The following is a 57671-nucleotide window of genomic DNA, read 5'->3' as shown; positions in this document are numbered from 1 at the left end:
GACTCTGGGCACTGAGAGGCTGAAAAGACAATGCACTAAAAAGCAAAAGACCCAGGATGATCCATGGGTATTTGAATTTTGGTGGTGAAAAAAAAGCAGGTCTTTTCACGGTCAAATTATTTCCAATATTTCCAGAATCCTATTCAGATCGGAAGCAGAGGAAAAAGGAATCTTGATTTCGCCTTTGTTTTTTTCATTGGTTTTGAGATTCACTTTGGTGCCAAAATGGGAGGCCAATCTCTGCTGGATCTTATTGAGCTCGTATTTACGAACTGGATCTAGGTTAGAGCTCTCTTTTTTCTCTGGTTTTCCCTCGTTCAAAGCTTTTACCAGAGCTTCTACTTTTCTTACACTCAACTCCTCTTCAACTGTCTTTTTGAAAATAGCCAATTGCTTGTCCACATCTTCAATATTGATGAGGGCACGGGCATGACCCATGGAGATTTGTTGATCTCTGATGGCAGCCTGAATCGTAGGCGGTAATTTTAGAAGTCGAAGGTAATTATTAACTGTGGTCCGGTTTTTACCTACTCTCTCCCCAAGTTGTTCTTGCTTTAGGTCACATTCAGCTAATAGTCTCTGGTAGGAATGAGCAATTTCAAGAGCATTTAGGTTTTCCCGCTGAATGTTTTCAATCAAAGCCATTTCCAGCATTTGCTGATCATTGGCTGTTCTCACATAGGCTGGTACTCTTTCAAGACCTGCAATTTTGGAAGCCTGAAATCTTCTTTCTCCGGAAATCAACTGGTATTCGTCCTGATCTAGCTTACGAACAGTGATAGGCTGAATGATACCTTGAATTTTAATGGATTCTGCCAACTCCGCCAAAGCCTCCTTATCAAAATAAGTTCTAGGCTGGTATGGGTTGACTTGTATTTGATCCAGTGGGATTTCAAATATCCCCGTTTTGATTACTTCTGGTAAAATTTCCTCGGATTTATTTTTGGCAGGGCTGTCTTCAAGCAAAGCTCCTAAACCCCTTCCGAGGGCAGTTTTTTTTCTATTGGGTTTTTGATCAGCCATGGATTAACTTACTTTTTGAAGGCCGTTTTTCTCTGCGATTTCGCTGGCCAGGTTTAAATATGCAACTGCTCCCTTTCCATCGGCGTCAAATGCAATGGCGGGCATCCCAAAACTTGGAGCTTCGGAAAGTCTTACGTTTCGAGGAATAATTGTTTCAAAAACCATGTTTTTAAAATGCAATCTGACTTCTTCAACCACCTGGTTGGAAAGTCTCAACCTCATGTCATACATGGTAAGCAGTATGCCTTCTATTTCCAAATCCGGATTGAGACGGGTTTGGATGATTTTAATAGTGTTCAATAATTTACCCAATCCTTCTAATGCAAAATATTCACACTGCACAGGAATGATCACGGAATTTGCTGCGGTTAGTGCGTTGATGGTAATCAATCCCAAAGAAGGAGAGCAATCAATGATAATATAATCATAGAGATCTTTCAGCGAAGAAATGACATGCTTCATTTTTTCTTCCCGGTTATCCATATTGATCATTTCTACTTCAGCTCCCACCAGATCGATATGAGAAGGAACCAAGTCCAAGTTTTCGATCTCTGTCTTGATGATGATTTCCTTTACATCAATTCCATCCACCATGCATTCGTAGATACTTGTACTGATGGACTTAGGATCATGCCCCAATCCTGAAGTAGTATTTGCCTGTGGATCTGCGTCGATGACCAGGGTCTTATGCTCCAGCACCGCTAAACTGGCAGCCAAATTCATGGCAGTGGTGGTTTTTCCAACTCCTCCCTTCTGATTGGCAATAGCAATAATTTTTCCCATGGTTTAGTTTAAAATTTAATCTCAATATTAAGCAAATTCCAGTCTTATTTATCCTTGTCTATTGCTTTTTTTAATTAAAGCACCATGACAATTGAAGTCGTTTTTTGTTTTTATTCTTTCGAAAAAGAAGGGGTAATCTTCAGATTTACAAAGGTTTAATAATTGAGGAAAGTCTTGAGTTTTTGCCTGTTAAATTTTCTTTATTGTTGCAATTCTTTTTTCTTGATCAAATTTGATAATTCAAACCTGATTTTTCCAAGTTATAAAAAAAGGGCCCGAAGGCCCAATCTTATTTCTTTCTGTTGCTATCTGCTGCCTTCATAGCTTCTTCCAATTTTTGCTGAAATTTGGATTTTTTCTTATTGGCATTTTTCACCTTGTTTTCCTCTACTTTCTGACGAATTTTCTCATCGTCCACAAATAGTTTGATCAAAGCCTGCTGTCCAAAAGTTACCACGTTTGATACAAAATAGTAGAAACTAAGTCCGGCAGGGTAGGAGTTCAGGATGAACATAAACATCACCGGCATGATATATCCCAGATTTTTCATTGGGCCGGTAGCTGTAGTCAATTGATTGTTAAAGTGAGTATAGACAATTTGAGAAACTGTCATCAATAAGGTGAACAAACTGACATGGGAACCATAAAACGGAATGGTGAACGGCAGCTTGATAAACTCATCATAGGTTGATAAATCTTTAGCCCAAAGGAAAGACTCTTGTCTTAATTCGATTGCATTTGGGAAGAAGAAGAACATCGCAAATAGGAAAGGCATTTGAAGCAAAAGCGGAAGACATCCTGAAATTGGACTGACCCCCAATTTCGAGAAAAGCTTCATTTGCTCTTGTTGCATTTTAGTTGGATCATCTCCGTATTTCTCCTTCAATTCATCAATTTCCGGTTTGATCACCCTCATTTTAGCCATTCCTATATAAGATTTATAGGTAAGTGGCGATAGGGCAAGTTTGATGAGCAATACGATTAGAATGATAATCACACCATAGTTGTCAAAGAACTTCTCCAGAAACTCGAAGAGATTAACGATGATGTATTTATTCACCCAGCTTACGAAAAAGTAGCCCATGTCGACGTTTTTCTCAAAGCCATCGGTTACTCGCTTGAGTGTTTTGTATTGATCCGGTCCGAAATAATAGCTGAAAGAAGTGGCACCATTTTCCAGTGGTAGGCTAAAATTAGCCCCCATATTTCTTACAAAAAGGCTGTCAGAAGGAGTGCTTTGATTTAAGTTGACATTCTGAAATTCCTTGTCTGCAATAATTCCTGCAGTAAAAAATCGTTGGCTAAAACCAATCCATTTTACAGGCTCAGCAACTGCCTCTGCTTCTGCATCATCACTCACTCCTAGATTTTCGTAAGAGCCCGCAGAAGTGAAATAATTGACTTGAGTTTTTCTTCTGGATTCTGCAAGATCTCTTTCATGAGCTCTTACCTGATCTTCCCAGCTGAACTGAACCGCGTTGGAAGTAAATACTCCGGAAAAGCGCTCTATTGCAAAACTCTTTTCAACTACATAACTACCATCAGTAATGCTATATTTTTGAGTGATTTTGCCGTTAGAAGTTTCAGCGCTTAATGTTAGAATGTGAACTGTCTCACCTTCGTCATTCTGCTGAGTAGATACATTTGGGGTAAAATAAAAGTCGCTTAAATAAACTGGACCTCTGGTAGTTTCCAAAGAGAAATCCATTTTGGAGGATTCCTCATCCAGAAGCTTTAGAGGTTCCTGAGTCCAATTTTTATATTCTTTTAATATAACTTCTTTAATCAGGCCACCTTTAGAGGAGATGCTGATGAAAACTTTATCATTTTCGAGAGTGACTAATTCTTCAGATCCCTGAGTCATACCCGCCAATACTCCAAACTTGGCAACTTTCCCAGCTTCAACGATGCTGTCATTCTCTGCCAAAACCGGAGTCTCCTCTGGGCTTGCAACTGAAGCGGTGTCCACCGTTTGAACAGCCACTTCGTTTTCTGTCACGGGCACTTCCGGACCACTTGCGAAGAAAATGGAATAGATCAGGATTACCGCCGCAAATAGGATCAAACCTGTCGCTTGATTTTTATCCATAATTATAATACCTCAAGAGAGGATTTAACTAGTTATTTTACTTTATGATCAATAGCTGCTTGAATAAACCTGACAAAAAGTGGCTGAGGATTCAAAACAGTACTTTTATACTCAGGATGAAATTGAACGCCTACAAACCAAGGATGGTTTTTGATTTCAATTACTTCTACCAATCCGGTTTCAGGATTTTTTCCTGTAGCCTTCATGCCAGCCTCTTCCATTTGCTCCAAATAGCTATTGTTAAACTCGTATCTATGCCTATGTCTTTCCTGGATTTTAACCTTTCCATAGGCTGAATAGGACTTACTTCCTTTTTTCAGTTCGCAAGTATACGCCCCTAATCTCATTGTTCCACCCATTTGGTCTATTCTCTTTTGCTCTTCCATCAGAGCAATGACCGGATTTTTGGTTTGTGGATCCATTTCAGTGCTGTTTGCGTCATCAAGACCTAAGACATTTCTTGCATACTCGATCACTGCAACTTGCATCCCCAGGCAAATGCCAAAAAATGGGATTTGCTTTTCTCTGGCATATCTGACGGTTTCCAATTTTCCTTGAAACCCTCTTTCACCAAATCCGGGAGCAACCAGAATACCATCCAGATTTTTCAGCTTGGACTCAAAATTATCCATGTTGATCTCTTCGGATGAAATCAATTTTAAATTGACATGACATTCTATGGAAGCTCCAGCATGAGTAAATGCTTCTATGATGGATTTGTAGGAATCAGGCAGGGAAACATACTTGCCAATCAAACCGATATTTACTTCTTGAGTGGGGTTTTTAAGTTTTCCCAGGAAGTCTTTCCAGTTTTCAAGGTCTGTATTCTGTTTGCTGGAAAGTTTAAGCTTGGACATGACTCTTTCATCCAGTTTCTCTTTCTTCATCAAAAGAGGAACGTCGTAGATGGTGTCAGCGTCCATTGCTTCGATGACACTATTCAACTGAACGTTGCAGAACAAAGCCAACTTCTTCTTAACATCTGATGGAAGGTGATACTCGGTTCTACAAACCAAAATATCCGGCTGAATACCTGCTTCCAATAATTGCTTGACAGAATGTTGAGTAGGCTTAGTTTTAAGTTCTTTGGCTGCTTTTAGGTATGGGATAAGTGTCAAGTGAATGACCAAAAAGTTGTTCGGGCCCAGATCCCATCTTGCCTGTCTTACTGCTTCAATAAAGGGAAGGGATTCTATATCACCTACACAACCACCAATTTCGGTGATGACCACATCGTACTTTTCATCTTCCCCCAGTTTGTAGAAGTTTGACTTGATTTCGTCTGTGATATGAGGGATTACCTGAACAGTTTTTCCTAAGAATTCACCTTTTCTTTCCTTGGTAATTACATTATTATAGATCCTTCCGGTGGTGATATTGTTGCTTTGGGAAGTAGGAGTGTTTAAGAACCTTTCGTAATGTCCAAGATCCAAATCGGTCTCAGCACCATCATCGGTCACATAACACTCTCCATGCTCATAGGGGTTGAGCGTCCCTGGATCTATATTTAGATAAGGATCGAATTTTTGGATAGTAACCGTGAAACCTCTCGCTTGAAGTAATTTACCTAATGAGGCAGCGATGATTCCTTTTCCTAGGGAAGAAGTTACTCCTCCGGTAATAAATATGTATTTTGTGGGTGAGGCCATAAGAATGGTGAGAGATGATATTTGATTGGATTCTTATGGGGCTCAAAATTAGGAAAATTATCTGATACCTCTCCGAGATTTTTGGAATATCATTCAGGACGGTTTTAAAATATTTCAATTCTTCAGACAAATCCGGGTGAAATAGAGCTAGAAAAAATGAGTTTTTAGAGGTTGGATTCCAAAAGTCATCCACGATTCGCTTAGAGCTGAGAAGGTCTCGGTTTTTCAATCAAATTTTCATTCATAATTTTCAACCTTCAAAGGTTGCTTTTGAGAAGATTGAAATCCGCTCGTTCCCAATTTAACTTTTGGTTGAACTCTAGTGATTAGAGTTTATATTTCAAAAATCAATTTAAAGGCATATATATGTATGGGGAAATTTGAGTTTTATGCTGATGATTTTTTCATAAGTGACTATCGAATATTTTAAAGGAAAAGAAAGGGAGGAACTAAAACCTTTTATAATGAGTTTGAGTATATTATTTTTAAGTTTAGGTTAGTAATTAATAAAAACACATACATAATTTATATATATTGCAAATCATTTAGAAAAAACAACAAATTATCTACTATGAGAGATTTAATAAAAGAAGCTATTGCTGACCTAAAAAAGAATGAAGGTTTTATTTATGTAACCGCAGACGGAAAAAAAATAGATCTTCATGAAGCTGCTGCAAGAGGAATTGCAGTTACTCCAGTTAACCCTAAAGACAATGTGATCAAGAAATTAGAATCCGCTGGTTTATATCTTACTGATGGCAGATTTATGAATGATTTCAATGAATTAGTTTCCTTGATAAACGGAAGTTCTTCTGGAAGATCTGGTAAAAGAAGAACCTTCACCGATGCGGAAAAAAGTAAAATAATAGAAGAATGGAAAAAAGTAGAAGCCGCTGGAAAGAAAACCAAAGCTGCTTTTGCTAGAGAAATTGGTGTGGGTTATCAAACTTTCATCAACTGGTTGAGAGGTTAATCCATCAACTGGGAAAAAAAATAGAAGGGTGGTATTTCCACCCTTTTTTATTTCTTTTCAAAAACACTTATCGAAACAGCTTTTTATTTAATGTAAGTATGTTAATACGAAGGTAACTTTCAGAAAATCCATCCCTATTTTTTACCACGAATCTATTATTAGCTATATACTACGCACAAGCTTTTTGTCTCCTTCAAAAGTTAAGATTTTTTGCTTTTAAATAAGTTTTCTGCCTCTGCTGAAGGTAGAGCTTGAAGTCCTTTGCCTTTTGTTTTCTAAGCACTCTCAATAATCTGATTATTTTTGTAAAAAAAATTAAGCGTTTTGGATCATTCAGTCTTTGTAAAGCAATTTAGAGATCAGGGTTTTTTATCAATTAAAGAGGGGAATGGCAAAGTCATCACTCTTTTGCAGGCTAGTCATTGGAAACCTGAGATGGGCACTGACTGGGTCTACCTATTATTTGATTTGTTTCAAATTAGGTCAGTTTCAGAGCAATTTTCTGAAATTTCGCTGGATATCGTTGAGTTTGCAAGCAAGCCTACTATTTATTCCAGTCCCGCTAATATCTTAATTCCCGAAGGCTTGCCTGTTGAGGAGAAAATCCGTTTTTCATTAATCCGTGAACCCGATTGGAATAAATTACTTTTTCAGATTTCTCAACCTGTTTTGGTTCAACTTGAAAGTGATCGACCTGCAGAAGTGGAGACCAAAAAACTATTTCCATTGTTTAGCCCTTCTTTGAAAGAGCTTTATTTAGGACCTGAAGGAGACGTAAAAATCATCAAGGGATGAATTTTAAAAACCAATTAGATCAAGATCCAATATTTTCAAAAGTCGCCAAAGCCGCTGAAAAGCTGGGCTTAGAGACTTATGTGGTTGGAGGATATGTCAGAGATTTAATTTTAGGTAGACCTTGTAAGGATCTGGACTTTACTTGCGTGGGAAGCGGGATTGCTTTAGCTGAAGAGGTAGTGAAGCAGTTTGATTACCATGTTCCTTTGTCTGTTTTTAAAAACTTTGGAACAGCCATGCTGAAGCTGGAAGATTCAGAGTTGGAATTCGTGGGGGCAAGGAAAGAATCATACAGATCTGAGAGTAGGAAACCAATCGTAGAGGATGGGACTTTGCAGGAAGATCTGGAGCGAAGAGATTTCACTATCAACGCGATGGCGATTTCCCTTAACTCTAAAGATTATGGGGATTTGTTAGATCCATTTGATGGTTTGAATGATCTTAAAAAGAAAAATATTCAAACCCCCTTAGATCCTGATATTACTTTTTCTGATGATCCTTTGAGAATGATGCGTGCAATCCGTTTTGCTGCTCAATTAGAGTTTGACATAGAAGCAGACACCTTTTACGCGATAAGTCAAAATGCCCATAGACTGAAGATAGTATCAGCTGAGCGCATCCTTACAGAACTGAATAAAATTATTCAGACACCCAAGCCTTCTTATGGGTTTAAGTTACTTTTTGCGAGTAAGCTATTACATGAATTTTTCCCTGAGATGGTCGAATTGCAAGGGGTGGATTCTGTAGATGATAAATCCCATAAAGACAATTTTTATCACACCCTTCAGGTGCTAGATAATGTAGCCACGGTCAGTGAAGATCTTTGGTTGAGATGGGCGGCGATTCTGCATGATATAGCGAAGCCGGCCACAAAGAGGTTTAATCCTAAAGTAGGCTGGACATTTCATGGGCATGAAGATAAAGGAGCCAGAATGACACCTGGGATTTTCAAGCGGATGAAGCTTCCCATGGACGAAAGAATGAAATATGTCCAAAAGTTGGTAAGGCTTCATTTACGCCCTATTGCTTTGGTAAAAGATGAGGTAACTGATTCTGCTTTGAGGAGGCTTTTATTTGATGCAGGAGATGCAATAGATGACTTGATGAAACTTTGCAGGGCTGATGTTACTTCCAAGAACAATAAAAAGGTAAAACGATACCTTGAAAATTTCGATAAAGTGGAACGCAAACTCCAGGAGGTGGAGGAGAAAGATCAGGTGAGAAATTTTCAGCCACCTATTAGCGGTGAAGAAATAATGGAAACTTTTGATCTGAAGCCTTCAAAAATCGTTGGAGATATCAAAGAAGAAATTAAAGAAGCTATATTGGAGGGCAAAATTCATAACAAGCCTGAGGAAGCAAGAAAGCTGATGCTTGAAATTGCCATTGCCAAAGGCTTATCACCTAAAAAATAATTCTAATTTAAATACCTAGTAAAACAATGAAGCAAGTATTATTGATGCTGCTTTTGGCTGTTTCAGCTCAAGGCTTATATGCTCAAACTTCCAATGATTCTATTCCCAAGCTGGATCCTAAAACCAAGCGTGTACTCAACATCCAAGATCAGGCAGCTTATCAGTTGGCCATGAGGTACAACGATCCTGAGATGGCTAAAACCATGCTCTACAATTTAATTGTCAGAAACCCTGAAAATCTGAGGTTTCAAGAAGCTTTGGGTTCCCTGTATTTCGAAACAGGCCAATCTACCTCTGCCGCTTTGGTTGCTTTGGATATTCTTCAAATCAATGATAAGAATGTAGGCGCTTTGGAAATAGCCGCTTATTCCTTGGAACAGGTAGGAGCGATTGATCGGGCTTTGCCTCATTTTGAAAGTTTACATCTATTGACAGGTGATAATTTCAGCTTATACAAGTCTGGTTTTCTTCAGTATCAATTGAAGCGCTATGATGAGGCGATGAACTCGGCAAATATGTTGATTAAAAATGCCAAGCCTGATGAAAAAATCGGTTTCCCAAAAAGCCAAACAGAGACCATTGAGGTTGGAATGAAAGCTGCAGCTTTGAATTTGAAGGGTATGATTTATTTAGATAAGGGTTCAAAGACAGAGGCAAAAACAGCTTTTCAGGAAGCGGTACAACTGGAGCCGAATTTCGAATTGGCCAAAGAGAATTTAAAAAAGACACAATAAATTAAAACCAGCGAAAGCTGGTTTTTTTTATAGCAAAAGTTTGTAAGCCAGAGTGCTGGTAATGATAGAAATACCAAAGCTCAAGAAAATGATCTTGGCGTAATTGGTAACGAATGTTTTTACGTTTTTTCCGGGGATTTTCACTGGGATTCTTTTGGGTCTAATTACCTCCTGCACGAGGGATAAGGTACCTAGAAAATAGACCAAAAATAAAAGTACATAACTTGCTACCGCTTGCATATCTGCGAAAGTACATTATTTCCCATTTTTTTAAAAACGCTTTTTAAATGTTAACGATTTGATAATGAACAAAATATCTTTTTGATAAATATTTTGTTAGCATGGTTTGTTTTGTTTCATGATATAAATTCAAAGGATTGATTTCTATCTGCATCTGTATATGCAAGAATCTTTTATCTACAGAAGAGTTTGTTTCAATAAAATTATGATTCTAGAAAAAAGGAGTAAGATATTTTAACCTTATTCATTTCCGGTTTGGCTAAAGCCTCAGAGGTTTTAATTGATACTGCTGACCACCAGTTAAAACTGGTGGAAATTGTTTTTGGAGGATTTTAATAGACTCTGCGTGGAAAAAATTGACCGGTGCTTTAGCCTAATAACAAAAAAAGCGACCCGTAGGCCGCTTTTTAATAAGTTGATTATCTGTATTATTTGATTGCTATAGTGTCTGGATTTCCATCAGGGTCATTAATAGCTGATCCACCATTTCTAGGATTTCCAGTCAATAGAATTCCAGCTACATGAGGGGCTGCCATAGATGTTCCGCTATAGCTTGCATAACCTCCCGGAATAGTAGATAATACCCCAACACCTGGTGCAGCGAAGTCAACCGGAGGGTTTCCGAAATTGGAGAAGGATGCAAATACATCATTGCTATTAATTGCCGAAACGGTGTAAATGTTGGTTCCATTTGCTCTCGCTGGAGAAGAGTTGTTGGCATGTTGAGATTCATTACCTGCTGCAAGAGAGGTTTTAATGCCTTTACTTGCCATATTTATTACCGCAGCATCTAAAGCAGATGAAGGAGGCCCACCCAAGCTCATATTGGCTACATCTCCATTTTTACCATTAGCTGCTACGAAATCTACTCCTGCTATCACTCCAGAATAAGAACCTGAACCTCTGCTGTCCAACACTTTAATAGGGACTACAGTGGCACCAGCCGCTACCCCTATTACACCAATGTTATTATCAATAGCAGCAATGGTTCCTGCAACGTGAGTTCCGTGTCCATTTCCATCTTGAGATAAGTTTCCGTCTTTTCCTTTGCTAAATGCATTAAAGCCTTTAGAAACATCCACATTCAAATCCGGATGACCGGCGTCAATACCAGAGTCAATCACATAAGCCACTCCTGTACCTGTGTAGGTAGCTCCGCCTCCAACTCGCGTAATTCCATATGGGGTCGATTGAGCAGGGTCACTGCCTCCACCATCTCCACCTCCACCAGGTCCTTTACCCGGAGGAGGGGCTAGCATTACCACTCTATCCGGCTCTATAAAGCGTACTGCAGGATCATTAGATAATTCCATGTATTGCGCATCGGTCAAGGCAACAGAGAATCCTTCTATGGCATCTCCGTATACATAGCCCAAATTCGCTTCTGCGATTCTGTATTTAGCCAATAACTCATTTCCAACTTTTCGCATGGCAGCCTGATTTGCTGCGTAGTCTGTACCTTTTCTAAAATTAAGATTGCTTGGGTTTAATCTGACGATGTATTTCCCTGGGATAATATCACCGTTTTGGTACTTGATCACTTCCAACACATCGTTTTGAAGTACTGGACTTTCTTCTTGAGGGGCACAGGCAAATGTCAGAGCTCCAAGTAGGATTCCTGCGCACGCTGCTGGTTTTCTCCAGAGGTTTTTCATTTTGCTTTTGATTGTTTGAATAAAATAATTTAGGGATTAGTGGTGTTTATAACGAATAAACGGTTTTAATATGGGGCTAAAAGCAAAATATTCCTAATGAAAATTTGAAAAATTTGCCCAAAAAAAATAAGCCTCAATTTTTTGAGGCTTAAATACAATTATTTCATTTCAAATTTTTCGATCATGGTCCCTGCCCTGACTTTTCGATCCAGTGTGCTTCCAAGGTCCTGTCGGTCAAGCTTTTGAAATTTTCCGGAAGGTGGATTGCCTGTAATTTGTGCAATAGCTGTTCGAAGAAGAAGCTCATTGATATCGCCGAAAGGTCTGAGTCTTTCGTCTATTTCTTTAGCTGTGATATTGGGAGTGAACCCGTTGGAATAGTCAGATTGATCTTGACTATTGAAACTTTGCGTTACAATAGGAAGAATACCATAAGGGTTTTCCGGATTGTCTTCGTCATCAAATGGAATCGATCCAACATTTTTACCGGTAGTGACATCTCCTATCAGAAAGACATTCATATAAGGTCTTAATCCATTGATGATTAATTCAGATGCAGATGCTGTTCTGGAAGATGTTAGGATGTACACTCTATTTCCTGTAAGAATATTACCAAGATTCTGAGTTTTTGCTCTAAAAGGTGTTCTGACATTTTTAAAATCATCAAATCCGCTTAGAAAACTATTGTATTTGGTCTTGGAGAAAATATCAGTAGAGCCGACCCCCGGAGCAATCAAGCTGGCAAGATTGACAGCAGAGGAAACAAATCCACCTCCATTATACCGAAAGTCTACGATTAAATGATTGATTCCTTCAGCCTTAAATTTGGCAAAGATTGCATCTGTCTCCTGGTCATAGGCTGTACTATTATTTCCCGGTCCCGGGGCAAAGAAGTGATAAACCACATACCCGATTTTTTGATTATTTATAGTATAAATAGTATCAAGAAAATTAGGGTTTTCAGCTAACTGTATGGTGTTGAGTTCTAATTGCCCCTGATTTTCAAAAGCCTGACTGGTTTCGTTAAATCTCAGGTAAGTAATGGTATGTTGGGATGATATCGCCCCAATCACTTCTCTAAAATTATTGACGGTCATTTGTTGACCATTGATGGTTCTAATGATATCACCTCTTTTCAAGCCAGCTGAGGAAGCAGGGCTATTTTTTTTAACGTAAGTGATTTCTGCGATGACATTGTCTGAGTTTTGACTTTCCCGAAAGAGTATAAACTCATATCCCGCTTCTAGGGTGATTCCATTCAATGAATTGATTAATTCTTCGTAATCAGGAAAAATTACTGAAAATCTATCAGTAGGTCTGAATAGCAAGGATTCAAAATAATCTTCCGGGTCAGATGTCTCAGCTATAGGAGTTTTCATGTCTTCCAGCCAGTAATATACTTGGTCCATAACTTCTTTGATCCAGCGATTCACTGCTTCATTGGAATTCGGAGCCACTTCCGGCAAGGTATCTTCATCATCCTTACATGACCAAAAAGAAATGGTCATCAAGCCTAGAAGGAAAAAAGGGAAAATTTTTCGTAGTCTCATAATCATTTGGTTGTGCAAAATTAACGAGGGATTCGTTAAGATGTTTTTCCTTAGCGCTCTAAATCAATACGATGTCCCGAAGGAGACATTATGGGTTTGGCTATCCAGTAACTTTCCTCCCTCGCATTTTAAAACTCTATAAGGATATTTACGAAGCAATTCATGGTTATGGGTTGCCATGAGGATTGCAGTGCCTTTTTTATTGATCTCTTGAAAAAGTTTGAATATCCCATCCGCTACATCCGGATCTAAGTTTCCTGTTGGTTCATCAGCTAGCAGTATCGAAGGCTCATTTAACAAAGCTCTCGCAATCACTACCCTTTGTTGCTCTCCACCCGAAAGTTGGTGGGGCATCTTGGAGGAAGCATTGTTGAGACCTACGAGAATCAGGACTTCGGCCATTCGCTCCTTGATTTTTACTTTGTCTTTCCAGCCAGTTGCTTTCATGACAAAGTCTAGATTTTCTGCTACGCTTCTATCATTGAATAGCTGAAAATCCTGGAAGATAATCCCTAGTTTTCTTCTTAAAAAAGGAATTTCGGATGTTTTAACCTTGGTCAGATCAAAACCGGCTATTTCCACTTTTCCGCTTTTAAGGGCCAAGTCTGCATAGAGGGTTTTTAATAAGGAGCTCTTTCCACTTCCTGTTTGCCCAATCAAAAAAACAAATTCATGTTGCTCCACAGAAAAACTCACATCAGTGAGGACAGGATCAATACCCTGAAAAATAGTAGCTTTCTCTACCTGCAGTACAGGCTGCGTGCTAAAATCCATATTATAATTCCAGTTTTTGCAATTTTCCAAAAGGCAGTTGCTCAATCAGCGCTGCCAACTCTTCTTCTTTCCCCTCCAATCCAAATTTCTCAATGTTTTTCATGGGTCTATCTGCTCTAAAATAAGCTACCAACACGAAATTTTCGTCTCTGATTTGGATGTAGTCAGGAATCTTTGCTTTTCCCTTTACTTTAATGATATACATATTTTGTATAAGTAGGGAAGGAGGAGATTAACCTCCTTCCTTGAATTTGCTTATTTACCTGCTGCTTTGGCATGATCTGCCAAAAACTGTGCTAGTCCTGAATCTGTAAGTGGATGTTTCAACAAGCCGGTAATTACTTTCAATGGGCATGTAACTACGTCTGCTCCTATTTCGGCACATTTGATTAAATGCATGCTATGTCTTACTGAAGCTGCAAGTACTTCTGTTGCAAAGCCATAAGTCTGGAAAATATGTACAATCTGCTCGATCAACTCCAATCCGTCAAAAGAGATGTCATCCAAACGCCCTATAAATGGGGAAACATAGGTAGCTCCGGCTTTTGCCGCCAGCAAAGCTTGGCCTGAAGAGAAAATCAAAGTACAGTTTGTACGGATTCCTTCACTGTGGAAATATTTGATCGCTTTAACGCCCTCCTTGATCATGGGGATTTTCACCACAATCTTATCATCAATTTTGGCCAATTCTTTTCCTTCTTTAATCATGCCATCAAAATCAGTAGCAATGACTTCAGCACTCACTTTATCATCTACAATATCGCAGATGGCCTTATAGTGAGCCTTTACATTGGCGTCTCCGCTTATTCCTTCTTTTGCCATGAGAGAAGGGTTGGTTGTTACTCCATCTAAAACGCCCAAATCATAGGCTTCGCGGATTTCATCCAAATTGGCAGTATCAATAAAGAATTTCATAGGGTTGTAATTTTAAGGGTTTTTGAACTGTTCCAAAGCAAGCTTCATATTTCAAGAAGTCGTTTTGGGACATTTCATGAGTTTAGGTTTGAATTTTAGGTTAATGGGAAAATCGTAGCAAATAGATTTTACCGAAATGGTAAAACCTTTTTCATACTTACTTCCCGAGGAATAGGTTTTCTTGATTATTGAATTTGTGAAATAGATGTGAAGTTATTCTACTTGACAAAGTTAAAAGATTAATCAGCATACGGAACCTTAAAAATGAAAGGTTCGAAAATAAAACAAAAAAAGAAGCGGCATCGCACCGCTACAACCGCCTACCCTTGCTTCCTTCCGGACCTGGGGGATTCAGCAGGAGCTGGTCGTGCCGCTAGGCCACAAAGGTACGGTAAAATTTACTGATTCCAATACCCAGAAGAGTTCTTTGATCACAAAGGAAGTACTCAGTTGATTCTCAGCCCATTCTTTTTAAATGTAGAAAAAAGATTTATTCTTCGTTTTCTTTCAAGTTATAGTTGATCATCCAGCTCACCCCAAATTTGTCTTTAAAACTTGCGAAATAAGCATTCCAAAACATCTTTTGATAGGGGGACTCAATTTCTCCGCCTTCAGAAAGCTTTTCAAAAAATTCTTTACCCTGTTGCTTGCTGTCTACTCCTAAAGAAATATGGTTATTGTTTCCCATATGAATTTGATGACCTGCACTGGGCATACTATCACTGCCCATGATTTGTTGGTCAGGTGAGAAAATCAAATTCACATGCATGATTCTCCTTTTTTCCTCCTCTGGGATTTGGGCTCCGGGTATATCTTCAAAATAATGGAAACCACTTTCAAAGTTTCCTCCGAGTACCGATTGATAAAAGGTAAAAGCCTCTTCAGCCTTGCCATCGAAGCTTAGGTGTGGGTAAATGATCATGATTTTGTTTGTTTGGCATATTTTAAGTTACGGAGATTTATTTTTTTATCCACCAAAAAGCTGAGTATAGAAATGGATAAGCCAGCAAATGAAATCAAGAAAGCAAAGCGAAGTGAATAATAGGAGATGGCGATTGAAAGGAACTGTAGGCTAAGACCGCTCAACCAGACTAAATGACCCAATGAGGATTTTAAGGATGTAGGGTTTGATTTTACGTTTTCCAGGCTCTCATTTAAAAGCGGGGGGAAAAAACTTCTGTAATGCCAAAGAATGATCAAGTTAAAAACCAATAAGACAGCTAAAACGAAGGGAGTACCTCGCCATTGTTGGGAAATAGTGACCATCAAAATATTGAGGATCATGGGCACCATCATGACACTTCCCAAAAGTTTAAATCGAGTTGTGAGGAGTAGATAACCTATCAATACCTGTGATAAGGCTATGAATTTTGCATAAAGCCCCAGAGAATACTCTTCCAGCCTTTCTATCAGCCATACAGGACCTATCCAACCAAAATAGGAGTGCTCATTATAAAGTTTGGCCATTCCCGCACCAAAGAAAGTAAAACCTAGAAATATGGCCAATAGTTGTACAATTGCTTTTTCTGACAATAATTTCATGGTGCTGTTTGGAGTAAGTATTTACTGGATGAATTCAAATAATGAATGTTACACATTTTGTTCCTGAGGCTGAATACAATTTTCTGATTATCCGCAATCATGCCAGTTGCCTTATTTTCCTTGCTTGACAGGTTGGAAGACCGATGACCGAAGCACCGGATTTTGATCCTTTCAGCAGACAATAAGCCATATTTTTGTCAATACTGGTAAGAAAGCGGATATCCATATACAATTTAATTTAGATGTAATACTGCCTATTTTCCAATAAGAATGAATACCCGTGTCTAATCAGTATTTAAGATCGAATCTGCAAGCTTCGATCCACGGTCTTCCATGCACTTACTAATGGGCAAAAGAAATTATGGAAGAAGTCATGATTACGGAAAACCAGATTAATTTTTTCCTATTTTGGTATTACTGAATTTAACTATTTTAAAAATTATGTCAGCAAGTGAACTAGCCCCAGGCAGCAGATTACGTCATCCTAAATTTGGTTCTGGAATGATTGTATCAGCAGATGCAACTTATTACAAAATCTACTTTTATGATACAGAGGAAGTAAAAACCCTAGCGATGGATTACGAGGGCTTTGAAATTGAAGAAGCGAAAAAACCGGATTTCCCCATGTTGACACAAAAGGATGTAGAGAAAGCCATTCGGGAGGCTTTAATCCAAACCTCCGAACGTGCCCCTATTGTCCCTTTGGGAGGGAAATGGATCGGAGGATCGATTACACTAAACCCAGGTGACGCAAGCCTTCAGGAAAAGGAAATTTCTATGGACACATTTTTTCATAAGATTGTGATGGTAAGAGAAAAGCTTAGGGTCCTAGAGCAGAATATCAACAATCACCCCAAGTTGGATGATGAGGATCGGGTTCATTTGCAACAATACATCACTCGTTTTTACGGTTCCTTGACCAGTTTCAATGTCCTTTTTGCTTATAAAGAAGACCAGTTCAAAGGTAGTGGAGGGAAGGATTGAGTTGGGTGTTTGGTAAATGTTGGAGTTGAGGTAGGCTAAATTTTGAGTTACGAAAATTAGAAGTCTGTTTTTTTAAAATTTAAAAAGTGATATCTATAATTAGAATAATTATATAAAACCTCTCAGTGAATAGAAAAATAGAAAATAAAATATTATTTCTTTAATTATAAGTTTTTCCAAATTAAAATTAGTTTTTATAGCAGGCTTGAAATGAATGCGTGGAATTTAATTCTGTAATAAAAGATTTATTTCAAGTAATTCAGAATAAAATACCGCGATTATCCCAAATTCAAAATTTAAAATAAATAGTATTTTTTAAAGAATCAGAAGATCATTCAGTTTTAATCGGGAAATGGAGAATAATAAACTAAATTGAATAGTATACTATTAACTATTATTCTATTAAATTTTAATAGCATGGTTTAAAATATAGGTAATTTGGATTTTTAACATTAAAGCCAAATTTTATTCTTTAAAATGACGCAATTTGGACTTTTTTCAATTTTTATGTCTAGTAAATACTCATCATTTTAGGCTTTTGAATTAACTAAATAATCAACCTATGAGAAGAGTTTTACTGGGTTTTGTCCTGCTGATGATGAATGCATCATTAGTCTGGGCCCAATCAAGGACTGTCACGGGAAAAGTGACAAGTAAAGAGGATCCCGCGGGGATTCCGGGATTAAGCGTAGTAGTAAAAGGTACTACTCAAGGGACGGTTACCGATTTGGATGGTAACTACAGTCTTTCAGTACCAGGTAGCGATGCAGTTTTGGTTTTCAGCTTTGTTGGACTTCGTACCAAGGAAGTTCTTGTTGAAAATAAGACTGTGATTAATGTGGTAATGGAGTCTGATGTGAAAGCATTGGAGGAGATTGTGATCACCGGTCAGGGTGCAGGGGTTGAGAAAAGAAGACTTTCAACTACTGTGGATCAGATGGGTGAAGATAAAATCAGTAAAATGCCTGTCGTGCAGTTGGATCAAATTCTAAGAGCCAATATGCCAAATGCCCAGGTAAGATTGGGTTCTGGCCAGCCGGGAACAGCCTCCTTGATCCGCTCAAGAGGACCTATTTCTGCAGCTGTGGGTACTACTCCTGTTATCTATGTGGACGGTGTCAGAGTGGATAACCTAAACTCAGCTGCACAATTATCATTGGGAACAGGTGGTGCGCAAAGTTCTGCGATCGCAGATATTCCAGTGGAAAATATCGAAAGTATTGAATATGTGAAAGGTGGTGCTGCCACTACTTTATATGGTGCGGATGCTGCGAATGGTGTGATTCAAATCTTTACCAAAAAAGGTACTGCCGGGGCTGCCAGAGTAAATTTTGAAACTCAAATCGGTTCTCAGGTAGGTACAGAGGATTATCTGTTTTTCAAGGAAACTGCTGATATTATTTTCAGACCGGGATTGCAGCAAAGTTATAGATTGGGAGTAGATGGAGGAAATGACAAGTTCACTTACTCTTTCTCCGGAAATCTTTACGATGATGAGGGTTATAGATATGGTTTAAGTCAAACAAGAAGAAATTTCCGTGGAGGTATTTCAGCAAAAGTGAATGACTGGATCACTTATTCATCCACTGCAGGTTTCTCCAGTAATGAGTTTACCAGAGATTACAATGCAAACAGTAGCTTTAGTGAGTTCGGTAACTTGGAAACTGTAGGGCGATGGGGAGACCTGACTACTTTAAACCGTAATGAGTTGGATTCAATCACTCAAAGAATCCGAAGAACAATCGAATTGACCAATATCACTGAGCGTGTGAGAAGATTTACCAACTCTCAGCAATTTGATTTCAAATTCTCTGAAAAAGTATCCGCTAGAGCACTTTTTGGAATTGATGCAAGATCAACCAGGCAGCAGGATATCACCACCAATGCTCAATTGATTCAGCGTGGATTCGTTCCTGAAGGAACTACTGACCGTGGTACAATTGATTTGTTTGAAAGAAACTTCTTCTCCTTAACTGGTCAAATTGATGCAAGCTGGGAAGAAAATGTAGGTAAATTCTCTTTCCTCACCATTGGTGGTGGTCAGTTTTTCAGAAATCAGGATGAGCAAATCCAGATTAACGCCAGCGAAGTGACAGAAGGATCTATTTCCATCAATAATGCGGGTGAGAAAAATGTAACTGACTTCTTGAGTGCAGTGACAAACTATGGTTTCTTCTTAAAAGAGAATATCGGATTTAGAGATAAACTATTTGCTGAAGTAGGTCTTCGTGTAGATGGAAACACTGCATTTGGTAATGAAATTGGACTTCAATTTTTCCCATCTGTAGGTTTGGCATACAATCTTTCTGATGAAGATTTCTTCAGAAAAGCTTTCCCGAACTATTCTGTTTCTACAATCAAGTTCCGAGCTAACTATGGTGTGGCGGGTAATTTCCCTAGACCATTTGCGAATGATAGAATTATCAATTCCAACACCTATTTGAATGCTCCTTCATTCACTTTCGGAAACCCGGGTGACCCTACTTTGAAGCCAGAAAGAACTTCCACTACAGAAGTTGGAGCTGACTTGGGATTATTCTCAGACCGTATCAAATTCCAAGTTACTTACTATCAGGCATTGACTGAAGATGCCTTGTTCTCAGCTCCATTTGCGCCTTCTTTCGGTCAAGGCAACCAGTTGAGAAATATCGGTGAGATCGAAAATAAAGGTTGGGAGATCGGAGCCAATTTCGTAGTTCTGGAAACTAATGACTGGAATGTAAATGTGACTGCTTCTTACAATACAGTACAAAACGAAGTATTGTCCTCAGGTGGAGCTCCTGAATTCAACGTGGGAGGTTTCCAGTTCTTAGGTTCTTTCATCAAAGAAGGTCAGCCTTTAGGATACTTTAGAGGTAACAGACCGATTTTGGATGAGAATAATAACATAACTGAGGTGATCCCTAATGCTGCATTGGGTTCTCCAATTGCTCCAAGATTCGGTTCAATGTCCTTGAATGTGAATTACAAAGGTTTGAGCTTGTTTGCTACCGGTGATTATCAGCATGGTGGACAAACAGTAGCAGTGGATGATGTGCTTCGTTATTTTGCCGGAGCTTCTACTGTCATTCCTGAGAATTTGGTGGGAGGAAACTTCTTCGACCTTGCAGGTCTATGGGTTCAGAGCTCTGATTATCTAAAAATTAGAAACATCTCCCTTTCCTATAAGATCCCAAGTCAATTCTATGGAAAGGCAATCCAGTCCATGTCTATTGGATTCAATGTGTTGAACCCTATCAACTTTTTCAAAGCAGATGTAGATCCTGAAGTCAGTGGTGCCGGATTCGGAACTCAAAATAGCTTTGGTGGTGGTGGTTTCGGCTTTGGTACAGAATCATTGCCAAGAACTTACCTAGGAACTTTGAGAATTTCATTCTAATCAAAGTGAATGATGAAACCTAAAGCAATCAATTATTCGCAGGAAGATATCTCCTCTTTGAATCAGGGTTTCAACTATCCTTTGAGAAAAATTTTAAACACATGAAAAAAACAGCATTAACATATTTATTACTGGGAGGAATATTGATGTCCTCAGGTTGTGATTTGGTAGACCCAACGGAAGTTACCAACCCCAATCTTACAGAAGAGGCCATCTTGAACACCAATAATCCCATGACACCATGGGTGGCTGGGGTAAAAAGACAATTGGCTCTGACGGTAAACGCTCATGTTACCTTTCTGGAAATAGGATCGGATAATTATGAGAACGTTCAAACTTTCTATAACCAAAACCTGGATAACCTAACTATCCGTCCTCAGGACGCAGATATCAATGGGTTCCAGTTTCAGTTGGGTCGTTTGAGAGAAATGGCGGATTACGGTCTGACGGTCGTAAAAAATGCCGACCCTCTGACAACAGTAGAACAGGAAGCTGAATTGAATTTCTACAAAGCTTATTCTTACCTCTTAAGCGGTGAGTACTTCTCTTTCCTTCCGGTGACGGCAGGAGGAGAGGCAGTAGAATGGAGATCCATCCTAGGGATGGCAGTTGAAACATTCCGTTTGGCGGAATCCTCTTCCAATACCCAAATCAGTGCTGCTGCAAGCTTGGGAATAGCAAGAGCTAATTACCGTTTAGGAAACAAAGCTGAAGCAGTTCAGGCTGCCAATTCGGCGATTTCAAAGGCTCCTAATTTGGTTTATTATGCACAGTTTGATCAGGCACAAGGTCCTGTGAACACTATGCAAACAGCCCTTTATGACAGAGGTAATTTTGATGATTTACAGGTATTGCCAAGAATGGACTTTTTGGATCCAAAGTATTTCTTCAGAGGAGCCAGTCAGGCCAGCCCTGTAGCAATATTCAAAATTGAAGAAGCTCATTTGATTCTAGCTGAAGCTGCTATTTCCGATAACAACCTGAATTCAGCTAAATCTGTAATGACTGACATTGTTAATTTGGTAGGCGGCCGTGAGCGGTCAACTTTCAATAACAATCAGCAAGACAGAACCCAATTGAATCCTGGCTCAAGACCTAACAACTCGGATGTTCAGGTGCGTTTCTCTCCAGGTGCTCCTTTGATCGAAGGTTTGGTTTTGGATAGAAAGTCTGGAAATGTAACTGTACCGACTATTTCTGGAACATCAGTTTCTGTTGCAGATATCGATGCTTTAACTGATCTGGATGATGCATTGGAAACTCTTTACTTGATGCGTCAGGAGATCTTTATCGCTGAAGGTAGAAGATTGGCAGACATGGGAATCAAATTGGTGATATCTGAAGTGGAATACTTGGCCAATCCAAATATTGATGCGGGAAGTCCTGGTACTTCGCCTGTAATCCCTCCATTCATTGATTCTATCAAAGATGAATTAGATGCCTTTGACTATGATGCTGCAGCTGGAATTTGTACCATCAGACATAACATTAATAGAATTTTGGTTGAGAACAAGACCTCTGAGTTGGTCTTGCCATTCCATTAAGATTTGATTATGGTTTAAAATAAAAAAAGACTGCCTCTTTTGGAGGCAGTTTTTTTTATGTCAGTTTGCTAATTTTATTTTTCCCACCAGACCTTGCTGTTGATGTTGTCTCCACCCATTCTTGCTGCAGCCTCATCATAATTTGACTTATTAACTGCCTGCTCAGATTCAGGATAAAGATACCTCACCGGATAGCGGCCTTCATTTAAATTATCAGGTCCCGGCTTGAGTGCAGGAATACCAGTTCTCCTTACATTAAACCAAGCTTCATGACCATTATTTATCAAGGCTAGCCATTTTTGAGTCAGAATTTTAGTCAAAGCATCTCCTGTATCCAGAGATACATTAACTCGCTGGAAATAATCGACAGGAACTGGAACTTTCCAATAGGCAAAGCTGGCTCTAACGCCCTTTTCATAGTATGCTTTCATATCGCCCTGAATGTATCCTCTAGCTACGGCTTCTGCTAGAGCAAACTGCAATTCAGCATACTGCATAAACTGTCCGTCAACGCCATTTGGCACATCTCTGAAAACAGCTCCAAAGAGGGAGATATCGTTTAATTGTATTCCCCTTTCATTGATGGTTTCTCGATTAAGGCCATTTTGCAAACCTTTAAACTGAGGATTTCCATTGATGACACTTTGCTGAGTTGGTTTGTACAAAACCGCCTGTCTTGGGTCATTCCAAGCTTTCAATACAGAATCCACTGTGAGAGTCATTCTGTGTTCTTGGTATAAGCCCAAAGCAGACTGGGACATGGGCCATTGGTTTGGTGCTGATGCCAAGTAAGGAACTACCGCATTGTCTGAATTCCCTTGCATCATATCGTTTTGATCCACAAGTGCCTGCATCTCAGAGAAGTTTGTCAGCCTTTTGCTGATTCTAAGCAGATATCTGAATCTTAATGAATTGGCAAATCTTCTCCATTTCACCAAATCATTGTTGAACATCATATCTCCCTGAATACCATTGGTAGTAGATGCCAAAGTTTCAGATGCTTTTTTCAAAGTTGCCAAAATCCCGATCTCAGGGTTTGTATATACAAATTCCTGCGTGTCATATTTTGGGCTATACAAGCCATCACTCGCCTTCAATGCTTCAGAATACGGAATATCTCCCCACATATCTGTCAATTGAGAGAATAAGTAGCATTTCATGATGTCAGCTACTGCATTGTAAGCCTCGTTGGTGGCAGGGTTAGTCTGGATTGACTTAATATCGTTCAACAAACGGAAATTTTGATTCCAATACTGGGCGTTACTCCCCATTTCGTATCGATCAATTCGCTCAAATTCCACACTTGCAGCAAACTGTGCAAGATAATTTGCCAGCCTGAAACCCTGATCATAGGTGTTTTCATCTGCTGCGACAGAAATCACATTGGATAGTAAAAACTGCGGACCAATCGCTTCCGGTGAATTCGGATTCGTATTGATTTCTTCAAAATCTTCGGTGCAGGAAAGGGAAAGTAAAAGCATTCCACATATTCCTACTTTATATAAATTCTTCATGATTAAAATTCTGTTTTGATGCTAAAACCAAAGCTTCTGGTAGACGGATAAGACATGTCTTCAACTCCATAGGTCAAGTTTCTTCCTTGCATGGCGTTGAGTTCTGGATCGAAGTGAGGATTTTCTGTGAATAGAAGAAGATTACTTCCCACAAAACCCACTTTGATGTAATTGAACCCGATAGAATTTACCCATTGCTGAGGTAGGTCATAGTACAAGCTCAATTGTCTTAATTTCAGGTAAGAAGCATCGTATAGTGCTGAAGCTTCATTTCCTCTGTCAAAGAAGTTGTTGTAAAATGAGCTTGCAGGTACAACAGTCGTATTTGGCACATATTGAGGATTTTCAGGAGTTCCTACATTCATGACTCCTTGTCCAACTACTCCAGTCTCTCTTCCTTCCAAAGTTTCTTTTAGCACTCCCGATGTACTGCCCAATGCTCTCGTTCTGGAAACTATGGTTCCTCCCTGTCTCCAATCGAAAACAAATCCCAACTGGAGTTTTTTGTAACGGAATTGATTGGTTAGACCCACAAAGAAATCAGGGTTGTAATTACCTAAAAGCCTCAACCTTCCGTCCTGGATTGGAAGTCCGTTGGATCCGAAAATTGTCTGGCCTTCAAACTCTTGGAAACCAGATCCATACATATCGCCGATTCTTCCATTTTTCCTTGCAATGTAGAATACAGAGTTAGACCCTCCAGAACCTCTAAACACGCTGGCCTCGCCGGTTACATACTGATCCACTCCTTCCGGAAGTTCAGTTACCACACTTCTGTAGGTGGTGAAATTTGCTCCCAAGCTCCAGCTGAAAGCTCCTCTTTCAAACATCAAAGCCTGAACACTTGCTTCCAAGCCTCGAGTTCTTACTTCGCCTCCATTTTCAATGATATTACTGAAACCAGAAGCCGTTGAAATTGGTCGTCCGATAATCTGGTTGATACTGGTGTTTTGGAAAATGGCAATATCTGTTTGAATTCTGTCTCTCCAAAGTCCGAATGCCATTCCAGCCTCCAAAGAATTCAGTCTTTCAGGCTTTAGATTTGGATTGTTTAATACTGTACCGTTGGTTACTCGAGTGAATGAACCGTAATTCTGGTTAAACTGAAAGGTATTGTTTAGCTGATAAGGATTCGTGTCATTTCCCACACTTGCAACGTTGAATCGAACTGTTGCATTTGAAATGGATTTTGGAAGCGGAAGTCCTTTGGAAAGCACATAACTCAATCCGCCTGAGTAATAAGCAAAAGAGTTGTTTTCAGCCGGTAAGGTACTGCTCCAGTCATTTCTTAAGGTCAGATCAATAAATAGAACCGATCTATAGCTGAAGTTACCGAAGGCATACACACTGTTGATTCTTTTATCAAAAATCTGACTGCTTCCTCTCAAAGGCACTCTAGAGTTTTCTATAGTGTAGATTCCAGGTAAGGCCAATTGGTTGGCTTCTGTGTAGGAATAATTGATATTCTGGTCTAAGCGGTTAGCTCCGGCAGATACTGAATATAGCCAGTCAGAATTGAATTGATCAGAGTAGGTAAGGAGAATGTCGGAATTCATTTCGAATAGCCTTACATCATCTTCTCTATAACCTCCGAAAACTCGTCTATTGGTACTGAATGCTCTTCTGAATGCTCTGGAATCTGATGAATTGTCAATTCCTGTTCTCACACGAAGGCTTAGCTTATTGGTGAAATCATAGGTAAGAGCAAGATTTCCTAAAACCCTGTTTTTAACAAAGCTATTGGTGTTTTCAAACAGTGTCAAATACGGATTGGTCAACCATAAGTAGTTGAAATCAAAATGTTGAATACCTACTTGCCCAGCTTGCCAGTAATCTCTCAAAGAAGAAATATCAAAATTTCTACCTGTCCAGTTGAAGCCATACATGACGTTTTCATACCCATAACCTAAGTTGGGTCGATTATCACTTCTGGAATTGATAAAGTTGGTAAAAAGGTCTACTCTGAATTTTTCCGTCAATGCTTGGTTAATGCTCAGGGCCAAACCATCTCTTTTAAGATCCGTGTTGGGCAGAATTCCCTCATTTCTCAAATTGCTATAAGCTATTCTGGCTCCTCCTTTTTCATTGCCTGAAGTGACAGCAATGTTATTTTGAGAAGTGACGCCAGTTCTGAAAAAATCTCTCACATTATTGGGTCTCGCGATCCATGGAGTAGGAGTGATAGCAGTAAATGTACCATCAGGTCTTCTTCTGCTGATTACATCGCCTGCTCTAACTGGATTTCCATTGATATCTACAGATGGGCTATCAAACTGGGCAATCAAAAGCCCTTGATTAAGCCTTGGTCCATAACTGGAAATTCCTCCATCATTGACCCCTGCGCCAATACCATTTTGGAAAGAATATTGTCCATTAGATCCTCCTCCGTACTCATTTTGGTAATCAGGGAGTGTCAAAAGGCCATCAAAAGTTAGCAAGGAGCTGGTTGTTACACCTATTCCCTGCTTTTTTCTACCTTTTTTGGTAGTAATCAAGACAACTCCGTTGGCAGCCCTTGCGCCATACAGAGCTGCAGAACCTGGTCCTTTCAAAATGGTGATGGATTCAATATCATCAGGGTTGATTTCGGCAGCACCATTTCCGAAGTCTACTTCCTGGATATTTGCTCCATCATTGAAAAGATCACTGGTAATTTGCTCGTTGATAATAGGTACTCCGTCTATTACAATAAGAGCCTGATTGTTGCCACTGATGGAGTTTTCACCTCGAATAATAATTCGGGAACTTGAACCAACGCCTGAAGATCCATTGGTGATTTGAACCCCGGCAACTTGACCGGAAAGTGAATTAATCAAGTTGGTTTGAGGAACATCGCTTAGCTCTCTGGAGCCGATGGTGGTCACTGCAGAAGAAAGGGATTGTCTTTGCCTTTCTACTCCTAAGGCAGTTACCACAAATTCCTCCAGATTTTCAGTGGACTCGAGCAGTTTGATCTCCTTTTTCAAAACACCGTCGTTGATGACAACATCTTGAGTTTCGAAGCCGATAAAACTGATCCTCAAGGTCAGATTTTGCTTGGAAGAACTGATTCTAAATCTACCGTCTTGGTCAGAAATAGCCACATTGGAAGTTCCAAGTTCGGTAACAGTGGCGCCTGGGATAGGAATGCCACTTACATCCAAAATTCTACTCTCATAGGTCATAGACTGGCCAAAAACCAGCTGCATACTGAGCAGAAGTAAAAGGGTAAATGAAAATTTCATATACAATTGAATAAATGAATAGATGTCCCTGAAGGAATAGCTCCAGGGAAGATTTGATTTGAAGAAAAGGTTGATAATTGATTAAATGGAAAGGGGAGGTGCCCTTAGGGGATTATCCTTTGGTAGGAGTAATTTCTCGAAAACAGTTTTTGTATAGAGAATGAATGATTTTAAACTAAAAAGCAGGATTGCAATCCAGTTAACATTCTTTCTGACTATAACTAAAGATTGAAAGTCATCTATATCTACTAGGCACTCGAGTTGCTCGACTGAAGTATAAGAGGAGAGTAATTGCAAAAGTTTAGAGTGTAAGCTATCCTTATTCCAAGGTAGATTTTTAAATTCCTCTTCATAAAAAGATTCTTCGGTCAGCGCAATTAAGTAATCTCCACCATCTGCAGCAGGACCAAGTACAGCCTTAGAATGGATCAGAGATTTACTCGCCTTCTCAATATGAGATAATTCCAGTTCGGGAATATCATTTCCAATGGATATAACCTTTTGGTAACCCTTTGAAAAAACTTCTTTGAAAGCATTGGCATAGCGCTCTCCAAAACTTGTTCCTTCCTGGAGATGATCAAAAAACCAAAAGGTTTTTAAACCTGAGTTTTGAGCTAAGGATTCTGTTTTATTATGAAGATCTTGGAAAAGTTTAACTGCGTCAGCATAATGAGCTGCCCCAAAAAGGCTTTTTCTCCTAGCTTGATAAGCAGGAGAAAGGGCATAAATCATTAAAACTGGCTGATCCATCAGTTGAATTTAAGTACGAATTTAAGAACTATTGATTCAAGGAGTCCTATTTCATCTGCACTTACGAAGCTAACTCTTAGATCGGCTTAAAGTTTATAAAAATTTTTAAAGAACTGTCGTGGAGGATGCTTTTTGGAAAATGGAGGGGTAGGAGACGAGATGCGAGATGCTAGATGCGAGAGACGAGAAGCGAGAGTCGAGTAGGAAAGATAATTACGAGCGGCCGAAAGGACTTAATTCTAATTCGATAGCATTTAAGCGAGTTTGACGATGATCGGTGCCTGCCCGCCGAAGGAGGGGACCATGAACTTTTAGCTTTTTTTACTCAATTACTCGATTACCCAATTACTCAACAAATGAACACTGAACATCGAATGATGAATAGCGAAGTACTTGCGGGCAGAGAGGATTTGAGATTTACGAAAGACGAATTTCGAATAGCAGAGAGGGTTCAACCTTTATTTTACAACATTTTAGCGAGCCCAACGATGAACATTCAAGTTATCAATTCATCAAATACTAAGATGTACAGTTATTCAACGACAATAGCTTCCGTGTAGTCAATATCGAACCTACGGCTGCGATCCGCCTTTTGGGATAAGTAACTTTTTCCTTTCAGAACTAACTGCTACCTTCGTACTATCAATAAAGGGGTGCCTTAAATTAAAGGCTGAGATCATACCCATCGGTGGTAATCCACTGAGCACCTGATCCGGGTAATGCCGGCGTAGGGAAGATTTTCCAAACCTCCTTTTTTGAATAATCTTAGCGTTATTCAAATGGAAATTAATTTAAGCATGGATCTGCTTTGGCAGCAGATTAGTAATACCGGAGCTCTTGAATGTGTTGCCGTTTGTTTTGGCGTAACAGAAGTGCTTTTAGCGCGCAAGGATAAAGTTTTGCTATATCCCGCTGGAATCATCAGTATCTGTGCAGGGGCTGTGGTACTTATTCAAGCCAAATTATATGCAGAAACGCTCCTCAATGCCTATTACCTGGTCATGAGCATATATGGTTGGGCAAAATGGAATAGTAAATCCGGTTTTGGAGCTCCACAAATCAGCCGAAGTTCTAAAATTGAGCAGCTAGTTTCATGGGGTATAGCTTTGGTGGGCTGGGGAGTTTTATATGGATTCCTTACGGGCTTTACTGATTCTGATGTACCCCTTTTAGACTCTCTGATCTCTTCAACTGCCTGGGCGGGGATGTGGCTTTTAGCTAAAAGAAAGCTGGAAAACTGGATCTGGCTCAATATTTCCAACTTGATAGCCATACCACTTTTGATCTATAAAGGCTTGATTTTATTTGCAATTTTAACTGTCTTCCTATTCGTTGTGGCAATTTTTGGCTATTTGGATTGGAAGAAAAAACTTGAAAATGATCCCTATGAACTCCAACCTGTTTGATAGCACATCGGCTGCCCAAGCTGAAAAACTGGGAAGTTTGCTGCCCGAGTGGATAGCTGAAATTGAAAGAGAAAAATTGTTCCAATTATTCGTGCCCAAAAGATTTGGCGGTTTGGGATTGACCTTGTCCCAAGGACTGATGGTGGAGGAAAAATTGGCAAAATCGGACGGGAGCCTGGGTTGGACCGTAACCTTATGCGCAGGTGCCTTGTGGTTTGTAGGTTTTTTGGATCAAAAACTGATTAAAGAAATTTTTCCCAATCCAAAATTATGTTTTGCAGGGAGCGGGCATGTGGGAGGTAGAGCAGAAAAAACAGAAAAAGGTTACCGTATTTCCGGACATTGGAATTATGCTTCAGGGGCCTTACACGCCACGCATCTGACAGCTAATTGTGAAATATGGGAGAATGGAAAGCAGGTGATGGACTCAAAAGGAGAGCCGATGGTCCATGCTTTTATTTTGAAAAAAGAGGAGGTGAAAATTTTGGACTCCTGGCATTACATGGGAATGATAGCTACAGGAAGTTACGCCTTTAAATGTGAAGATATAGATGTGCCATTCCAAAGAGCATTTCAAATTCTTCCTGAATCAGCAACCTTGAAAGATTCCATTTTTCAATATCCCTTTCTTCAATTAGCCGAAGCGACTTTGGCTGTGAATATTTTGGGAATAACACTGCACCTACAAGAGCTTATTCGAGAGACTTTCCGAAAAAGAAATGAGAAGAAGCATTTTTCAGAAAAGCAGTTGGCTTATGCTAATAAGCATTTTGAGAATACGGCTGTCCAATTAGGAGAGGTAAAGGTTGCGCTTTATGGGGCAGTTGAGAAATCTTGGTCTGAATTGGAAAGAGAGGGAGTAATCAAAGACAACACTTTACAAGAAGTTTCCAATGCGAGTAGAGCATTGGTTCAAGTTGCCAGAACCTGTAATGCAAGCATTTATCCCTTGGCAGGCTTTGAAGCTACAAAAAGTGATTCGGAGTTAAATCGGGTGTGGAGGGATTTCAATACCGTTAGCCAGCATTCATTATTGACTTTTCCTTTTTAAAAGTGTTTTCAATAGGTAGATTTCTAACTGAATAAGACTTTTTCTCTTTGAGATTTTATACTTTCAATTCTCAAGAATAGATGTATTATGAGCAAGTCACTTTTTGAAATTCAGAAAATAACGCAAAGTCAGAATTTTTTGGAAGAAATATTTTCCAATTGTAATTCAAAAGTTATCCCTAAGAATGAGTTTCTTCTCAAAGCAGGTGAGCATTGTACGCATGCCTTTTTTGTAAAAAAGGGCGTATTGAGGCAATTTGTTCTGAGTGAAGAGGGAAAGGAAAGCATTGTGCTTTTTGCATCAGAAAACTGGATTTTAGCTGATAGGGCCAGTACCTATTTTCAGGAGCCATCTGAATTTTATATACAGGCAGTAGAGAGCAGCAAAGTGTATTTTTTGGATGAAAAATTTATTCAGGAGCTATCTATGAAAAACACGGATTTTTTTGATTTGAATACCAAAATGCTGCACAACCATATCCGTCACCTTCAAAATCGGATCAAACATCTATTAAGTCTTAACTCCAGGGATAAATATCTGCAGTTTGTGAAGCAATACCCGGACTTGTATGGAAGAGTTCCGCAAAGTATGATCGCATCTTATTTAGGAATGACTCCAGAGACATTGAGTAGAATTCGAAGAGAAGCGAGCCACGAATAACTTAGGTAATTACTTATTTTAGATCAATTTCCGGATTGCTCATCTGGGCTATTTTTGTATAAAAAAGAAAGGAATACCATGAAAACCAGATCTGTAGAATTGATTACCCAGCCAACTACTCCTCATTTTGTGGGAGATGGGTTCAGGGTTCATAATTTCATTCCAAGTCAAGAAGGCTTGAGTATGCAGCGAATGGATCCATTTATTATGCTGGATTATAATTCTCCCCATCATTTTGCTCCCTCAGCCCGTCCCAAAGGTGTGGGAGTACATCCGCATAGGGGGTTTGAGACGGTGACGATTGCTTATAAAGGAAGAATAGCGCATCACGATAGCAGTGGAGGTGGGGGAATAATCGGTGAAGGAGATGTGCAATGGATGACTGCGGGGAGCGGTGTATTACATAAGGAGTACCATGAAGAGGAATTCAGTAAAAAAGGAGGCCTGTTTCAGATGGTTCAATTGTGGGTAAACCTGCCCTCAGAACATAAAATGACCAATCCGGGATATCAGGCAATCAAGAATGATAGCATACCCAAAGTAAGCAAGGATGAGGGTAGAGTAGAAGTGGAGGTCATTGCGGGAAAGTTTGAGGAAGAGCGGGGAGCGGCTCATACTTTTTCCCCGATTTATCTTTATAACATCAGGATGAAATCTGGGGGGAAATTAGGTTTAAGTTTACCGGAAAACTTCAATACTTCTTTGCTAGTGCTGGAAGGAAAAGTAAAGCTAAATGGTCAAGAGCTGTTGGAACAAAATCAATTAGCCCTGATGAAAAATGAGGAAGGTGAAATTGGGGTACGGGCAATGGAAGACTCATTGGTTTTGCTATTGAGTGGGAAACCCTTGGCAGAACCTATTGCTGCTCATGGTCCTTTTGTGATGAATACCAGAGCAGAGTTGATGCAGGCTTTCCGTGATTTTGAGGCTGGGAAGTTTGGTTATTTGGAATGAGGCAGATTTTAAGTGATCAAATTTCAGAGTTTGAAAAAAAATATGGCTTAAAAATCAGTCGTTTAGAATAAAATCTATGTTTGGGCTTTGCAAAAGTTGAGTTTCATCTTACTTTTGCAATCCCAAACAATGAGAATTGTAAGGGTATTGAGAGTTTTGCCAGACGGAAGTCTTGAAAACGAATCAAAATTAATAGAGGAGTGGCAGAGTGGTCGATTGCGGCGGTCTTGAAAACCGTTGTACCGCGAGGTACCGGGGGTTCGAATCCCTCCTCCTCTGCAAGTCAAAAACCTAACTATCTGAAATACTGATAGTTAGGTTTTTATTTTTAGACACAGGGATCTTTTAAGGGTCTTATGATTCTGATCTAGATCAGAATTTGTCGTCTTTTTGGATTTAGATCACGCCAGTTATTTACTCTGCATCCTATCGCTCCCATTTTCAACAGGCTCGAACGATTCGTACCGTGCGAGGGGTACGAAGTGTACGATTGGTACGAATTGCAAATGGCTTTAGAAGCCAAAAAGAAACTTCAAAGAAGCGAAGGACCCCAGCAAAAAAAAGCAGAATGAACTAAGGCTGACTAGCCTAAAACCCATTCTGGAAAGAAAGGGCTTCTTCAAATGCGCATCTTGTACCAAGGAAAGTACAAATCCAGTTCCTAGAAATAAGGTGACGATCAAAAATGGCTCCAGCATATTAATTCAAAGGCGTAGATTTAAGATTGGCCCAGCTACAAAAACATTATTTTCATCACACAGGGAGATTGAGTCCTCACCCAGTGTTTCGATTCCTAAAATTTAATCGGCCCATGGATTTGACCTACCAGAATTAAATTCCAATTTTTTCTTTTTGCTGTATCTGAAGGTAGAGTTGGCCCAATTAATCCTCAGGAATAAAGCTGGTTTTATTTATCACCATAATGACCATAGGCACCTAAAATCGTCACGACGATCTTTGTTCCATCTATCAGATATACAAGCCTGTGTTTTCTATCTATTCTTCTCGACCAGGTGTTTAACTGGTAGTGTTTGAGTCTTTCCGGTTTCCCAGTCCCCGTTTCAGGGTGTTGCTTTAGTTCTTGGATAAGGGAGAAAAGTTTCTTTAAAATAACTTTGTTTCCGGTCTTCTTCAGCTTCTCAATATCTTCCAGTGCCTCAAATGTATAGTCAATCTCAAATATCATATACCAAGTAGATCCTTCAATTGGTCATCAGACAATTTTACAGTTTTACCTTCGGAGTAGGACTGAATACTCTTGGCCAATCGCTCCTGTACGGCTGGATCATCAAAGAATCGGTCATTTTTTACTTCGTTTGAAATTTCATACACTTTGTCCTTTCCCCGCTGAATGATCACACGCTCATTCTTATCAATCAGGTCTAAATATTTTTTGAGATTTTGCCGAAACTCTCTTGTGCTTATTACTAACATGGATTCAAATTTTGTGTACACGTAATGGTACACAAATTTAAAAGAAAAGGTTCAGAATTTTAGGTAAAAGATGATTTAATCATCACTTGACCCATCAAAGACCTTTTCGGTATCATTTCCCCAATTTGATTTAAAAATACAAGATCAAATTTACTCCTCTCCTAGAAATCTATCTATCTGCCCCACAAACCATCCTCCAAATCCCATATTGTCATAGTCCACCTGAAATCCAGTTAGATGATCACCTTCATATCGGATAATTGAACAATTGGTCCCAAGTTTCTGCTGAAGTTTCAAAGCTGAATCGTGGGTGGTAACTTTGTCATTTGATGCTGTCAAAATCAGAAGGGGACAGTCGATAGATTCAAGGGATTTTTTAAACTCACTGCTATCTTCTGGTAGAAGAATTTCTTTACCCTGTTCTTTGTAGTAACCCACAATTCCATCAGGATCAGTGACAAATCCTTCCCCAATAATAAAATCAATCTGATTTTTAATCTGTGGATAGGCTCTTGAGGCTATAGTTGTTCCCATCGACATGGCCCATATTCCCAATTTCTTGTTTGGGATTTCTTTTGAAATGGTTTCGACCACAGCTTCCAGATCCCAAGCAAATTCCTTGTAATAGAGAAATTCTTTTTGAATCTCGAAATCTTGGCTTTTCCCAAATCCTCTATAGTCAAACGTGACTACGGTATAGCCAGCGTTTGCCAAAATGGCTGCATGGTAAACAAAATAGGACATATTCCCTGCATCAGGATACGCCAGAATCAAAACTGTATCTCTGTCCTTTTCAGGTTTGGCCTCGTAAATCCAGGTATTGAGTCGAAAACCATCTTTGGTGTGAATATCCAATTGTTGGTATGCCCACTTGACTGAATCCGGAGTACGGATGTATTCTCGATCAGGAATTATCGAATAAACAGAATTGAAGCTAAAGAGCAGTAGGAAGAACAATATTGCTTCTGTAGATTTTTTCATAACGATTTGATTTTTAAGTCTCTAAACGAGCTCCAGAAAGAATTATACTCTTTTATATAATTACATCTTTACTTATTTACACAAATAATCATAACAACTTTGATTCTAAATCGTAAATTAATAAATTGATTATCAAAGCATTCAATTATGTGGCCGACTATAAAATTTTTAGGAACCATTTTCATCAGCTTCATAGCAATGATTGGAGCATTGGGGGCAGAGAATCCTTTTCCGCTTTTTGCGGTTGCCTGGGGGATTTGGATACTATATATCGTAAGTCTACGGACAAAAAGAAAAAAGGAATTGGACAGAGAACGACTAATCCGAGAAATTTTGGATAAGCTTTAAAAACAGCAAAAATTTTATATAGGCATCCCCCTCTCTCTTAATTCCCTCAAGCACGCCGCTAGCTTGATTGCGTCTCCATCGTCAAGTGATGAAATCGCTAACAAGCACAATTCCTTTAGCCGCCGTCCAGCTGCAAGTCGCTCATACGGTAACTTCAAATTCGTGACACAAATTCTCCTAATCTTCCTACGGATACGACCTTCCAATGTCACCAGCTCCTCCCTGAGACGATCTTCTTCTGGTGTTAATTTTTTTGACATTTTCATGTCAATATTTTAAACACTTAATTTCGCTATTGCAAGGCCTCTCCCCGTCACTTTTTAAAAGTGACTAGATTTTCAGGGTTAAAGGAATGGAGATTCCTGATCAAAACTGAAAAGCTATTAGTTTTCCAGATTCCACATCCACCTGTCGGCTGCAGCTTTCCAATCACCGATATGTTCTCCTGATTCCCAACGCCAACTTTTTATTCGCAAGCAATAATAAAAAACCTCTCCTTCTTCTTTATCAAACTTATTTGTGATGAAGTACCTCTTTACTTCATTCCTACAAGGCATTTCAAACCATAAACTTTCCCAATTTCTTGCTTTGCAAATCATAGTCTTTTGATTTGGTGGAGCAATAAACTTCCTGAAAGAATTGGCCCATTTTTCACCAGTAGATCAGTAGTTGGGACATTTTACTTTGAAAAAAAATCAAAGCTTAATTCAAAAAATCTTGAAAAAACCTACATGATAACCTCATAATTCAGTTTTTCAGTCAATCCCAAATAATAAAAAACTAAATAATTTTATATTATTTTCCGTAGTTCAGCCGTTCGAAATCTAAATGACTTTTAAACATGAAGAAAAAAATCTGGCTCCCCGTTTTTCTGATAATTGCTGCTGGAATCTATTTTTTTTACCACTTCTTCCTTATCGATTTTTTGAATCCCTATGATAAATCTTTTAAGGAATTCGTAATTAAATCCTCAACTCCAATAGAAAACATAGATCCAAAAAATTCTAACTACGAAGGCTATGAAAAGATTGCCGCAGCAATCGGTGATTCAAAAGTTGTTTTTTTGGGTGAACAAGATCATGGCGATGCTCCTACATTTTTAGCTAAAACTAAAATCATCAAATACTTGCACGAAAAAATGGGATTCAATGTATTGGTGTTTGAAAGTAACTTTTTAGGGCTTAATCAATCTCTGGCAAATCAAACAGATTTAAGGTTTTCCACTAGGGAAGACTACCGAGATTTCATTTTCAAAAGTTGGACTAACTGCATGGAGTGTACCGGACTTTTTAGCTACTTAGATTCAATTCGCTCATCAAGTAATCCTATTCATGTATCAGGTATGGATCCAAGGCTTAGTCATTCTGGCGAGGGGCCATTTCCAATTACTCATTTCATTCAGGGTTTAGCAAATGAAAACCTCTTTTCCGATGACACGGAAAAAGAAAGTCTAACGAAAATCTTAGAAGAATTAGTGGAAAATGAATATGATTCCGATCTCAGTTCAGATCGAGTTGATTCAATTTATAGTTTTTTTGATCGGGCTGAAAATAAATTAGTGCATAGTTCTTTTTTGTTTCAAGCAGTGAGGAACTTAAGAGGGTATACCTCTTCTGCTTTAGATTCTACAGATAGTAATAACCCCAGAGATATTCAGATGAGCGATAACTTCTTGTGGCTTAAAAAGGAAGTGTTTCCTGATGAAAAAATTATTGTTTGGGCAAGTAGTTACCATCTTTTTAAAGGATTCAGAGATTTGACTTATCCGATCTTTAAAACTGACACAATTAATACCGGAACTTTGATTGCAGATGAGATTGAAAACGAATTATATGTTTTAGGTTTTACATCCAATAAAGGCCAAGCAGGCAGACTTTACCTTCCAAAATATGATCTGAAAGAGCCAAGACCGAATTATTTTGAGGCTTTTGTTGAAGAAACTGAGGCAAAATATGCGTTTGTCAATTTTTCAAATAAAGCTAACCCTGAACATGAAAATCTTAGCTTCTGGATGAAAGGCCTAATACATTCACCTAATAAATTTTACTGGACGAGAATGTTCGATGGGGTATTTTATATCGAAGAAATGTACCCATGTTCAGATGTACTGAACATTGACAAATATGCCGTTGATTAGTTGAAACAAATGTCTTGTCAATTTCTGGTGCAAAAATGGGGGATTACTCCTCCCCCTCCTGGTCAATTCCAAGAATATAATTCGCTGCTTGATGTGCCTTTTGTGCAGCATAGATCAGCATTTTTGGATCTTCCTTTAGTGGCTTAAACCATCCTTTCAGATAGGCCAAGGAGTTTTTGAAATTGGCATCCTTGATTCCGGCAAGGGCATTCAAAAAACTAGCTCCCATTTCAGCAATCAATTCCTCTTTTGAATATTCCACAGAACCAAAGCCAACCAAAGCCGGTCTTGCTGCAAATCTTCCTAATCTGCAGGCATGGCCTGTGCTATGAATCATTTCGTGAAATAGGACTGAATAATATTGCTCGTCTCCTTTGAAGGATTCCTTTTCCGGCATATTGATAAAATCTCTGGAAGGGCTGTAAAATGCCTCGTCTCCTTCATGAATAATATCCGGACAAGTGCTGTAGCCTGAAATGATGGATTCGCAAGTTTCGATTTGGGAAAAAACCCTTTCTTCAGTTCCATCAATGGAAAAGTCGATACCTTCTATTTGATCGATATTGAAAACTGTCCAGATAAAAGGGGTAAACTTCCTTCCAAAGAGGTCCTCGTTTTCTCCTTCTTCATTGGTAGCCTTTCCTTTTACAAACTTGGAAATCTTCCAGAATACGACTTTAGAGCCTTTTTCATCCTTCTTGACATTTCCGCCAAGGTGTCTTGCCTGATTATAAGTCAGGAAATAAGGACTTTTGAATTTCTTGGAAATGGTAACCCAAGCAAGCCAAAGTGCATTAAATCCCAAATAGGGACGGTTGGAAGCGTAATTCTTCGGAGAGTTTTTCGGACTCCAAACTTGCTCCCAAGTAAGGTTTTCATTTTGGATACCTTCGATGATTTCGTTGGTAACGGTCTCCGCTAATTGGTTGAAATTTTCCCAAGCTTTCATAGTGATAGTGGTTTAAAGGTGTGACAGAAAAGGATTGATAAAGCGATTATTAATTTGTCTATCAGCCACATAAAGTCCAGGTATATCCAAGGATATTAGGAAGATCGACCCGACACTTAAACCGAGATTTTTCCCGAGTACAAGGGGTAATTTTTTGGAAGTGAAGGGCGATATGTGGGCGTGAAGTGACATTTTTTTTATCCACTGGTATTGAGGTTCTGACCGACATGCAACCCATAGAGTGTGGTTCTGCACAGGGCAAAAGCCTGGGATAAAAAACTGGGAGTTAGTCCGTAGGAGACCCTGTTTTTTAGATCAGGGCGGAGCGTACTTTTGACTAGTGCAGGTTCACACTCAACCTTTGCATCGTCGTGTCATACACCGAAGACCAGGGGATAGGGAAGAAAAAAAATGGAACGGAGCGCTCACCGACCGAAACGGACAAAAATCCCGATGTGCTCGGAAGAAAAATCAAAAAAGGCTTGCCCCCCCCTAAAGGAGGCTCGGGCTACGGCTTCAGGAGACGGCCTTCCCGAGTCCCAGGCTTGCCGGGACTTAGGAGAAGGGTAAGTGGAGTGAAGCGGTAGCCGTGGGGAGTGAAAGCCCTTTCCTAGAGTGGAGAGAAAGGAGCTGTCAATTGAAAAATGGCGCGATTGGATCGGAACGAAAGGAGTGGGCGAAACGGGGAAAATCCACATCTTTCCAAAATTTCACATCTTTACAGAAGATTCTTATTTGCGATGTCCACAGCCATTCATGTCAGCAAAAAGCTGGAAAAACTGATCAAAAAGTACGTTACTCCTTCTGGTTCGACTGAAAACACAGGAATCCTGGGGAAATGGAATGCTACTGTCTTTTTTACCAGTGGAAGAAAAAATTGGTTGCTTTATAATCCAAAAACTCATTATTCCCTGATTTTGGAAAACCTCTCGGTAAAAGACTTGCCGAATATTAGGGAGATGATCGCCGAAGAGCTCCAACTTCAGCTAACTGTGGATAGCATCGATACAACTCAAGAGCAAGTCAATTGGCTCTTGGATGAAATCAACTTCCACCCCACAGATGCTGATCGGAGCGCTATTGCTCATATCAACCAGCTCTTGTATATCATAGAATTTCATCAGCATCCAGAATACTACAAGAGCCTTGCTGAGCTCAACTTCGATTTAAATGACAGAATATTCAGCTTGGATGGCTCTTCCAGATTTTCTCAACTTACCAAACCAAAAGAGCAAATGAAAAAAATACTAGGTGTCTATCTGGCTTCAAGTCAAGACAGTCCCAACAACCATAGCCTGTTGAATTGATTATTGAAAACATTTTTATATAAAAACATTAATAATCAATTACTTCTTTTTTTTTGCAGTGACTTCATCATTTCAACTGTTTTATCCTTAGATGGTTAACCTTGAAAAAGGCTTTCTTGGAAAATTAAAACAGAAGGCAGTACGTCAGGAGTCCGTGTTTCTTAGAGTTTTTAGGTATTGTCTAACCCCAAATTTCAAACTATTATTTATTGTGCTGGATTGGGAAACTTACAATCGAAATCCCAGACAACTGCCTGAAGCTTCGCCTTCAATCCCTCCAAATTATTGATTAAATCTTCAAATGAGGGCTTATTCCCATCGTAGATCATATCCTCTTTCATTTTGGCATAATCAAATTCCCACTCGCCTATCACTTCAGCCGGGGGAATGGGATTTAGTGTTTTAGGGTTGTGGTGATTATAATCCACCTCCCCAACTCTGGAAAATTTATAGCGGTGGGACACGATCGTTTCATATAATTCCTTGTCGCCGAATGCCGATGCTGCAATTCCTGCTTGGGCTAATTGGTGTACATCGTAGAGATGGCGACTTAGCCTATCCACTCGCATTTTGTCTACCGGACGGTGAAACTCCTCATGCAAGAGGAAAAGCTTTTCCAAAAATGTCCGTTCCGGATTTACTGTAGGAACTTCGAATAGAGGTGCCGCAAAATCTCTTTCTGCATACACTTCATCTACTAATGCCCCAAATTTCTGAAAAGTAAATGGCTCTCTCAACGAACGGCAACTGACCTCTATTTGTACTCTTGGCAGAACATATTCAGAACTTGGAACAATGAGATTCGGATAATAGATTTCTAGGACCCTTGGATCCTGATCGCTGTCTTTAGCTTCTATTACTTTGAATTCAAGTTTAGTAAATCCGTTTTCACGAAACTTTTCTTTTAGCTCTTCAAAGAAAACCCCTGTGGTATAGGCTCCCGCTTCTTTCCGTAGTCTGGTGATTTTCGTTTTTGAAATATCACCTTTATAGCCAGTAAAGAATTCCTTGTCGATTGCCAAATCAATATCTTCCGAAAACCGATTGATAAGTTTCCAGGCTTTACTGAGAGAAGTTCCGCCTTTGAATACCAAGTTCGCAGCAATCGGCATCTGAAAAATGATATCCAAGGTGCGGCTCACCCACCAGTCTTTTTCTACGGCAAAGGCTGACATACCCATCTGCTCGGCTATTTGTATGTAGGCATTCCGCTTGGTAGGATCAGGTACATTGAGCCACTTAATCATTGTTTGTTGTCTTTAGGGCTTTTCGCATGATGATCCTGATCCACTCTGGAGCCAGCTTGATATCATGTTCCAAGCGGTAGGGAACTTCTTTTGCCAAATGGCCTATGATGATATTCTCTTCCTCTTCAGTGACCTTGTCTTTCCCAATCTCTTTCAAGGCCTGTATCACCAATGTGCTGATTTTTCCAATGGTGGCTAAATTTCTTGGGCTTGTTTTCTTAAAAACTATCTTTCTTTTGCCCAAATCAATTTTTCTTGCAGAGCCGTCTGTGTAGTAAACCACATTCATAGGCACTTGTGTAGATAGTCCCAAAGCATTCAACGCCAAACTACCGGTAGGAACTATCCTAGCCTTGTCTCTTCGTCTGATGGCTTCTGCAATATCTTCTGTACTTGGTTTTAACGGCCCTAAAATCGGGTCTTCAGCCAAGCGGGCATAGAGACCTCTTGCTACCCGATTCAATTCTTGGCGTTGCACCAGACGCTCCAATGCTTTTGACACAGCTTTAGCATTGCCTATTGACAAGAAGTCATCGACAAAAAACAGCGAACCCCTTGCCGCTTTTTTTACCTTTGCAATCACCTTATTATCAATACTTTGAGTCATATTATTTAGCCTAATATGTCGCAAATATAGTATTTTTTTGCGACAGAATAATCATTTACCCTATAACAAAAAGAGTAACTATTTGATACAGCGTCCATTAAAGAGTTGTCACAAATATTACCGGATTTTGTGACAGACTGTGCTACTCCAATTACCAGATTTATTACTAATCCTCACTACTTCTCCCACTATCTATTTAACTCACCTTGGATTTGAGAGGCTTAACCTCTTGTAAAAACCGACCGAAACGGACAAAAATCGGAAACAAGGATTGCCCCCTAAAGGAGGTTCGGGCTACGGCTTCATGAAACGGCCTTCCCAAGTCCTAGGCTTGCCGGGACTTAGGAGAAGGGTAATTGGAGTGAAGCGGTAGCCGTGGGGAGTGAAAGCCCTTTCCTAAAGTGGAGAGAAAAGAGCTGTCATTTGAAAAATGGCGCGAATGAATCGAAACGAAAGGAGTGGGCGAAACGGGGAAACTGACTTTTTAAAAAATGTAGTAGGCCTTTAGCTTCGCCTCAGAGCACAAGAATTTAGAAGTTTGTCCCCAGTCAGGAATCGAATCTTAATTATTTGTGATTAATGATCTCGAAGAGGTTGAACCATTCAATGATTTTTTAATGTCGAAGTGATCTGGACTGAAGTACTTGAACTATTCCTAATAACTCTTATCCATCATATTCAATGGCCTTATTGAGAAAGTCAATGAGAGGTTTCGCTGTTTGGAATCCTCCTATGACTTTTTCGAGGCATTCTTTACTCGTCAAAAGCGAATCATTTAAAATCTCTTTGGTGCAAAATCCTTTCATCTTCAGAAGTTCACTCGCTGGATTAGTCTCGTCATAGCCGTCTGGCATTTTTTTAAGTTTTCCAACACCTTGAATTCCGTTTGGAAATGTTTTTTGAAATTCAGGTGTGGTTATGGTTTTGTTGAAGCTTGTGAATGAATAATCAATCTCTTGGCGAATTTTCTTCAAATAATCAGGAGTTGTCTGCCAAACTCCACCACCAAACGAGCAGTTTCCTGGTTCTATATGAATAAAATATCCTGCCTTGTTTGGCTCTGGATAATTCTTATTAAAAACAACTAAGACATAGTTTTTGTACGGTGTCTTATCTTTTGAGAACCTTAAATCTCGGTTTACTCTGGTCAAGCATTTTTTAGAGTCTAGGTTGGCTTGTAAAATTGCATGGTCAATTTTTGACAATTCATTCAAAAGGTTTTCAGTCAATTGCAGTATGTCACTTCTGTAATTTTCGTACAAGTCCCTGTTTTGCTCAAACCATTCCCTTGAATTATTTAGTTTAAGATTTGAAAGGAAGTCAAGTGAAGTCTGCTTAATCATTATTTTTACCTAGTTGGTCAATGTATTTCAAAATCATTTTTACTTGCTTGTCATCCGATTTTAGAGAAGTGATTTTTCCAAGAATTTCATTCTGCTCGTCTTTTGTTAGTTTCTTAAAGGCTTTTAATACCCCTGATTCTTTGAATGTCTCTAAAACTTCTTTTTCAGCAATTTGCTCTTTGGAAGTCAATAAGTAAAGTGTCACTGTTACAGTGTCGCCACCGCTTTTGTTGATTGCTTTTCTGATTTTGTCATTTATAGAAATTAGTTTGTCTTCGTCTCCTAGTTTGGCTAGGTTGATACTTTCTATTTTATAGTTATCAATAGTGCCAGAAACTTTCATTGAACCCCATTTCCCGACAATATGCTTTGTCTTCGGGATTTGGATATGATAGGTCCAAGCCCCTTTTCCTGGTTCATAGTTCAAAACCAGTTTTTGCTCCTTAACCAAGTATTCTGTATGATTCATCTGTTTTTGAGCACTTTTATTTGATCTGATTTATTAGCCTCGAAAATCGTCCCAAATGGTATTGAGGTCATTATCGATAGTATTACTTCATACTTTTTAACCCAACTATGGCTGACTTGTTCCGAAAATTAAAATCATCAAAAGAAAGGAATGTAATAACGGAAAGGCTAACGGGTTTCCTCAACAAAACTTCTTTCTAAGCAGCCAAAAAAAGAATTCTCTTAAATCTAATTTCTTGCAATCTTGAAAATCAAGTCCCAGTTCCTTTAAAGCCATTAATAAGTAGCTCAAAAGAACACCAAAGGTTAGAATACCCGCATCCAAATGCGAGGATTCTGCGGTCTGTCTACAATTTTAATACAGGGATTATATCACCCGTTATCGAATAAAGGCCGAATTAACACCAAATTAACCTCGAATTTAGGCGGTATTTAGTAGGAGACTGGTAGGCCTTTGGGTAGGCTTACTCTGCAAGGGAAACTAGCTTCACATACTCACTACTGGCCAAATCAAGTATCAAATTGACTTTGAACTCTAGGTTAGGAAGATCCTTTTCAGGAACCTTAAATCCAGCTTGATACCGTGAATTAGCATAGCACTTATCCAACAGGTTAAGCAGCGTTTCTTCCTCGATGGAAAAAATTGATCCAAATTCGGGGTTGTACTTGGATGCGTAGCGAAGCAAAACTCTGATTTCATGTGTCTTCTTTTCTAGCTTTTCCCAAGCCATCAAAATCGCTCTGAGGGCCATCTCGGCAGATTGATGAAGCAGAAATGGCATCATTTCGGAATTGGCTTGCTTAGCAAGTGACTGGAATTCATTGGCTTTGTCCAGTCCTGATTCAAGCCGTTCAGCAGCTTTGGTGAAAATCGGTTTTCGATCTTCGGGACTTAGGGTCGGTAATCCTTCAAAATCCGGTGAAAGATATTTTGCCTGACTTGGAAATACTTCTTTCCATAGGTAGGGATTCCCTTCAGTCAGGCTCTTTTTCAGGTAGGAACCTGAGATACAATGAACTTGGTGACCTTCATTTGCTGAAGCCAGAAACTCTACCACTTTTTCCAATTCATCGTGTTCATTTGGACTGAGGTGCGGCAGGAGCAAATACCAATGGTGGATATTTGCAATTTCATGCTCATAGACTGCCAGTGGATGAAGGAGTTCGATGAAAGCGGAACAAAGCGCCTCCATTTTGACCGTATTTGGTTGGTCTTTTTGCTTTTGTCTTTTTTGGTATTGATGACTTAGCAGATGGTTCAAAAGCTCATAGAAATACATCCGGGTAGCAATATCCATATCATCCTTCTCCCGCTGTGTTAGGAAGATAATCCAACCCTGAAGCATCTCCCAGAGGTATTCGTGCAATTCATTTTTGGGAAACAGGTTGAACAGGTCATCTGGTGGATGGTCAGTTTCAAATTCCAGCATCGATGGTTGAATTTTGGGTGGGAGAAAAGCGCACATAGATCAGGTAGCAAGCTTCGGTGAGCTTCAGAAAGTATTGGAAATCTTTGTGGTACTCCCCCTCCGTTTCTTCGACAATTGAAAAGGTATAAAAGGCGGCTTCCCTAAAATGATTCCATCGCTTTAACCACGATTTCAATTTCTTGCGCTTGAAAAACTTGCGGATAAAACCACTCGGATCCAAAAGCTCTTCAGGTGAAAGATACTTCGGACAGTATTCGATCAAATGATAAAATGAATCCGGCTTGGCTTTGCCTAAATACAAGTTTTCTGTCCAATCATCAATCAGATGTCCCCAGTTCAATCCGTCCTTTGACATCGCTGGAAAATCCATGAAGCAATGACTCGCATGAATAAGCTTTAAAAACAGATGCCCATTATACATCACCGTATCGGGCAATAATTCCGAATAGTCAGGATCTGGATCAAATACTGAATTTTGGATTTTTGAAACTTTACTCAGCCAAAACGGAAGGTCTGCCATAGAACCAAAAAGCTCCTTCAACACCAGAAAAGCCTTGTCCTTGGTTAGACAGCCATATTTTTTTTGAAGTTTCCTGAAATTATTTTCCATAGTAGATATCGGTTAAAACATAATGGGAAAGTTCAAATTGAATGAATCGTATCCATCGGGCATTTCAGTAGTGAAATGCCGGACATAGATCAGATAGGTAGCTTCCAAAAGCTTATGAAAATCTCTGAAATCAGCCTGAAACACGACGATATCTTCAGGTTCCAAAAAAGTGAGGTTGCTAAATGATTCTTGGATAAGTTGATTCCATCTTCTGGCCCAGTCGGGACATTGCCGTCGATAGTAAAAATCTTTAAGAAATAGGTAGGGATCTTGAATCTCTTTAGGACTGAGGTAGTGTGGCAAGAGTCGGATTCTGTCGATCAATGAAGGTGTCCGCCTCCTGGTATGTTTTAGGATCAGATCCTTCCAAGTGGGGTTTGGACAGGGAGGAAAGTGGGTCTTCTGGCAGAGGAAAAACCCGATGTAGATAAGGTGCAAAAATTCTCCGCCTTGGTTAATAATTGATTTGGGGCTAAGGATCTCAAAACTTGGTTTATCCTGCAAAACTTGATCAAAAATCGCCGACAGATCACTTTTCCAGAAACTCAGTTCGCTGTAATCGCAGAAAAAACGATACAATCCCCTGTGACAATCCAGCAAATCTTCACAGACTCGTTCTTCTTCAAAGGTATTCAGATAATGATACATGACATTGGCTGTTTGTTGGTCAGCCAAATTCATGACTTTCAAAAGGATAGGCTATTCCAGAAAGGAATGACTTAGAAAGAAAATCGGGATAAAATATTCCAGGTATTGGGCTAAAGCGCGGATATGGTTAATGCTTCTTTTTTGGAATGGACTAAAGCCACATTCCTATTCATAGCGATAGAATCTAACTCATGAATAGCCTCCTCTCCTTTGGCAGGAGGAAAAAATGAAATCCAATTGTCCATTTGGGCTTTAGTCCGATTAGTCAGTTTTTAAGACAAAAAAATGATGTAGAAAATTGGCATTCTCTTGCATCATGCGATCCAATTGAATAATTTAGTTTACTCCTTTTCGGGAGAAATTCTTATTTTTCCATTGTACTTCAAGACTATGAACGAGAAAATCCACCACGGCAGAAATATCAAGCGATTTCGGGAGATGATGGGCATCAAGCAGGAAGCCTTGGCTCACGAACTCGGAGGCGAATGGTCTCAAAAGAAGATAAGCATACTCGAGCAAAAAGAAGAGGTCGAGGAAGAATTGCTACGTCAGGTCGGTGAGATTCTACGGATTCCCGTGGAAGCTTTTCAGAATTTTGATGAAGAGCAAGCGATAAACATTATTTCCAATACATTCAATCAAGGATCTTTTTTAAACACAGGTCATACTCCTACTTTTAATATTAATCCATTGGAAAAATTGATTCAACTCCACGAGGAGAAAATCGCCTTATACGAGCGAATGCTGAAAGAAAAGGATGAGATGATGGTGAGGTTGGAGAAGTTGGTGGGGAAATAAAACCATCAATAATACCTAAGAGAATCCATTCTTTAAGCAGAGAGTGTCTAAAAATCATTTAAGCCCCATCAACAACTTCAATGTTGTCAAACAAAATTCTTTAAGTTTCTCAAGCTGATTACTCCCTTTAATTCCTAGCTCCTTATATATCTTTTCTTTATCAAAGGAATGAGCAGCTAAATTCCTTACTTTATTCAATTTATTAGCCTTTTGAAACCAGACTTTATCAAGATGTTTAACAGAATCTAGCCAATTTTCATTCACATTTCTATATTCGCTATTGTTCAAATCTATTGTTGGAACCAATGGTAAATTATTTGACAATAAAAAACTCTCTTGAAAATCAAGGATCTCTTTTTTTATATTTGAATTATCCAAAACAAAGGATAAAATTGCTTTTGGGAGTTCAATTTCAGAAAATTTCCTTTGGGGATTTAATTCCTTTTTTCTTTGATTATAAATGAAATTTTCAAGTAAATTAATACAATCTTTAAATCCTTGAGGCAACAAATTAAATTCTTCATCACAAAATCTTTCAATTTCAAGTCCTTTCTTAAGTAAATTACGAATTGAAAAATCAATTATTAGCCATGATTCTAAAACAATCAAGCGAGGGTTATCGGAATCTTCAACATATTTGATGATTTTATCAAGCTGTTCTATAAACTCTATATAATCCAAAAGCGGGAAAGAATTAATCAAATTTTTCTCTTGATCAATAAGACTGAGCAACCTTCCAATTTCCTTATCACCTTTTGAAAATATCCTTTTCAACCTCTCATTTTCCATTATCCAATTAGTTATTTTTTCCAAACTTCTATCAGCTATAATTCAGCCGGCTCTTCATTTTCTAAACTAGAACTGCAAAATCATAGAGTTTATTAATGTAAGAACCAGAAAATTAACAATCAATATAAATTATCAAAAATCACATATGCAACACACAAAATAGCATTAAATGTAATTTGATACAAGATCAATTTTACTTTAAAAATCTAAAAACATCGTATTCGTGATTATAATATATTTTTCGATATTTTGTAGTTTTTTCATCAATTGGATGTGAAATCACAAATTCATCCTTTTTAAATTCTTTAATTATATCATTTCTTCTATCTTGCTTTAATTTGATTAAATAAAAAGATAATAACGCTGAATAAACAAATCTTTCACTCCAAGCATCATAAGAAATCGAAGGAATATCCCATGTACTATCCCCTTTATAGGTGCGCAAAACAATATTTTTAGTATAACCATTTAAGCTATATTCCGAATGAGCAAATGCATTTCTTAACGAAGTATGAAATCCTTTTGTTATAATTTCAGAAATCGTTAACCCTTTTGTCCTAAACTTATCTCTAATTTCAATCCTTATAAAATTCTGTTTACCCATTTCAGGAACTACTACTTTCCAAGGGTAACTTTTATCTAAAACTAATTGTGAAAGACGGTACAATTGCTTCAAAAGATTTTTAGACTCCCAAATATGGGAGTATATCATTAATTCAAGTGTGATTCTAAATTCATCATCCGGAACATTTCCAACCCCTTTTGGAAAAGAATAAAACGCTTTTAAAAATTGAATAAAAAATTTAAATCGAGATTCATCATTGTAATGATCACCCCTATTATCTATAGAATGAGGATTATATCCAGAACCAATTGGATAAGAAATATCATCATACTCACCAGAAGCCAAAAGCAGAATATATCGATCCTCTCTACTATTACCTTTGATGAAATCAAAAGTTTCATTTACTGAATTCTGAACTTCAGTATCTATTTCTGAAAATCTTTTTTTTGTTATCATTTAAATGGATTTAAACGCACCCCATCAATCTCTCCCATCACCCTATCCGTCTCAGTCAATGCTTTGATGATCCGCTGATAGTACATGATGTCTGAGAAATCAAGGACTCAGCCTTTGCGGTTTTTGAGCAATTCCCAGTTTCATTCATCCCCCATGTTCTTTTCCCTAAAGATATCTGTTTGCCAGAAAACGAAAAGCATTTTTTTGGGTATAGACTGGAATTGTCAGACCTTGGACGATGCAAGAATTGCTTTCGCCAGAAAAGAGAATGAGTGAACGATTCTAGTTCTAGCCGTGAACTTGGTATATTTCTCGCCATCGAATTTATTGTGAACTTCATCAGACCACTTTTCTAACTCTCCATTTTTAATATCGAATTTAAATTCATGAGCCAATTTATTTCTAAGTCGATTCAGTTCAGTCAAAGCTTGAATAATGGATTCCTTTTTGCTTGATTCCTTTAACAAGTTTCTCAATCGGATCACCTTGGAGTTGAAAGATTGATTCTCCGGATCTTTCACTCCCAATCTATCTAATGCTAACTCTAATACCTTTTCCAAGAAAATATGGCCATAAAGGAGTATTAAAGAATATTCCGTCAATGAATCAAGATTTGACCAGACACCCCATTCAATAAAAAAATCAAATTCGCCCTTCATCTCTTAAAATTACTTGGTGAGAACTTCAAAAAGTCGTTTCGCAAAATCTTTTGGGATTCGTTTTTTTTGCGGAATTAGTTTATTTAGAGTGTTGGAAAAGGCAGGTACGAATTTTTTATCCCGGTAATGGCTTTCAAAAATTTCCCAGATTCTTTTTGGAGACTCAGAAAGATAGGCCTCTGAATTTTCCCAATCAGAAATGTGTGTTAGAACCAATCGCTTAATGGTTAATTTCCCGAAATTTAACCCACTTGTTAACTCCTTAAATCGATCATTAAATACGTCTGCAAATAATGCCGTTTGAAAAACTTTTTCGTTTACAACTAAAATTGGAAAAACATGAAGTTGTTTACCAATTGGAAAATCTCTGTCAAATATGGGAGCCATTTCCACTAAAGTTGAAACAGATTTAGCAATTTGATCTACTCCAAACCTTCTAAAAAATTCATCCCTACCTAAATGATATAATTCATCGATATCTCCTCCATATTTTGATTTATCATTAATACCTCCTCCTTTTATTTGACCGACAATAACTTTGTTCTGATAGCGCAGATAAAAATCTGAAAACTCGCTATCTCCTTTTGGATCTGAGACTCTTAGCTGATTAAGGGTCAAAAAAATTGAATACTTGTAACCTGAAAATATTCTCTCTAAAATCCCACAACAATATTGTTCAAAAAACCTCCCAAAATGACCTCCTAATTCTTCTATAGCTTTGTCTTGTTCCTCCCTGTTCTTGCACTCACCCCTTAATAAGTCAAACCAAAAATCATTGATGAATTGGGAATAGCACTTTTCAATTAAAAAAATAGAATCTGCAAGCAGGTAATCATTTTCATTAACCTTAATCAAAGGGGATTTTCTGATTCCAATAAATTTAAAAAGCTCTTTGTTTTTGGTCCGCTTACTTAAACTGTCTAAAAATGGATCACCTCCATTTGATCGATAGCAAAAACCGAATTTTTTATCCTCAAAGGACTCATGCATAATAACCCCCTGAATTTTTTGAACAAATGCTTTCGGTGAGCATCCAAAATTGCTTTCAAAATATTGGTTCAACTTCTGGGAATACTTTTCGACACTTAATAAATATTCTGCTAAAAGAAATCCTCGATAATTTGTGAAAACTGGATTGGATTCAATGGCCAATTCATTTATCGGTATTAAAGCTGGATTCAAATTCTCAAAAGTTGGAGTCTTCTCAAATCCTTTAGACTTTTCTCCAATCTTTATTAATTCAGAATTAACAGCTAACAGGTATTTAAAAAGCCTTTCCCACTGACTAATATTTTCTAATTTGATACCTTCAATAAATGAAATTTCCTGACTTTGGGTAATCTCTTCCATCGCAAACAAAAAGGTTCCTCTCAGAAATATTGATGGAGTAGCCTTTCCTTGAATGTGACTGAGAATTATCCTAAGATAGTAATCATAGCGGAAGTCTGATTTAAAAAGATGTCCTAAAATACTTATTTGAGTTTCGAAACTATCATCAAATTGAACTCGGTTTTTTGCTTTTAGTAGATAATTAAGATATGCTAATTCATATAAAATGGCCTCCTTTGGTAATCCTTCCAAAAATTGAATTCGGGATTTCGGTTCTTCTTTAAAAAATGAAGAATATTCCAAAATCAATCGAGTATCAGGGGCTAATCTTGTCATTTGTCTACTATAAAATTCCGATTCAACCTAAACCAACTGCCCCACTTTACTCACCACCCTATATTCCAGATCCTCGAATTCCTCGAAATGGGCTTTACCACATTTGATTTTTAGCTGCTCATCAGGACTTAGTTTATACAGATCAACGACGGGTGTTCCGGTGTCTTTGGTCTCAGCAACGAAATAGACCTTTTCTTCATTTTCAAAAACTACCGCCCAATCCGGGTTGTAATTGCCAATTGGAGTTGGGATTTTGAACCAGTTGGGCAATTTGAAGTAGAACTTTACCTGCTCGCTGCTTTCACAATCTTGGGCAAACTGACTTTCCACGCAAGAATCCAACGGAATGTACTCCTCATAGATGGTTTTTGAGCTGTCCTTTACTTTGTAGGAAAAGGCATTCAAATAAATTTCCAGCTCCTGGGCCTCAAAAAGAGACATTTCATATTCTTTGGTACCGATTTTTTGGTATTTGATGCCATCAATCATCAAGTCATGCAATACTCTTTTGATAGCCTGAATAGCCAAATCCAAAAACAGCTGAGGATTGATCAATATATCTTCGATCCTTCCTGATTGCACCAAGATTTGCTCAATGGTACTTCTGGTCAATTCCGTCTTACTTTGGATGTATCCGAGGACATCCGGTATCTTCCAGGAATACCCTCCATAGGATTCCAGCTTATCACCTGCATATTCGGTATCTACTCCCGCTGTCCCCATAGTAACTCGGACTTTGGTGGACCGAATGGAGGGAGCATGAATTTTTGGAAGGTCTTTAATTTCCTTGGCAGCCTGACTCACCAGATCCTCGGTTTTGTAATCCACTTTGTAGGTGGTACGATCTTTCAGCTTTTCCCAGATTTCCAAAAAGGCCGGATCCGCTTCAAATCCCTTTCGGTATTTGATGGCAGTTCGGGCTTGTTTATTTTTCACTCTTCCGGCAAAAGTCACTCCGCAGTCCTCTTCAATTTCCTGTTGAAGGCTTTTTGCAAAATCTTCATAGGACTCATTCGCGATCACGGTTAGCCGATTGATATTGCGATCATAGGTCCGCTTGCCTTCCTGATCTACCGCAAGTCGGAGGCCCCTTCCGATTTCCTGCCGCTTTTTGATATCGGATTTGGTTTCATTTAAGGTGCAAATCTGAAACACATTTGGGTTGTCCCAGCCTTCCCTAAGGGCAGAGTGGGAAAAAATAAATCGGAGGGAATTGTCCAATCCCAACAATTTCTCCTTGTCTTTCATGATGAGACTGTAGGTGTCATCATCGGCTTTGGTTTCCCCTGAGGTATCCTTGAGTCGGCCTTTGGTATCCATTGAAAAGTAGCCGTTGTGAACTTCCTTCACCCGAAACTTGTCCAATTCTTTGAAGGCAGGCTTGGCCATAAACTCCTGATAGATTTCCTCAAACCAGAGCGCAAACTTCCCCGGCACAGGATTTCCTGAAGCATCGTACTGCCGATAATTGGCCACTTTATCGATAAAAAACAAGGAGAGTACTTTGATTCCGAGCTTATTCAGTTGTTTCTCCTTTTTCAGGTGTTCTTCTACTGTTTTCCGAATCTGAAACTTCATTACTTCCTCGGTCAAACCTCCCTGACTGTCCCCTTTGTACAGCATATTTCCGTTGGAAATCGTGATACAGCTATTTACTGCATCGATCTCTTCAATGATGTAGCCATCAGCATAGGCTTCCCGCTCGTTTGAAAGCGCATACAAATCATCTCCCACTTTTACCGTGACTGATTTCTTTTTGACACCATCTTTTTCATTGCTATTGATGGTGATTTTTGCAGTGACTTTGGTTTTCGTTGCGGTAACGGATTCCACCGAGACAAAAGCATCATTAAAAGCGTTCTCCTCCATGACAGAGTCCACCTCGATCTGCTTGACCAAACCCAAATCGTAGGCTTTGACCGGATTCAGACTGTAGCAAAGGTTGTATCGATTTCGGTGTGTGGCAGAATAGCGAAGGGTACACAATCCGTTCAGGTTTTCAATGGCTGCAATCCGCTTTTCCGTCTCCATGTTTTGCGGTTCATCCACGATAACCACCGGATGGGTTGACTGGATAAACTCAACCGGTTTCTGCCCATTCAGCTTGTCATTGGGCTTATTGATGATATTCTCATCTTTGGCAAAAGAATCAATATTGATCACCAAAACTTCGATGGTATTGGTCGTCGCAAAGCCTCTTAAAGAAGACACCTTGGAACTGTCGTACATCTGAAAGTTAAGCGGAGTATTATCGTAGAGTGTCTGAAAGTGCTCGTGGGTGATTTGCAGATTCTTTAAAACACCCTCCCTGATCGGGATAGATGGCACGACGATGACAAACTTCCTAAACCCATAAAGCCGATTCAATTCATAGATAGTCCGCAGATAGACATAGGTTTTTCCTGTGCCCGTTTCCATTTCTACCGAAAAATGCATCCCGTCCAGTTTTCCAGAAACAGGTAGTTCGTTGGAAAGTTGTACCTGCTTAAGGTTAGCCAGTATCTGCTCTTCAGAAAGCACCAGATTGTTGCTGACCCCGTTGATCAGGTTAAGAGTTCCTTCTTCGTTAAGGTTGAATTCTACCAATGAATCCTCCAGGGGTTGGCCTTCAAAAATATCAGTAATGGACTTGATGGCCTTTAGCTGATGGTCTAGGTTTGACTCAAAGGTTAACTTCATAAGATTATAATTTGCTTTTTTATGGCCATATGGAATGCCCCAAATCAATATTGTCTATTTTGATTTTTTTCCATTGGGCATTTCATTCTTCCAGGGACTTTAAATTTTCAATACGGGCTTTGGCTTCGATCAATGCTTGGTGAAGCTTTGCTTCTAATTCCTTTTTAGGTGGCAACTCTGTCATGTATTCCGCAACCATGATCCCATTTTTTCCCATTTCCAATAATTCGATCTGCTCGTGTTGTTTTTCAGCACAGAGGATCAATCCAATTGGACATTCTTCACCCGATTGCTTTTCATATCGATCCAACCATTTGAGGTATAGCTCCATTTGGCCTTTGTAAGCAGCTTTGAATTTGCCAAGCTTTAGTTCTATTGCAACAAGCCGCCGGAGTGGTCTATGATAAAACAGGAGATCCAGATAAAAATCCTCTCCGTCGATAATCATCCGTTTTTGACGCTCCACAAAGGCAAAGCCCTTGCCTAGTTCCAGGATGAATTCCTCTAATTTTCTCAGAATGGCCGATTCCAAATCGTTTTCCAAATGACCTTCTTTCAATCCCAGAAAATCCAAAAAATAGGGATCCTTAAAGGAATTCTGTACTTCTTTTGGAGTTTGGATCAACTGGCCTTTGGCGATTTCTTTTCGCTCGAAAGCTTTTCGCTCGATCTGTCGGCGCATTTCTCGTTTGCTCCAAGTTTCTTCAGCAGCTCTTTGTGCATAAAAGGTTCTCGCCTCCGCAGATTTGACAGATAGGAGCTCGACAAAATGTGACCAGCTCAATTGTGTCGCCAGTGGCGACACAATCTTAAAATCCGGAAAAAGCTCGGCAAATTGCATCATCCTCCTGAGATTCCGCTGCTCAAAACTCTTCCCGTAAAGCGCGACCAACTCATCAGAAAGCGCTGAAATAATCCCTTTTCCATATTCAGCTCGCTGATCCTCCAAGACATGGCTGTTGATTCTAAAGCCCACTTGCCAATAGACCAGGGTAATGACTCCATTTACTTGGGATACTGCCCGCTTCTTTCCTTGGTCGATGATCTCAGCCAATTCTTTGATCAAATGACTTTCTGATGGAATTTCCATAGGATCAAATCGTCTTGAATTCTACCCCAGCATCCCGCATTTGCAGGACAGTATTGGTTTTCAGTTGATCATTGTCTTTAAAAATCCGATCCAACGCGATGACTTTAGCAGGATTGGCATGGATTATCTCTTTGAGTGTGTCTTCTGAAATCTTATCCAAGATTAGCACCAACTCTTTCTCATTGATCCAAAAGGCATCTGATTTCTTCTCGATCCGACTATTGAGATCTTTCCCGCTTTTCAGCAGCAGCTCATAGACCATGCTTTCGGCTGTGGCGGACTCGGCCACTGGATCTACAAAGAGTTTGATTTGCTCTGCCAGCGCCTGCGCATCATGCCCGGAAATCTGCTTCCATTGCTTAAAGTTACTGTCATTAAGCTTCACCACCTTGAAACCCAAGTCCTGGGATTGGAGATTGGAAATTTGGGATTTGAGATTTTCTATATCCTCTTTTGTTTCTTGCGTGGGTAGTTCTCCCTCCAGTTTTTTGACCTTATCTGCAAGTGCCTTAATCTCCTGATCAATCTCGCTTTTGATTTTCTTCCCCGCCCTTCGGATTCGTTCTTTCGAGATATCTGCGATGGTTTTATATCCTGCCTTAAAAGCCTCGCTTTTCTCTTCACAAAGCTCCGGAAGCTGGACACAGATATATTTTCGGTTGCGTCCCTCTTCTTTATTTAATTCCATTATTGCATGGGCAGTACTGGAACTCCCAGCAAAAAAATCTAAAACAATATCCTCTTGAAAACTTGGAGAGCCTATAGTGATCAAGTTTCTCAGTAAAGATTGAGGCTTTGGAAACGAAAAAACCTTTTCTCCATCAAACAGATCCCTTACAGTCATGGATCCTTCAGATGTTGCGTTAACATCCTTCAAAAGAGTCCTGAAAGGTTTGAATCGAGCTTCTTCAGATCGAATTTTTTCGTATGCGATGTAAGAACCATCATCTCTTCGAACAAATTCAACATTTCTCTCTCGAACAAACTTCATCATGTTTTCCTTACCAAACCTCCAGCAACCTTCTGTTCCATCATTCTTTATTGGATATACATCTTCACAATTTGGCCCCGGGATAGGAAACCACATTGTAGGTCTATCAACTCTTCTTGAATTTGAACCCCATTTATTCAACTCTCTACCACGCCTATATGAACCGAATTCATCTTTTTTATCAAGAGGTTCTGGAATAATTTCAATCATCCCAATTTTTAAAAAATTCATGTTTTTTGAATAGCACAAAACATATTCATGATCTTGAACAACTGTTGTAGAATCACTTCCTCCCCCTTTTTTTGATTGCCAAATAAATTGTCCAATAAAATTCTCCTCCCCAAAAACCTCATTCATTAATAGCCTGAGATTGTGAACTTCATTGTCATCGATGGAGACAAAAATCACCCCATCTTGTCGAAGCAGATTCTTAGCCAAGTAGAGCCTGGGCATCATCATATTGAGCCAGTTGCTGTGATATTGGCCGTTTTCTTTGCTGTTCTTTTTAAATAGGCCATCCTTGGTCATATAGCCTTCCTCGTCCTTGTCACCTACCCGCTTTTCATAGTCGGCTTTGGTTTCTGAAAACTTATCCGGATAGATAAATGAGTCATTACCAGTATTATAGGGCGGATCAATGTAGATCATCTTCACCTTTCCGAAGTAGCTCTTTTGAAGGACTTTGAGTGCTTCCAGGTTTTCCCCCTCAATAAAAATATTTTGAGTTTCGTCAAAGTTGACACTTTCCTCTCTAGCCGGAACCAGCGTTTTAGAAGAAGGCACCTGCAGGACTTTAAAGGCGTCGCTCTTTCCTGCCCAATTGAGAACATAGCGCTCATTTGAGAAATTGATATTTTCCCCGAGTGTTGCTTTTAGCTTTTCCCAATCAATTTGATTTTCGGTAAAAACCTCCGGAAGTACTTCCCGAAGTGCTTTCAATTTTTCTTCCGTAGGGGAAAGGCTCATTCCATCTAGTTCTTGCATCGTAGGTTCGGACATTCGTCTTTTATTTTTTGCTGTATTTATTGGGATTGTTTTTCGGGATTTTGATCCACCAGAAGATCTTTGGCATTCACCTGCAGGATTTTGGCAATCTCAAAAAGCACTTCCAGGCGGGGCTGTTGCCTGTTTTGCACGTAGCTATTGACCATGTTGTAGCTTTTGCCCAACTGCTCCGCGAGCCAAGTCTGGGTAATCCCCTTTTGCTCAAGCACTTCTTTGATTCTGTTCATTCCCGAAATAAGACCGAAACTGAAAATAGAAAAATAAATGGATTATCTCATTTTTTGAGATAAGACAATTTGCAAAATCTTTCCATTCTATTTGATCATAAATTAGGTATTGAAAAACATGATTCAATTCCAGCCAGAAGAAATGACAAATAGTGTCAACTATTAAAAGTACAAAAGGTCTGAGATGAAGGAAATAATCTAATTTTAATCAATCTGAAATTCTAATGCCACCACCTCAATGACGAGAATAATTTGTGATACCATGATCTGGTATGGTCTGAGTAAAAACCAACTTCAGATTCCCGACCCAAGTAAATATACGCTAGTTTGTACTTATTTATCGCTGATGGAATTGGCATTTTCGCCGAATAATCTGAACAAATTATCTGAGGTCCAAGCGGCGATACATAAGATTTTTAGCCTTAAACCAGAAATAATTTTACAATACCCTTGGGATCATGCTCAATCACTAATTGTCGAGAATTTTGAAAGAGAGTTTGAAATAGAATCTAATTTGACTTTTGCGTTTCTAAGAGTACTTCTTAACCATCCGAAAGAAGGATTGGTATCCAATAGTTTTAAAGAAGAGCTTGAGAAGATCTCCTCAATTCGAAAGAAAAACTTTGATGGATGGGCTGATTTTTTGAATGACCTCAATAATCTTGAAAATGATATAAAAAGAGCCCTTGTAAAATATTCAGGTAGGGACCTGGATTTATTTGATTTTAAAAAGTGGTTTCTTCACAAATTAAACGAAAGGGAAATCAATCAATACTCCATTGACACCATCCCATGGGAGCAGTTTGAATTTTACACCACTGTAGGTGCAACATATTTGAGAAAAATGATGGTTTCATGGATGAAGGCAGAAGGGAATGATGAAAATGATATGAGCAATATGATCTATGTCCAGCCTGGGGATAAATATTGGACACTTGAAAAAAAGTGGATGAACCTAGCTAGAGAGGCAAAAATGAATGGATACCTATATGAGCCAAATGGCTAAAGGTCGAATTCGAATAGAATATTTTTTGTCGAATCCCATTTTTGAAACTGACAGACTTTCTTGCCGTTGTGAATAATATTCGACAAAACAAGGTTATATAAGAAAATATATTGACAACAATAAAAGAAAAAAATTCTAGAAAAGCATTCAAAAAATGATGATACTGGAATAAATAATAAATCAATTATTTTATTTAATGAAATAGTCAAAGCTTGAAGAACGGATTTCCATAGAGATGCATACAAGCCCAAGCTGCGGGGGTTAGGTATTTTTCATGAACAATTTTATTTGCATGAAAAATAGCGTTGCTGATTTCATTTCCTTTTTCCAATTCTTCTAAAAAGACTGGTAACCAAATTGGAGGAACATTTATATGCAAAGACCAAAAGGGAGCTATAACTGCCTCATATCCATTTACTAAATACCTTTTTACAATAGTTGAAATTTCGTTTCTAAAAAAGTGTTCCGTTGCTGATCCTGAATGACAGACCAAAAGAATTAGAATTTTCCCGCTTCCTAAAATTCCATCCAGATTATGGACAACACTTGAATCATTTGGGTATATAAATTCATTTGATGAAATATTTATATCACCGTGTGAAGACACTATATTTATGGTCGAATCAAGA

At 38.9% G+C, this 57671-nt stretch carries 52 protein-coding genes, 1 tRNA gene, 1 other RNA gene and 1 riboswitch (2 of these 55 running past the window's edge); of the genes, 16 read left to right on the top strand and 38 right to left on the bottom strand.

What is annotated here, in order from left to right:
* From FL972_RS11855 to FL972_RS11835, 5 genes are all read right to left on the bottom strand, one after another.
* Nucleotides 1–109 carry the start of a DUF5683 domain-containing protein gene (locus FL972_RS11855; RefSeq protein ID WP_144605679.1) on the bottom strand. It extends 500 nt beyond the left edge of the window, so only the first 109 of its 609 coding nucleotides appear in the window; the start codon lies at nucleotides 107–109; its stop codon lies beyond the left edge, outside the window.
* A gap of 2 nt (nucleotides 110–111) precedes the next feature.
* On the bottom strand, nucleotides 112–1023 hold the full coding sequence (locus FL972_RS11850) for a ParB/RepB/Spo0J family partition protein (RefSeq protein ID WP_144605678.1): 912 nt from the start codon (nucleotides 1021–1023) through the stop codon (nucleotides 112–114).
* Between the two features lie 3 nt (nucleotides 1024–1026).
* Entirely contained in the window at nucleotides 1027–1806 is a 780-nt protein-coding gene (locus FL972_RS11845) for a ParA family protein (RefSeq protein WP_091655643.1), read from the bottom strand.
* Between the two features lie 289 nt (nucleotides 1807–2095).
* Nucleotides 2096–3895 carry a membrane protein insertase YidC gene (gene yidC, locus FL972_RS11840; protein WP_144605677.1) on the bottom strand — a complete coding sequence of 600 codons (1800 nt, stop codon included), beginning with the start codon at nucleotides 3893–3895 and terminating at the stop codon, nucleotides 2096–2098.
* A 32-nt stretch (nucleotides 3896–3927) separates the two neighbouring features.
* A complete protein-coding gene (locus FL972_RS11835) occupies nucleotides 3928–5544 on the bottom strand; it encodes a CTP synthase (RefSeq protein WP_144605676.1) in 1617 nt (538 codons plus the stop codon).
* Between the two features lie 571 nt (nucleotides 5545–6115).
* Between FL972_RS11835 and FL972_RS11830 the strand changes: the two genes are divergently transcribed.
* The 4 genes from FL972_RS11830 to FL972_RS11815 all read left to right on the top strand — a co-directional run bounded on the left by FL972_RS11830 (nucleotide 6116) and on the right by FL972_RS11815 (nucleotide 9461).
* Nucleotides 6116–6517, top strand: coding sequence for a hypothetical protein (locus tag FL972_RS11830; protein ID WP_144605675.1), 402 nt, complete (start codon nucleotides 6116–6118; stop codon nucleotides 6515–6517).
* A 324-nt stretch (nucleotides 6518–6841) separates the two neighbouring features.
* Nucleotides 6842–7312 carry a hypothetical protein gene (locus FL972_RS11825; protein WP_144605674.1) on the top strand — a complete coding sequence of 157 codons (471 nt, stop codon included), beginning with the start codon at nucleotides 6842–6844 and terminating at the stop codon, nucleotides 7310–7312.
* Nucleotides 7309–8727: a CCA tRNA nucleotidyltransferase gene (locus FL972_RS11820; protein WP_144605672.1), complete on the top strand. Its 1419-nt coding sequence runs from the start codon at nucleotides 7309–7311 to the stop codon at nucleotides 8725–8727. Before FL972_RS11825 ends, FL972_RS11820 begins: the two co-directional genes overlap by 4 nt.
* Nucleotides 8728–8753: 26 nt before the next feature.
* Entirely contained in the window at nucleotides 8754–9461 is a 708-nt protein-coding gene (locus tag FL972_RS11815; RefSeq protein ID WP_091655649.1) for a tetratricopeptide repeat protein, read from the top strand.
* A gap of 668 nt (nucleotides 9462–10129) precedes the next feature.
* Here the strand turns inward: FL972_RS11815 and FL972_RS11810 are convergent.
* The 8 genes from FL972_RS11810 to FL972_RS11775 form a co-directional block, all read right to left on the bottom strand.
* Nucleotides 10130–11356: a S8 family serine peptidase gene (locus tag FL972_RS11810; protein ID WP_144605670.1), complete on the bottom strand. Its 1227-nt coding sequence runs from the start codon at nucleotides 11354–11356 to the stop codon at nucleotides 10130–10132.
* Nucleotides 11357–11514: 158 nt separating this feature from the next.
* Nucleotides 11515–12906, bottom strand: a complete 1392-nt coding sequence (locus FL972_RS11805; RefSeq protein WP_144605668.1) for a S41 family peptidase — start codon at nucleotides 12904–12906, stop codon at nucleotides 11515–11517.
* A 63-nt stretch (nucleotides 12907–12969) separates the two neighbouring features.
* The gene (locus FL972_RS11800) at nucleotides 12970–13680 is read right to left on the bottom strand and encodes a cell division ATP-binding protein FtsE (protein ID WP_144605666.1); all 711 of its coding nucleotides are present in this window, start codon (nucleotides 13678–13680) and stop codon (nucleotides 12970–12972) included.
* 1 nt (nucleotide 13681) lies between these two features.
* Nucleotides 13682–13885: a fructose-6-phosphate aldolase gene (locus FL972_RS11795; RefSeq protein WP_144605665.1), complete on the bottom strand. Its 204-nt coding sequence runs from the start codon at nucleotides 13883–13885 to the stop codon at nucleotides 13682–13684.
* Between the two features lie 50 nt (nucleotides 13886–13935).
* Entirely contained in the window at nucleotides 13936–14595 is a 660-nt protein-coding gene (gene fsa / locus FL972_RS11790) for a fructose-6-phosphate aldolase (protein ID WP_091655655.1), read from the bottom strand.
* Between the two features lie 290 nt (nucleotides 14596–14885).
* Nucleotides 14886–14972, bottom strand: an RNA gene (ffs, locus tag FL972_RS11785) — signal recognition particle sRNA small type.
* A gap of 113 nt (nucleotides 14973–15085) precedes the next feature.
* Nucleotides 15086–15517, bottom strand: a complete 432-nt coding sequence (locus FL972_RS11780; protein WP_144605663.1) for a VOC family protein — start codon at nucleotides 15515–15517, stop codon at nucleotides 15086–15088.
* A complete protein-coding gene (locus FL972_RS11775) occupies nucleotides 15514–16137 on the bottom strand; it encodes a hypothetical protein (RefSeq protein ID WP_144605661.1) in 624 nt (207 codons plus the stop codon). The genes FL972_RS11780 and FL972_RS11775 overlap by 4 nt, the downstream gene beginning before the upstream one ends.
* Before the next feature lie 441 nt (nucleotides 16138–16578).
* Here FL972_RS11775 and FL972_RS11770 point away from each other — a divergent pair, with 441 nt between their 5' ends.
* The 3 genes from FL972_RS11770 (at nucleotide 16579) to FL972_RS11760 (ending at nucleotide 22044) form a co-directional block, all read left to right on the top strand.
* On the top strand, nucleotides 16579–17121 hold the full coding sequence (locus FL972_RS11770; RefSeq protein WP_186300110.1) for a hypothetical protein: 543 nt from the start codon (nucleotides 16579–16581) through the stop codon (nucleotides 17119–17121).
* A 562-nt stretch (nucleotides 17122–17683) separates the two neighbouring features.
* Complete coding sequence (locus tag FL972_RS11765) at nucleotides 17684–20500, top strand: TonB-dependent receptor domain-containing protein (protein ID WP_144605659.1); 2817 nt, start codon at nucleotides 17684–17686, stop codon at nucleotides 20498–20500.
* 101 nt (nucleotides 20501–20601) lie between these two features.
* Nucleotides 20602–22044 carry a hypothetical protein gene (locus tag FL972_RS11760; protein ID WP_144605657.1) on the top strand — a complete coding sequence of 481 codons (1443 nt, stop codon included), beginning with the start codon at nucleotides 20602–20604 and terminating at the stop codon, nucleotides 22042–22044.
* Nucleotides 22045–22118: 74 nt separating this feature from the next.
* Here FL972_RS11760 and FL972_RS11755 read toward each other — a convergent pair whose 3' ends face one another.
* The 3 genes from FL972_RS11755 to FL972_RS11745 form a co-directional block, all read right to left on the bottom strand.
* Nucleotides 22119–23558 (bottom strand): SusD/RagB family nutrient-binding outer membrane lipoprotein, encoded by a 1440-nt coding sequence (locus FL972_RS11755; RefSeq protein WP_144605656.1) that lies wholly within the window; start codon nucleotides 23556–23558, stop codon nucleotides 22119–22121.
* Between the two features lie 2 nt (nucleotides 23559–23560).
* On the bottom strand, nucleotides 23561–26782 hold the full coding sequence (locus FL972_RS11750) for a SusC/RagA family TonB-linked outer membrane protein (protein WP_144605654.1): 3222 nt from the start codon (nucleotides 26780–26782) through the stop codon (nucleotides 23561–23563).
* A gap of 81 nt (nucleotides 26783–26863) precedes the next feature.
* Nucleotides 26864–27532, bottom strand: coding sequence for a TIGR04282 family arsenosugar biosynthesis glycosyltransferase (locus tag FL972_RS11745; protein WP_144605652.1), 669 nt, complete (start codon nucleotides 27530–27532; stop codon nucleotides 26864–26866).
* A 639-nt stretch (nucleotides 27533–28171) separates the two neighbouring features.
* Nucleotides 28172–28283: riboswitch (TPP riboswitch) on the top strand.
* 28 nt (nucleotides 28284–28311) lie between these two features.
* Here FL972_RS11745 and pnuC point away from each other — a divergent pair.
* The 5 genes from pnuC (at nucleotide 28312) to FL972_RS11720 (ending at nucleotide 31882) form a co-directional block, all read left to right on the top strand.
* Nucleotides 28312–28938 carry a nicotinamide riboside transporter PnuC gene (pnuC, locus tag FL972_RS11740; RefSeq protein ID WP_144605650.1) on the top strand — a complete coding sequence of 209 codons (627 nt, stop codon included), beginning with the start codon at nucleotides 28312–28314 and terminating at the stop codon, nucleotides 28936–28938.
* Nucleotides 28919–29989 carry an acyl-CoA dehydrogenase family protein gene (locus FL972_RS11735; protein ID WP_144605648.1) on the top strand — a complete coding sequence of 357 codons (1071 nt, stop codon included), beginning with the start codon at nucleotides 28919–28921 and terminating at the stop codon, nucleotides 29987–29989. The genes pnuC and FL972_RS11735 overlap by 20 nt, the downstream gene beginning before the upstream one ends.
* Before the next feature lie 87 nt (nucleotides 29990–30076).
* Complete coding sequence (locus FL972_RS11730; protein WP_144605647.1) at nucleotides 30077–30649, top strand: Crp/Fnr family transcriptional regulator; 573 nt, start codon at nucleotides 30077–30079, stop codon at nucleotides 30647–30649.
* A gap of 78 nt (nucleotides 30650–30727) precedes the next feature.
* Nucleotides 30728–31603 carry a pirin family protein gene (locus FL972_RS11725; protein WP_144605645.1) on the top strand — a complete coding sequence of 292 codons (876 nt, stop codon included), beginning with the start codon at nucleotides 30728–30730 and terminating at the stop codon, nucleotides 31601–31603.
* A 194-nt stretch (nucleotides 31604–31797) separates the two neighbouring features.
* Nucleotides 31798–31882 (top strand) — tRNA-Ser (locus tag FL972_RS11720).
* Nucleotides 31883–32510: 628 nt separating this feature from the next.
* On the opposite strand, the gene FL972_RS11715 is transcribed toward FL972_RS11720, so the two are convergent.
* From FL972_RS11715 to FL972_RS11700, 4 genes are all read right to left on the bottom strand, one after another.
* Nucleotides 32511–32789 (bottom strand): Txe/YoeB family addiction module toxin, encoded by a 279-nt coding sequence (locus FL972_RS11715; RefSeq protein ID WP_144605644.1) that lies wholly within the window; start codon nucleotides 32787–32789, stop codon nucleotides 32511–32513.
* Nucleotides 32786–33037: a type II toxin-antitoxin system Phd/YefM family antitoxin gene (locus tag FL972_RS11710; protein WP_144605642.1), complete on the bottom strand. Its 252-nt coding sequence runs from the start codon at nucleotides 33035–33037 to the stop codon at nucleotides 32786–32788. The genes FL972_RS11715 and FL972_RS11710 overlap by 4 nt, the downstream gene beginning before the upstream one ends.
* Nucleotides 33038–33187: 150 nt before the next feature.
* Nucleotides 33188–34018, bottom strand: coding sequence for an alpha/beta hydrolase (locus tag FL972_RS11705; protein ID WP_144605640.1), 831 nt, complete (start codon nucleotides 34016–34018; stop codon nucleotides 33188–33190).
* 731 nt (nucleotides 34019–34749) lie between these two features.
* Nucleotides 34750–34965, bottom strand: coding sequence for a hypothetical protein (locus tag FL972_RS11700; protein ID WP_144605638.1), 216 nt, complete (start codon nucleotides 34963–34965; stop codon nucleotides 34750–34752).
* Nucleotides 34966–35291: 326 nt separating this feature from the next.
* On the opposite strand from FL972_RS11700, the gene FL972_RS11695 reads away from it, so the two are divergent.
* Nucleotides 35292–36503, top strand: a complete 1212-nt coding sequence (locus FL972_RS11695) for an erythromycin esterase family protein (RefSeq protein ID WP_186300109.1) — start codon at nucleotides 35292–35294, stop codon at nucleotides 36501–36503.
* A 43-nt stretch (nucleotides 36504–36546) separates the two neighbouring features.
* Here FL972_RS11695 and FL972_RS11690 read toward each other — a convergent pair whose 3' ends face one another.
* Entirely contained in the window at nucleotides 36547–37452 is a 906-nt protein-coding gene (locus FL972_RS11690; RefSeq protein WP_144605635.1) for an ArdC family protein, read from the bottom strand.
* A gap of 644 nt (nucleotides 37453–38096) precedes the next feature.
* Here FL972_RS11690 and FL972_RS11685 point away from each other — a divergent pair.
* Nucleotides 38097–38759, top strand: a complete 663-nt coding sequence (locus tag FL972_RS11685) for a DUF6933 domain-containing protein (protein ID WP_144605633.1) — start codon at nucleotides 38097–38099, stop codon at nucleotides 38757–38759.
* A 206-nt stretch (nucleotides 38760–38965) separates the two neighbouring features.
* Here FL972_RS11685 and FL972_RS11680 read toward each other — a convergent pair whose 3' ends face one another.
* The 8 genes from FL972_RS11680 to FL972_RS19675 all read right to left on the bottom strand — a co-directional run bounded on the left by FL972_RS11680 (nucleotide 38966) and on the right by FL972_RS19675 (nucleotide 45357).
* Nucleotides 38966–40006, bottom strand: a complete 1041-nt coding sequence (locus FL972_RS11680; RefSeq protein ID WP_144605631.1) for a nucleotidyl transferase AbiEii/AbiGii toxin family protein — start codon at nucleotides 40004–40006, stop codon at nucleotides 38966–38968.
* A complete protein-coding gene (locus tag FL972_RS11675; RefSeq protein ID WP_144605629.1) occupies nucleotides 39999–40613 on the bottom strand; it encodes a DUF6088 family protein in 615 nt (204 codons plus the stop codon). Before FL972_RS11675 ends, FL972_RS11680 begins: the two co-directional genes overlap by 8 nt.
* Nucleotides 40614–41278: 665 nt before the next feature.
* Entirely contained in the window at nucleotides 41279–41956 is a 678-nt protein-coding gene (locus FL972_RS11670) for a DUF2461 domain-containing protein (protein WP_144605627.1), read from the bottom strand.
* Nucleotides 41949–42425: a DUF1905 domain-containing protein gene (locus FL972_RS11665; protein ID WP_144605625.1), complete on the bottom strand. Its 477-nt coding sequence runs from the start codon at nucleotides 42423–42425 to the stop codon at nucleotides 41949–41951. Before FL972_RS11665 ends, FL972_RS11670 begins: the two co-directional genes overlap by 8 nt.
* 463 nt (nucleotides 42426–42888) lie before the next feature.
* Entirely contained in the window at nucleotides 42889–43854 is a 966-nt protein-coding gene (locus FL972_RS11660) for a HEPN domain-containing protein (RefSeq protein WP_186300108.1), read from the bottom strand.
* Entirely contained in the window at nucleotides 43841–44464 is a 624-nt protein-coding gene (locus tag FL972_RS11655) for a hypothetical protein (RefSeq protein WP_144605621.1), read from the bottom strand. Before FL972_RS11655 ends, FL972_RS11660 begins: the two co-directional genes overlap by 14 nt.
* A gap of 12 nt (nucleotides 44465–44476) precedes the next feature.
* Nucleotides 44477–45145, bottom strand: coding sequence for a hypothetical protein (locus FL972_RS11650; protein WP_144605619.1), 669 nt, complete (start codon nucleotides 45143–45145; stop codon nucleotides 44477–44479).
* Between the two features lie 77 nt (nucleotides 45146–45222).
* Nucleotides 45223–45357: a hypothetical protein gene (locus tag FL972_RS19675; RefSeq protein WP_262710904.1), complete on the bottom strand. Its 135-nt coding sequence runs from the start codon at nucleotides 45355–45357 to the stop codon at nucleotides 45223–45225.
* Between the two features lie 145 nt (nucleotides 45358–45502).
* Between FL972_RS19675 and FL972_RS11645 the strand changes: the two genes are divergently transcribed.
* On the top strand, nucleotides 45503–45910 hold the full coding sequence (locus FL972_RS11645) for a helix-turn-helix domain-containing protein (RefSeq protein WP_144605617.1): 408 nt from the start codon (nucleotides 45503–45505) through the stop codon (nucleotides 45908–45910).
* Nucleotides 45911–45964: 54 nt separating this feature from the next.
* Here FL972_RS11645 and FL972_RS11640 read toward each other — a convergent pair whose 3' ends face one another.
* The 8 genes from FL972_RS11640 to FL972_RS11605 all read right to left on the bottom strand — a co-directional run bounded on the left by FL972_RS11640 (nucleotide 45965) and on the right by FL972_RS11605 (nucleotide 56036).
* Nucleotides 45965–46723 (bottom strand): hypothetical protein, encoded by a 759-nt coding sequence (locus FL972_RS11640; RefSeq protein WP_144605615.1) that lies wholly within the window; start codon nucleotides 46721–46723, stop codon nucleotides 45965–45967.
* A gap of 169 nt (nucleotides 46724–46892) precedes the next feature.
* Nucleotides 46893–47720, bottom strand: coding sequence for a hypothetical protein (locus tag FL972_RS11635; protein WP_144605613.1), 828 nt, complete (start codon nucleotides 47718–47720; stop codon nucleotides 46893–46895).
* A 224-nt stretch (nucleotides 47721–47944) separates the two neighbouring features.
* A complete protein-coding gene (locus tag FL972_RS11630; RefSeq protein ID WP_144605611.1) occupies nucleotides 47945–48379 on the bottom strand; it encodes a hypothetical protein in 435 nt (144 codons plus the stop codon).
* A gap of 9 nt (nucleotides 48380–48388) precedes the next feature.
* Nucleotides 48389–50044 carry a hypothetical protein gene (locus FL972_RS11625; protein WP_144605609.1) on the bottom strand — a complete coding sequence of 552 codons (1656 nt, stop codon included), beginning with the start codon at nucleotides 50042–50044 and terminating at the stop codon, nucleotides 48389–48391.
* A gap of 27 nt (nucleotides 50045–50071) precedes the next feature.
* Nucleotides 50072–52723 carry a restriction endonuclease gene (locus FL972_RS11620; RefSeq protein WP_144605607.1) on the bottom strand — a complete coding sequence of 884 codons (2652 nt, stop codon included), beginning with the start codon at nucleotides 52721–52723 and terminating at the stop codon, nucleotides 50072–50074.
* A gap of 82 nt (nucleotides 52724–52805) precedes the next feature.
* On the bottom strand, nucleotides 52806–53813 hold the full coding sequence (locus FL972_RS11615; protein ID WP_144605605.1) for a PDDEXK nuclease domain-containing protein: 1008 nt from the start codon (nucleotides 53811–53813) through the stop codon (nucleotides 52806–52808).
* A gap of 4 nt (nucleotides 53814–53817) precedes the next feature.
* Nucleotides 53818–55803, bottom strand: a complete 1986-nt coding sequence (locus FL972_RS11610; RefSeq protein WP_222116032.1) for a site-specific DNA-methyltransferase — start codon at nucleotides 55801–55803, stop codon at nucleotides 53818–53820.
* A gap of 23 nt (nucleotides 55804–55826) precedes the next feature.
* The gene (locus FL972_RS11605; protein ID WP_144605603.1) at nucleotides 55827–56036 is read right to left on the bottom strand and encodes a helix-turn-helix domain-containing protein; all 210 of its coding nucleotides are present in this window, start codon (nucleotides 56034–56036) and stop codon (nucleotides 55827–55829) included.
* 238 nt (nucleotides 56037–56274) lie between these two features.
* On the opposite strand from FL972_RS11605, the gene FL972_RS11600 reads away from it, so the two are divergent.
* On the top strand, nucleotides 56275–57042 hold the full coding sequence (locus FL972_RS11600; protein WP_144605601.1) for a hypothetical protein: 768 nt from the start codon (nucleotides 56275–56277) through the stop codon (nucleotides 57040–57042).
* A gap of 205 nt (nucleotides 57043–57247) precedes the next feature.
* Here FL972_RS11600 and FL972_RS11595 read toward each other — a convergent pair whose 3' ends face one another.
* Nucleotides 57248–57671 carry the 3' portion of a hypothetical protein gene (locus FL972_RS11595; RefSeq protein ID WP_144605599.1) on the bottom strand. It continues 2057 nt past the right edge of the window, so 424 of the gene's 2481 nt are visible here — the last part of the coding sequence; its start codon lies beyond the right edge, outside the window; it ends in the stop codon at nucleotides 57248–57250.

This window comes from Algoriphagus algorifonticola, assembly GCF_007655305.1.
In the GTDB taxonomy this organism is placed as follows: domain Bacteria; phylum Bacteroidota; class Bacteroidia; order Cytophagales; family Cyclobacteriaceae; genus Algoriphagus; species Algoriphagus algorifonticola.
This window is presented reverse-complemented; position numbering and strand designations above follow the sequence as displayed.

What these genes read in the sequence shown, in the direction of transcription:
- FL972_RS11610 (WP_222116032.1), bottom strand. Translation starts at nt 55,803, where the DNA reads ATGTCCGAACCTACGATGCAAGAACTAGATGGAATGAGCCTTTCCCCT.
- FL972_RS11685 (WP_144605633.1), top strand. Translation starts at nt 38,097, where the DNA reads ATGGCGCGATTGGATCGGAACGAAAGGAGTGGGCGAAACGGGGAAAAT.
- yidC (WP_144605677.1), bottom strand. Translation starts at nt 3,895, where the DNA reads ATGGATAAAAATCAAGCGACAGGTTTGATCCTATTTGCGGCGGTAATC.
- FL972_RS11830 (WP_144605675.1), top strand. Translation starts at nt 6,116, where the DNA reads ATGAGAGATTTAATAAAAGAAGCTATTGCTGACCTAAAAAAGAATGAA.
- FL972_RS11745 (WP_144605652.1), bottom strand. Translation starts at nt 27,532, where the DNA reads ATGGATCAGCCAGTTTTAATGATTTATGCCCTTTCTCCTGCTTATCAA.
- FL972_RS11780 (WP_144605663.1), bottom strand. Translation starts at nt 15,517, where the DNA reads ATGATCATTTACCCACACCTAAGCTTCGATGGCAAGGCTGAAGAGGCT.
- FL972_RS11675 (WP_144605629.1), bottom strand. Translation starts at nt 40,613, where the DNA reads ATGACTCAAAGTATTGATAATAAGGTGATTGCAAAGGTAAAAAAAGCG.
- FL972_RS11850 (WP_144605678.1), bottom strand. Translation starts at nt 1,023, where the DNA reads ATGGCTGATCAAAAACCCAATAGAAAAAAAACTGCCCTCGGAAGGGGT.
- FL972_RS11690 (WP_144605635.1), bottom strand. Translation starts at nt 37,452, where the DNA reads ATGAAAGCTTGGGAAAATTTCAACCAATTAGCGGAGACCGTTACCAAC.
- FL972_RS19675 (WP_262710904.1), bottom strand. Translation starts at nt 45,357, where the DNA reads ATGGACAATTGGATTTCATTTTTTCCTCCTGCCAAAGGAGAGGAGGCT.
- FL972_RS11760 (WP_144605657.1), top strand. Translation starts at nt 20,602, where the DNA reads ATGAAAAAAACAGCATTAACATATTTATTACTGGGAGGAATATTGATG.
- FL972_RS11615 (WP_144605605.1), bottom strand. Translation starts at nt 53,813, where the DNA reads ATGGAAATTCCATCAGAAAGTCATTTGATCAAAGAATTGGCTGAGATC.
- FL972_RS11775 (WP_144605661.1), bottom strand. Translation starts at nt 16,137, where the DNA reads ATGAAATTATTGTCAGAAAAAGCAATTGTACAACTATTGGCCATATTT.
- FL972_RS11835 (WP_144605676.1), bottom strand. Translation starts at nt 5,544, where the DNA reads ATGGCCTCACCCACAAAATACATATTTATTACCGGAGGAGTAACTTCT.
- FL972_RS11605 (WP_144605603.1), bottom strand. Translation starts at nt 56,036, where the DNA reads ATGAACAGAATCAAAGAAGTGCTTGAGCAAAAGGGGATTACCCAGACT.
- FL972_RS11755 (WP_144605656.1), bottom strand. Translation starts at nt 23,558, where the DNA reads ATGAAGAATTTATATAAAGTAGGAATATGTGGAATGCTTTTACTTTCC.
- FL972_RS11705 (WP_144605640.1), bottom strand. Translation starts at nt 34,018, where the DNA reads ATGAAAAAATCTACAGAAGCAATATTGTTCTTCCTACTGCTCTTTAGC.
- FL972_RS11680 (WP_144605631.1), bottom strand. Translation starts at nt 40,006, where the DNA reads ATGATTAAGTGGCTCAATGTACCTGATCCTACCAAGCGGAATGCCTAC.
- fsa (WP_091655655.1), bottom strand. Translation starts at nt 14,595, where the DNA reads ATGAAATTCTTTATTGATACTGCCAATTTGGATGAAATCCGCGAAGCC.
- FL972_RS11645 (WP_144605617.1), top strand. Translation starts at nt 45,503, where the DNA reads ATGAACGAGAAAATCCACCACGGCAGAAATATCAAGCGATTTCGGGAG.
- FL972_RS11630 (WP_144605611.1), bottom strand. Translation starts at nt 48,379, where the DNA reads ATGAAGGGCGAATTTGATTTTTTTATTGAATGGGGTGTCTGGTCAAAT.
- FL972_RS11810 (WP_144605670.1), bottom strand. Translation starts at nt 11,356, where the DNA reads ATGAAAAACCTCTGGAGAAAACCAGCAGCGTGCGCAGGAATCCTACTT.
- FL972_RS11715 (WP_144605644.1), bottom strand. Translation starts at nt 32,789, where the DNA reads ATGATATTTGAGATTGACTATACATTTGAGGCACTGGAAGATATTGAG.
- FL972_RS11795 (WP_144605665.1), bottom strand. Translation starts at nt 13,885, where the DNA reads ATGTATATCATTAAAGTAAAGGGAAAAGCAAAGATTCCTGACTACATC.
- FL972_RS11725 (WP_144605645.1), top strand. Translation starts at nt 30,728, where the DNA reads ATGAAAACCAGATCTGTAGAATTGATTACCCAGCCAACTACTCCTCAT.
- FL972_RS11845 (WP_091655643.1), bottom strand. Translation starts at nt 1,806, where the DNA reads ATGGGAAAAATTATTGCTATTGCCAATCAGAAGGGAGGAGTTGGAAAA.
- FL972_RS11665 (WP_144605625.1), bottom strand. Translation starts at nt 42,425, where the DNA reads ATGAATCATACAGAATACTTGGTTAAGGAGCAAAAACTGGTTTTGAAC.
- FL972_RS11730 (WP_144605647.1), top strand. Translation starts at nt 30,077, where the DNA reads ATGAGCAAGTCACTTTTTGAAATTCAGAAAATAACGCAAAGTCAGAAT.
- FL972_RS11625 (WP_144605609.1), bottom strand. Translation starts at nt 50,044, where the DNA reads ATGACAAGATTAGCCCCTGATACTCGATTGATTTTGGAATATTCTTCA.
- FL972_RS11620 (WP_144605607.1), bottom strand. Translation starts at nt 52,723, where the DNA reads ATGAAGTTAACCTTTGAGTCAAACCTAGACCATCAGCTAAAGGCCATC.
- FL972_RS11670 (WP_144605627.1), bottom strand. Translation starts at nt 41,956, where the DNA reads ATGATTAAGCAGACTTCACTTGACTTCCTTTCAAATCTTAAACTAAAT.
- FL972_RS11750 (WP_144605654.1), bottom strand. Translation starts at nt 26,782, where the DNA reads ATGAAATTTTCATTTACCCTTTTACTTCTGCTCAGTATGCAGCTGGTT.
- FL972_RS11635 (WP_144605613.1), bottom strand. Translation starts at nt 47,720, where the DNA reads ATGATAACAAAAAAAAGATTTTCAGAAATAGATACTGAAGTTCAGAAT.
- FL972_RS11600 (WP_144605601.1), top strand. Translation starts at nt 56,275, where the DNA reads ATGACGAGAATAATTTGTGATACCATGATCTGGTATGGTCTGAGTAAA.
- FL972_RS11805 (WP_144605668.1), bottom strand. Translation starts at nt 12,906, where the DNA reads ATGAGACTACGAAAAATTTTCCCTTTTTTCCTTCTAGGCTTGATGACC.
- pnuC (WP_144605650.1), top strand. Translation starts at nt 28,312, where the DNA reads ATGGAAATTAATTTAAGCATGGATCTGCTTTGGCAGCAGATTAGTAAT.
- FL972_RS11800 (WP_144605666.1), bottom strand. Translation starts at nt 13,680, where the DNA reads ATGGATTTTAGCACGCAGCCTGTACTGCAGGTAGAGAAAGCTACTATT.
- FL972_RS11700 (WP_144605638.1), bottom strand. Translation starts at nt 34,965, where the DNA reads ATGATTTGCAAAGCAAGAAATTGGGAAAGTTTATGGTTTGAAATGCCT.
- FL972_RS11735 (WP_144605648.1), top strand. Translation starts at nt 28,919, where the DNA reads ATGAACTCCAACCTGTTTGATAGCACATCGGCTGCCCAAGCTGAAAAA.
- FL972_RS11820 (WP_144605672.1), top strand. Translation starts at nt 7,309, where the DNA reads ATGAATTTTAAAAACCAATTAGATCAAGATCCAATATTTTCAAAAGTC.
- FL972_RS11815 (WP_091655649.1), top strand. Translation starts at nt 8,754, where the DNA reads ATGAAGCAAGTATTATTGATGCTGCTTTTGGCTGTTTCAGCTCAAGGC.
- FL972_RS11660 (WP_186300108.1), bottom strand. Translation starts at nt 43,854, where the DNA reads ATGCTGGAATTTGAAACTGACCATCCACCAGATGACCTGTTCAACCTG.
- FL972_RS11765 (WP_144605659.1), top strand. Translation starts at nt 17,684, where the DNA reads ATGAGAAGAGTTTTACTGGGTTTTGTCCTGCTGATGATGAATGCATCA.
- FL972_RS11650 (WP_144605619.1), bottom strand. Translation starts at nt 45,145, where the DNA reads ATGAATTTGGCTGACCAACAAACAGCCAATGTCATGTATCATTATCTG.
- FL972_RS11655 (WP_144605621.1), bottom strand. Translation starts at nt 44,464, where the DNA reads ATGGAAAATAATTTCAGGAAACTTCAAAAAAAATATGGCTGTCTAACC.
- FL972_RS11710 (WP_144605642.1), bottom strand. Translation starts at nt 33,037, where the DNA reads ATGTTAGTAATAAGCACAAGAGAGTTTCGGCAAAATCTCAAAAAATAT.
- FL972_RS11770 (WP_186300110.1), top strand. Translation starts at nt 16,579, where the DNA reads ATGTCAGCAAGTGAACTAGCCCCAGGCAGCAGATTACGTCATCCTAAA.